This window comes from Mycobacterium decipiens, from assembly GCF_963853665.1.
Taxonomy (GTDB): domain Bacteria; phylum Actinomycetota; class Actinomycetes; order Mycobacteriales; family Mycobacteriaceae; genus Mycobacterium; species Mycobacterium decipiens.
Genome location: NZ_OY970459.1, coordinates 4,775,977 through 4,833,647 on the forward strand (window position 1 = coordinate 4,775,977; position 57,671 = coordinate 4,833,647).

A 57,671-nucleotide genomic window follows, 5' to 3' on the forward strand; every position below is an offset into this window, starting at 1 on the left:
CCCGCCCGACGACGATGCGATCCGCACAGCGGATCGCTGAGGAGCGGGCGAGTTGAGCACGGTCGCCGAACTCTTGCTGCCACTGGTCGAAATCGACGATCGGGGTGTCTATTTCGAGGACTCGTTTACCAGTTGGCGCGAGCACCTGAGACACGGTGCGGCGATCGCTGCGGCGCTGCGGGAGCGCCTCGACCCAACGCGTCCGCCACACATCGGTGTGCTGCTGCAAAACACACCGTTCTTCTCGGCGACCCTGGCGGCCGCCGGAATGACAGGGATCGTGCCGGTGGGTCTCAACCCGGTGCGCCGCGGCGCCGCGCTGGCCCGCGACATCGCCAAGGCCGACTGCCAGCTGGTGCTCGCCGACTCGGGATCGGCGGCGGCACTCGACACCGTCGCGCACATCAACGTCGACTCCCCCGAATGGACCGACGAGGTTGCCGCACAACGCAACACCGAGGTGCGCTTTCAATCCGCGACTCCCGCGGACCTTTTCATGCTGATCTTCACCTCGGGCACCAGCGGCGAGCCGAAGGCGGTGAAGTGCAGCCACGGCAAAGTTGCGATCGCCGGTGTGACGATGACGCAGCGCTTCGATCTGGGCCGCGGCGACGTCTGCTACATCTCGATGCCGTTGTTTCATTCCAACGCGGTGCTGGTGGGCTGGGCGGTGGCGGCAGCCTGCCAGGGCTCGATGGCGTTGCGGCGCAAGTTCTCTGCTTCACAGTTCCTGGCAGACGTCCGCCGCTATGGCGTCACCTACGCCAATTACGTGGGCAAGCCCTTGTCGTATGTGCTTGCGACACCCGAGCAACCCGACGACGCGGACAACCCGCTGCGGGCGGTGTACGGCAACGAGGGCGTGCCCGGAGACGTCGAACGGTTCGGCCGCAGGTTTGGCTGCGTGGTCATGGACGGCTTCGGCTCGACGGAAGGCGGCGTGGCGATCGCCCGGACACCTGACACCCCGGCCGGCGCCCTGGGCCCACTTCCGGAGGGAATCCGGATCGTCGATCCCGACTCCGGCCAACTGTGCCCGGCCGGAGTGGTCGGCGAACTGGTCAACACCGCCGGGCCGGGCCGTTTTGAGGGCTACTACAACGATGCCGCCGCCGAGGCCGAGCGAATGGCCGGCGGCGTCTACCACAGCGGCGACCTCGCCTACCGCGATCACGCCGGCTACGCCTATTTTGCAGGCCGGCTCGGCGACTGGATGCGCGTCGACGGCGAGAACCTCGGCACCGCGCCCATCGAGCGGGTGCTGATGCGCTACCCCGACGCCACCGAGGTTGCGGTGTATCCGATACCCGATCCGGTGGTGGGTGATCAGGTGATGGCCGCGGTGGTGATGGCACCCGACGCAAAGTTCGACGCCGACAAGTTCCGGGCCTTCCTGGCCGAGCAACCCGACCTGGGGCCCAAGCAGTGGCCGTCATACGTGCGGGTCAGCTCGGGGCTGCCGCGCACCGTGACCTTCAAAGTGCTCAAACGCCAGTTGACGGCCGAAGGCATCGCCTGCGCCGATCCCGTATGGCCGATGCGCCGGTAGCCCCGCAGATTAGGGCGGAACCACGAAAGGAGCCGTCCCGATCGCGAGACGATCCCCCTCTAGCGATTACATCAATACGGCCTGGCTGCCGCCGGCTTGGTGCGAGGTACCGGATGTCGTTTGTGCTGGTTTCGCCGGAGACGTTGGCGGCGGTGGCCGCTGATGTCGGGCGAATCGGGCGCCTCGCTGGCTGCCGGCAACGCGGCGGCGGCCTCTTCGACGACGGCGGTGGTGTCCGCGGCCGCCGACGAGGTATCGACGGCCATCGCCACGCTGTTCTCCCATCACGCCCGCGGTTACCAAACGGTCGCCGATCAGGCGGCAGCGTTCCATAGCCAGTTCGTCCGGGCCCTGACCGCGGGTGCCGGGTCGTACGCCCTCGCCGAGACCGCCGGCGCGTCGCCGCTGCAGTCGGTCATTGGTGCGCTGCCTGCGTCTGCGCAGACGCTGCTGTCGCGCCCGCTGATCGGCAATGGCGCCAACGCGACGACGCCGGGCGGCCACGGCGCAGACGGCGGCTGGCTGTTCGGCAGCGGCGGAAACGGTGCGGCCGGCGCGGCGGCCAGGCCGGCGGCAACGGCGGGTCGGCCGGGCTGTGGGGCAACGGCGGCGCCGGCGGCACCGGCGGAAATCGACCGTCGACTACCGTGGCGCGCACGGTCCACCAGCTCAGGTGTGGTACCAGGGATGACTACCCCAACAGTGACGGCACCACCGCTTCGATCAGGTGTGGTCCGGGTTCGGTGAAGGCCGCGCGCAGGGCGTCGGCGAGTTCCTCGCAGGTGGTGACGCGGCGCGCGGGAACACCCATGCCCTCGGCGATCTTGACGAAATCAATTGTGGGGCGCGATATGTCAAGAAGATCCGTTGCCTTTGGGCCGGGATCCGACCCGGCGCCGACGCGCTGCAGCTCTATCCGCAGAATGTCATAAGCGCCGTTGTTGTAGATGATGGTGGTGACGTCGAGGTTCTCCCGTGCCTGCGTCCACAGCCCCGAGATCGTGTACATCGCCGATCCATCGGATTCCAGACACAGCACTGGACGGTCCGGCGCGGCGATCGCGGCACCGACGGCGGTCGGGATCCCGTACCCGATGGCCCCGCCGGTCAGCGTGAGCCAGTCATGGGCCGGAGCCCCGGCGGTGGCCCGCTCCAACATCAAGCCCGAGGTGTTGGACTCGTCGACCACGATCGCGCGTTCGGGCAGCAGCGCGCCGACGACGTCCGCGGCCGATGCGGAGTTCAGCGGACCCGACGGCAGTTGCGGACGCGACCCGGCCGCCGGCGCAGCGGCGGTCCCGGGCGCCACCTCATCGGCCAATGCGGCCAGCGCGTCGGCGGCGCCACTGCGCTCGGCGAGCACGTGCACTTCGCAGCCGTCCGGCACCAGATCACTGGGCTTGCCCGGGTAGGCGAAGAACGACACCGGTGACTTGGCACCGGCCAGCACCAGATGCTTAGTCCCCGCAAGCTGGGCCTCGACAGCCTCGGCGAAGTAGGGGAGCCTGTCGACGGCAGGGATGCCGGCGCCACGCTCCAGCCGCGCCGGGAACGTTTCGCAGAACACGCGGGCGCCGGCTGCTTCGGCGATCCGCACCGCCGCGGCCAATCCAGGCCCCCGGGTGCCGTCCCCACCAACCAGAATCACCGTGGGTTCTCCGGTCCGCAGCACCTTGGCTATCAGGCCCACGTCAACACCCGCCGCCCGAGGTTGAGCGGTTACCGGCGCAGCGGGGTCGGCACCGTCAGACCAACACACATCCGCGGGCAGGATCAGCGTCGAGATCTGCGAACCCGATCGGCTCGCCGCGATCGCTTGGGCGGCCTCCACGCCGACGTCGACGGCGGCCTCGGGCCGGCGCACCCATCCCGAGACGGTGCCGGCGAGCGCGTCGATATCGGATTCCAGTGGGGCGTCGTACTTCTTGTGGTAGGTGGCGTGATCTCCGACAATCACCACCATCGGCACCCGGGCGCGGCGCGCGTTGTGCAGGTTGGCCAAACCGTTGCCCAGTCCGGGGCCCAGATGCAGCAGCACCGCCGCGGGCCGGCCGGCAATGCGGGCATAGCCGTCGGCCGCCCCGGTGGCCGCACCTTCGAACAGCGTCAGTACGCCGCGCATGCGCGGAACGGTGTCTAGCGCCGCGACGAAGTGCATCTCCGACGTGCCAGGGTTGGCGAAGCACACGTCGACACCCCCGTCGACCAAAGTGTTGATCAGAGCCTGGGCACCGTTCACATCTCCACCTTTCGTTCGGCGAGCCGAAAGACCCGCTCCGCATTGTTGTGCAGAAAGTCGCGACGAGCGTCGTCGCTGAGCCCGAGCTCGCCGAGACCCGCCAGGGCGTGCGCGTGGCCGATCATCGGGTAATTGGTGCCGAACAAGACTTTGCGTTGTCCCGTCCCGGTTTTCATGAATCGGACGAGCTCTTGCGGCAGCCGTTTGATGGTGTAGGCGGAGGTGTCGATGTAAACATTCTCGTGCTTGCGAGCGACCGCGACCATTTCCTCGGTCCACGGATAGCCGACGTGCCCACACACGATCACCAGCTCCGGAAAGTCGAGGGCCACCTGGTCGATGTAGGGAATCGGGCGTCCGGTCTCCGATGGCCGCAGCGGGCCGGTGTGACCGACCTGGGTACAAAATGGCACCGCGGACTCGACGCACTCGGCGAACAACGGATAGTAGCGGCGGTCGGTGGGCGGTGCGTTCCACAGCCAGGGCACCACCCGCAGACCCACGAAGCCGTCGTTCACTCGGCGCCGCAACTCGCGGACGGCCGTCATTGGGCGATCCAGGTCGACCGCCGCCAGACCGGTAAACCGGTTGGGGTGCAATGAGATCCATTCCGCGACCTCGTCGTTGGAAATCAAGTCCTGGCCGCCCGGGCCGCGCCACGCGCTGAGCAGTCCGAGATCGACCTGGGCGGCGTCCATCGACGAAATGGTCGCCTGGATCGGGATGTCGGCGTCCGGTATGGCCCCACCGGTCCAGCGCCGAAGCGAGGCCAACATGTCGCTGCGCAGAAACGGTTGAGTCGGATGCTGCATCCACACATCGATCGTCATCGCGCTTCAGACTGTAGACGGACAACGTTCGGCCGTCGTCGTAGCAACAGCCGCCGGACCCGCGGGCCAATTTTCGGAATGCTGCCAGCTTGCGCTTAGGCGCGATTCCAGACCTAAACACATGGGATTCGGCGCTGATAAGACTATATGTACGAAATTTCGCAAAAAGACTGACAATCGGCCTGGAGGGTAGTTAGAGTCCGACCCAAGCGATCCTCGGCGTGGGGCGGAGATTGCGAAGCCTTTCCTACGCCGGTTGGAGCTTGCTGATGTCGTACGTCTCGTTCTCCCCGGAAATCGTGGCAACAGCCGTCGGACACCTGGCGAATCTGGGATCGACCGTCAACGTGGCTAACGCTGCGGCGGCAGCGTCCACGATAGAGGTGCTGGAAGCGGGCGCCGACGAGGTGTCAGCACGAATCGCGGCGCTGTTTCGCATGCATGGCCAGGAATATCAGGCCGTCAGCGCGCAGGCGGCCAGATATCAAGAGCAGTTCGTCCAGACGTTGCGCGCCGGAGCCGGCTCGTACATGTTGGCCGAGGCCATCAACGCCGAGCAAAGCCTGCTGAACCTGATCAATGCGCCCAGCCAGACGCTGCTGGGACGCCCGCTGATCGGAGACGGCGCCAACGCGACGACCCCGGGCGGGGCCGGTCGGCCGGGCGGGCTGCTGTTCGGCAGCGGCGGCCATGGCGCACCCGGCGCACCCGGCCAGGCCGGCGGTGCCGGTGGATCTGCCGGGCTGCTGGGTAACGGCGGTAACGGCGGAGCCGGCGGGATCGGCGGTGCACCCGGCGGAGCCGGTGGAACTGGCGGCTGGTTGCACGGCAGCGGCGGTATGGGCGGAGCGGGCGGGATCGGTGGCGGCAGCGGCGGGGCCGGCGGGCATGCATGGCTGTTCGGCCACGGAGGCCCCGGCGGCATGGGCGGTGACGGCGGCATCGGTGGCGGAACCGGCGGAAACGGCGGGAACGGCGGCTGGCTGCTCGGCAACGGCGGCAGTGGCGCGGCAGGCGGCACGGGCCAGACGGGTGGGACCGGTGGGTCCGCCGGCCTCTGGGGCCGCGGCGGTGCCGGGGGCGCCGGTGGCTTGCACGGTGGCAACGGCGGCAACGGCGGGTTGCTATGCGGCGACGGCGGATATGGCGGTGCTGGCGGCATCGGAGGCGGGAACGGCGGTAACGGCGGGAACGGGGGGTGGCTGTTCGGCAGCGGCGCTACCGGCGGCGCTGGCGGGATCGACGGCGGAGCGGGCGGCGCCGGCGGCGACGCCGCCTGGCTATTCGGGGGCGGCGGAAACGGCGGCGCCGGCGGATTCGGTGGCGGCAACGGCGGACAGGGCGGGAACGGCGGATGGCTGGTCGGCACCGGCGGCAAGGGCGGCCTCGGCGGAAACGGTGATGGCGGTACGGGCGGCGGCCACGGCGGCAACGGCGGAAGGCCCGGGTGGCTGTTCGGCACGGGCGGCGGTGGCGGCCACGGTGGCGCCGGCAGCACCGGTACCGCTGGTGGCGGCGCTGGTGGCGCCGGCGGCGACGGCGGTACCGGCGGGCGTGGCGGCCTGCTTATGCACGGAGGTGCGGGCGGGCATGGTGGCGCAGGCGGCGCAGGCGGTGCCGGTGCTGACGGTGGCGGTGCCGGCGGCGACGGCGGGGCCGGCGGTAACGCCGGCGCCGGGGGTCGAGCCGCCCTGCTGCTCGGGCACGGCGGGCACGGCGGCCAGGGCGGAAGCGGTGGCATCGGCGGCACCGGCGGCACCGGGTTCGACGGCCCGGTCGCCGGCCTGGGTGGTGTCGGAGGCGCCGGAGGCGCCGGTGGCACCGGAGGCGCCGCTGGCAACGGGGGGCCGGGGGTGCCGGCCACTTCTTGAGCCATGGCGGCGTAGCCGGCGGTGCCGGCATCGGCGGTGCCGGCGGCACCGGTGGCCAGGGCGGGGCTGGCGCTGCCGGCTCCGACGCCGCCGCAGGCTCCGGCGCAATGGGCGGTGCCGGGTTTGCCGGCGGCGCGGGCGGGGCTGGCGGCACCGGCGGCGGGAGCGGCGCCAACCAGGGCGCCGGCGGCCAAGGCGGAAACGGCGGCATCGGCGGACAAGGCGGCACCGGCGGCACCGGCACCGACGGCACCGATCCGCTGACTAGCCGCCCAGGCCGGCGGCAAGGGCGGCACCGGCGGACAAGGCGGAAACGCCGGCACCGGCGGCACCGGCACCACCCTGGGCGCCGACGGCTCGGCCGGCGACGGCGGCACCGGCGGCACCGGCGGCACCGGCGGCAAGGGCGCCGACAACACCAGCATCGCCGCCCCCGGAGCCCAAGGCGGCACCGGCGGCACCGGCGGCGCCGGCGGCCAAGGCGGCGACGGCGGCGGGAGCGGCGCCGGCACCGGCGGGATGCAAGGCGCCGGCGGCCAAGGCGGAAACGGCGGCATCGGCGGACAAGGCGGCACCGGCGGCACCGGCACCGACGGCACCGATCCGCTACTAGCCGCCCAGGCCGGCGGCAAGGGCGGCACCGGCGGACAAGGCGGAAACGCCGGCACCGGCGGCACCGGCACCACCCTGGGCGCCGACGGCTCGGCCGGCGACGGCGGCACCGGCGGCACCGGCGGCACCGGCGGCAAGGGCGCCGACAACACCAGCATCGCCGCCCCCGGAGCCCAAGGCGGCACCGGCGGCACCGGCGGCGCCGGCGGCCAAGGCGGCGACGGCGGCGGGAGCGGCGCCGGCACCGGCGGGATGCAAGGCGCCGGCGGCCAAGGCGGAAACGGCGGCATCGGCGGACAAGGCGGCACCGGCGGCACCGGCACCGACGGCACCGATCCGCTACTAGCCGCCCAGGCCGGCGGCAAGGGCGGCACCGGCGGACAAGGCGGAAACGCCGGCACCGGCGGCACCGGCGCCACCCTGGGCGCCGACGGCTCGGCCGGCGACGGCGGCACCGGCGGCACCGGCGGCACCGGCGGCAAGGGCGCCGACAACACCAGCATCGCCGCCCCCGGAGCCCAAGGCGGCACCGGCGGCACCGGCGGCGCCGGCGGCCAAGGCGGCGACGGCGGCGGGAGCGGCGCCGGCACCGGCGGGATGCAAGGCGCCGGCGGCCAAGGCGGAAACGGCGGCATCGGCGGACAAGGCGGCACCGGCGGCACCGGCACCGACGGCACCGATCCGCTACTAGCCGCCCAGGCCGGCGGCAAGGGCGGCACCGGCGGACAAGGCGGAAACGCCGGCACCGGCGGCACCGGCACCACCCTGGGCGCCGACGGCTCGGCCGGCGACGGCGGCACCGGCGGCACCGGCGGCACCGGCGGCAAGGGCGCCGACAACACCAGCATCGCCGCCCCCGGAGCCCAAGGCGGCACCGGCGGCACCGGCGGCGCCGGCGGCCAAGGCGGCGACGGCGGCGGGAGCGGCGCCGGCACCGGCGGGATGCAAGGCGCCGGCGGCCAAGGCGGAAACGGCGGCATCGGCGGACAAGGCGGCACCGGCGGCACCGGCACCGACGGCACCGATCCGCTACTAGCCGCCCAGGCCGGCGGCAAGGGCGGCACCGGCGGACAAGGCGGAAACGCCGGCACCGGCGGCACCGGCACCACCCTGGGCGCCGACGGCTCGGCCGGCGACGGCGGCACCGGCGGCACCGGCGGCACCGGCGGCAAGGGCGCCGACAACACCAGCATCGCCGCCCCCGGAGCCCAAGGCGGCACCGGCGGCACCGGCGGCGCCGGCGGCCAAGGCGGCGACGGCGGCGGGAGCGGCGCCGGCACCGGCGGGATGCAAGGCGCCGGCGGCCAAGGCGGAAACGGCGGCATCGGCGGACAAGGCGGCACCGGCGGCACCGGCACCGACGGCACCGATCCGCTACTAGCCGCCCAGGCCGGCGGCAAGGGCGGCACCGGCGGACAAGGCGGAAACGCCGGCACCGGCGGCACCGGCGCCACCCTGGGCGCCGACGGCTCGGCCGGCGACGGCGGCACCGGCGGCACCGGCGGCACCGGCGGCAAGGGCGCCGACAACACCAGCATCGCCGCACCCGGAGCCCAAGGCGGCACCGGCGGCACCGGCGGCGCCGGCGGCCAAGGCGGCGACGGCGGCGGGAGCGGCGCCGGCACCGGCGGGATGCAAGGCGCCGGCGGCCAAGGCGGAAACGGCGGCATCGGCGGACAAGGCGGCACCGGCGGCACCGGCACCGACAACAGCGCCAATATGACGGGGAAGGCCGGCGGCGACGGCGGCCAGGGTGGCCAGGGCGGCACCGGTGGCGCGGCCGGTGCCGGCGGCACCGGCTCGGTCGCGGGTGCCAACGGCACGGGTGGGACCGGTGGCACCGGCGGGGTCGGCGGCACCGGCGGCCACGGCGGCCACGGTCCTCTCAATAGCGACCCCGGCGGCGCCGGCGGCAAGGGCGGCGACGGCGGCAAGGGCGGCACCGGCGGCGCGGGCATCGGCTCCACCGGCGGCGGCGCCGGCGGGACCGGCGGCGCGGCCGGCGACGGCGGCACCGGCGGCGACGGAGGCGAGGTTGGCGGACCCGGCGGTGTCGGCGGTGCGGCCGGCATCGGCGGGGCCGGCGGCACCGGCGGCAGCGGCGGCGGCGCCGGCGGCGCCGGCGGCAACGGCGGCAACGGCGGCAAAGGCGGCATCGGCGACCCCCGAGTCGGCGGATCGGGCGGCGACGGCGGCGCTGGCGGCAAGGGCGGCACCGCCGGCGCCGGCGGCAAAGGCGGCGACGCCGGCGCAGGCGGCAATGGCAACGGCGGCACCGGCGGCAACGGCGGCATCGGCGGCACCGGCGGCATCGGCGGTGACGCTGAGCCCGGCGCCGGTGGTAATGGCGGGGCTGGCGGCGCCGGCGGCACCGGCGGCGCGGCCGGCGCCGGCGGCAGCGGGTCGGGCACGGGCGCTAACGGCAGCTCCGGCGCCGGCGGAACCGGCGGAACCGGCGGTACCGGCGGAGCCGGCAGCACAGGCGCAAACGCAGCCGCCGGCAGTGGCGCCGCCGGCGGGGTCGGGTTCGCCGGCGGGGCCGGCGGGGCGGGAGGAGCCGGCGGCGCGGGCATTGGCGGAGCCGGCGGCGGAAACGGCGGAAACGGCGGAAACGGCGGCATCGGCGGCGGCGGCGGAAACGGCGGATCCGGCGGGGCCAACCAAAACGGCGGAAATGGCGGATCTGGCGGGACCGGCGGTGCAGGTGGCGCCGCCGGCGCAGGTGGCGCTGGCGGCGGGGCCAACGGCACTGGTGGAACCGGAGGAGCGGGCGGAAGCGGCGGGGACGGCGGGAAGGGCGGCGCCGTAACCGGTAGTGGCACAGCCGGTAAAGCCGGCGGAGTTGGCGGCGCGGGCGGTAAGGGCGGTATCGGCGGTGCCGGCATCGGTTCGACCGGCGGTGGTACCGGCGGAGCCGGTGGCGACGCGGGCGACGGCGGCGATGGCGGCAACGGCGGCAACCGCGGCAACGGCAATCTCCCCGGCGGTATCGGCGGCGCGGGCGGCGCCGCCGGTACGGGTGGCAACGGCGGCGACGGCGGCACTGGCGGCGGCAATGGGGGCGACGCGGGCGACGGTGGCTCCGGCGGTGATGGCGGCAAAGGCGGCAACGCCGCTCCGGGCGGTACGGGCGTGGGCGGCGCCGGCGGCGTGGGCGGCGCCGCCGGTAACGGCGGCATCGGCGGTAATGCCGGTGCCGGCGGCAACGGTAACGGCGGCGCCGGCGGCGACGGCGGCGACGGCGGATCCGCCGGCATGGGCGGCACAGGCGGCGGATCCGGCAAGGGTGGTGCTGGCGGTACCGGCGGTACCGGTGCCACGGGCGGTACCGGCGGCGCCGGAGGCACCGGCGTCGGCACCGGCACCGGCGGCACTGGTGGCGACGGTGGCGACGGTGGCGACGGCGGCGACGGCGGCGACGGCGGCGCTGGCGACGGCGGCGCCAATCCCGGCGAACCCGGCATCGACGGCGGTGTCGGCGGTCTAGGCGGCGGCCCGACGGGAGTCAGCGGCGGCGCCGGCGGCAAGGGGGGCACCGCGGGCACCGGTGGAAGCGGCGGCCCCGCGTCATAGCGAATGCGCGATGGCTGGCAGGGTGCCGGAAAGAGCGGTCCAAACGCCGGTTAGCGGCCGCGTTCTATCGCGTCGGCGGCGATCAAGCTCCGGAGGTCACATGGCCCGCATGCACATCATCGGCGGGTCGCGCCTCGGTCTGCTCCTTGGCCCAGCGGTAGTCCGGCTTGCCGGCCGGTGAACGCTTCACCTCGTCGACAAACCAAATGCTGCGCGGCACTTTGTATCCCGCGATCTCGGCGCGCACGAAACTGTCCAGCTCGGCCAGCGTCGGACGGGACCCAGGCCGGGGCTGCACAACGGCCGCGACTTGTTGGCCGTAGCGGGGATCTGGCACGCCGACCACCAGTGCGTCAAATACGTCGGAATGCCCCTTCAAAGCCGCCTCGACCTCTTCGGGGTAGATCTTTTCGCCGCCGCTGTTGATTGACACCGAACCTCGACCCAGCATGATGACCGTGCCATCGGCCTCGACCTGGGCGTAGTCACCGGGGATTGCGTAGCGGACCCCGTTGATGGTCTTGAACGTCTCGGCGGTCTTCTTCTCGTCCTTGTAATAGCCGACGGGAATGTTGCCCTTCTTCGCGATGACGCCGCGCACGCCCGACCCCGGCTGCACCTCGTTGCCGTCCTCGTCGAGCACGACGGTGCGATGATCGATGGTCACTCGCGGTCCACCGGTATGCGCCTGGCCCGCCACGACGATGCTGGTGCCACCAAACCCGGTCTCCGAAGCGCCGATCGAGTCCGTGATGACCCGGTTGGGCAGCAGTTCGAGCAGCCTCTCCTTGATGCTCGGTGAGAACAGTGCCGCGGTGCTGGCCAACAGGAACAACGACGAAAGGTCGTAGTCGTTGCCCCCTTGTAGCGCGTCGAGCAGCGGGCGCGCCATCGCATCGCCGGTGAAGAACAGCAGGTTCACCTTATGCTTATGAATGGTGCGCCACACCTCATCGGCGTTGAATTCCGGTGCTAGCACGGTGGTTTGGCCCGAGAAGATCGACATCCAGGTGGCCGACTGGGTGGCGCCGTGGATCATCGGCGGAATCGGGTAGCGGATCATCGGCGGATTCGCGGCAGCGGCCTTGGCGAGGTCGTACTCGTCCTTGACGAATTGACCGGTCGCGAAGTCAGTTCCGCCGAACAGCACGCGGTAAATGTCCTCGTGGCGCCACATCACGCCCTTCGGGAAGCCGGTGGTACCGCCGGTGTAGAGCAGGTAAATTGCGTCGGCACTGCGCTCATCGAAGTGGCGTTCCGGCGAGCAGTCCGCGATCGCGGAGTGGAACTCGACGCCGCCGTAGCGCTGATAGTCGTCGTCGGAACCATCCTCGACAACGAGCACCGTCTTGACATTGGGCGTGTCGGGCAGCACATTGGCGACCCGGTCGGAATATCGGCGCTCATGCACCAGCGCCACCATGTCGGAGTTGTCAAACAGGTAGCGAAGCTCGCCGTCGACGTAGCGGAAGTTGACGTTCACCAAGATGGCGCCCGCCTTCACGATGCCTAGCATCGCGATGACGATCTCGATGCGGTTGCGGCAATAGAGTCCGACCTTGTCGTCCCGTTGCACCCCCTGATCGATCAGATAATGCGCGAGGCGATTCGCCTTCTCCTCTAGTTGGGCGTAAGTCAGCTGCTCATCACCACAGATGAGGGCCACGCGGTCGGGCACGGCGTCGATGGCGTGCTCAGCGAGGTCGGCAATATTCAGGGCCACGGCCACCAAACTAGAACGTGTTACATTTCTTGACAAGCCTAGTCATAACGTCGACGGAGAGGGACTAGCCGTGCCCGGAGCGCCAGCAAATGTGGAATCCGGACCCGACGCGCTCGTCGAGCAGCGCGGACACACGCTGATCGTCACGATGAACCGGCCGCATGCCCGCAATGCGCTGAGCACCGAAATGATGCGGATCATGGTCGAGGCCTGGGACCGCGTCGACACCGATCCGGACATCCGGTGCTGCATCCTGACCGGGGCCGGTGGCTATTTCTGCGCCGGCATGGACCTTAAGGCGGCAACTAAGAGACCGCCGGGCGACTCGTTCAAGGACGGTAGCTACGACCCGTCGCGGATCGATGCGCTGCTGAAGGGGCGCCGCCTGACCAAGCCGCTGATCGCCGCCGTCGAGGGACCCGCGATCGCCGGTGGTACCGAGATCCTGCAGGGCACCGACATCCGGGTCGCCGGCGAGAGCGCCAAGTTCGGCATCTCCGAGGCCAAGTGGAGCCTCTACCCGATGGGCGGCTCGGCCGTGCGGCTGGTGCGCCAGATCCCCTACACGGTGGCCTGCGACCTGCTGCTGACCGGACGGCACATCACCGCGGCTGAGGCCAAGGAGATGGGTTTGATCGGGTATGTGGTGCCCGACGGGCAGGCGCTGACCAAGGCGCTACAGATCGCGGAGATGATCTCGGCCAACGGCCCACTCGCCGTGCAGGCCATCCTGCGGTCCATTCACCAGACCGAGGGACTGCACGAGAACGAGGCGTTCAAGATCGACACCCAGATCGGCATCAAGGTCTTCCTGTCCGAGGACGCCAAGGAGGGCCCGAAGGCCTTCGCCGAGAAGCGCCCGCCTAACTTCCAGAACCGGTAGGCCACCGTCGCCGAGCGTGAGCACACTGCGAAAAAACAAGCGGAAATTCGCGCGGGCTTCACGCTCGGCACGCTCAGCGCAGCGGCACGCTAGGGGTGAATACCACCGGCATAGCTTCCAAACCGCTGACGAAATTCGCCGGCCGCAGCGGCAACGCCGAGCCATCGGAGGCCAGCCGCAGGTCAGGGAGCCGTCTCAGCACCCGCTCGGTCATCAGGGACAGCTCCAATCGGGCCAGCTGATTGCCTAGGCAGAAATGGGTTCCGAACCCGAACGCCAAGTGGCTGTTCGGGTTTCGCTGAATATCAAACGACTCTGGCTCATCGAACACCGCCTCGTCGAAGTTGGCCGACTCGAAGAGCAGCATCATCTTTTCGCCTTCACGCAACGCCGTGCCGTGAAACTCGGTATCCGCGGTCAGCACCCGGCACATATTCTTCACCGGTGCGGTCCACCGCAGCATCTCCTCGATTGCCCCCGGAAGCAAAGAAGGGTCGGCCAGCAACAACTCCCACTGATCACGGTTGCGCAGCAGCTGCTCAATACCCCCACTCAACGTATGCCTTGTCGTCTCGTCGCCGCCGATCAGAATGAGCAGCGTCTCCATGATGAGTTCGTCGTCGGTCAGCCGCTCGCCGTCGACTTCGGAACTCACCAGTACACTGACCAGGTCGTCGGTGGGTTCTTGCCGCCGCGCGGCGATGGTGGCCCGGGTGAACTCGGTGTAGGCCGCGAACGCGTCCATGGTGACCTGGAAATCGTCTTGCGACACATGCGAACTGAGGAATGTCACCAGATCGTCGGACCACCGCAGGAACATGTCCCGCTGCTCCGGACGCACCCCGAGCATGTCGCCGATCACCGCCATCGGCAGCGGCGCGGCCAGGTCCCGAACGAAGTCGCACTCGCCGCGTTCGCACACCGCGTCGATCAGCGTGTCGCACAGCGCGGCGATCGATTCCACCTTGTCCTTCACTCGCTTGCGCGTAAAGCCGGCATTGACCAGCTTGCGCCGCAACAAATGTGCGGGATCGTCCATGTCAATCATCATCGGCATGGCGGGCTGGTCGGGACGGATGCCGCCGGCGTTGGAGAACAGCTCGGGCTGCCGCTCGGCGTCGATCACGGCCTGATACGTCGATGCCGCGGCCAGCCCGTTTCGGTCGCGAAATACCGGCTGGTTGGCGCGCATCCACCGATACGCCGCCCGCGCCTCGCGGCTGGCGTAGAAGTTGCCGTCGGCCAGATCCACGTCCGGCTTAGTCCCCGAAATGGCCCCAGCAACCGCTTCAGTCATCGCAATCCTCCGCACTACAGTGAGCGATATGTCTGCTTCACAACACACCATCGCCGGCACGGTGCTCACCATGCCGGTGCGCATTCGCACCGCGAATCTGCACTCCGCAATGTTCTCGGTGCCCGCCGACGCAACACAGCGGCTCATCGACTACAGCGGCCTGCGGGTGTGCGAGTACCTGCCCGGTAAAGCGATCGTGACGCAGATGCTGGTGCGCTATGTGGACGGCGATCTGGGGCAGTACCACGAGTACGGCACCGCGGTCATGGTGAGCCCGCCCGGCACCCAAGCCCGCGGGCCCCGCGCACTGGCCAAGGCTGCCGCGTTCATCCACCACCTGCCGGTGGACCAGGAGTTCACGCTCGAGGCCGGCCGCACCATCTGGGGCTTCCCGAAGATCATGGCCGATTTCACCGTGCGCGAGGACGCCAAGTTCGGTTTCGACGTCAGCGCCGACGGGCAGCTGATCGCCGGGCTCGAGTTCAGCCGTGGCCTGCCGATGCCCACCCGCGGCTCGCAAGTGTTGAAGACGTACTCCCACCGAGACGGTGTCACCCGGGAGATCCCGTGGGAGATGCGGATCGCGGGCATGCGGGCCAGACTCGGCGGCGCCCGGCTGCGACTTGGCGACCATCCCTACGCCAAAGAACTTGCCTCGCTGGGTCTGCCCAAGCGGGCGCTGGTGTCCCAGTCGGCAGCCAACGTGGAAATGACCTTCGGCGACGCGCACCCGATCTGAACCGCAAGAGGGCGAACCCACCAGCCCAATCTAGAACGCGTTCTAATCCTCTGGCAAGGACCGATCAGACCAGGGCGGCAAGGTCGCGGATCTGCTCCGGGCTGCCTGCGGTCACCACCATCATGGTGACCCCGGCGGCCTCCCAGACCGCGATCTGCTTACGCACGTAATCAAGGTCACCGACGATCACGGCGTCGTCGACGAGTTCGTCCGGGATAACCTCCGCGGCCTTGTCCTTCTGGTTGGACCGGAACAGCCGGGTGACCTCATCGACCACCTCCGCGTAGCCCATCCGGCGATAGACGTCGGCATGGAAGTTGGTGTCCTCGGCGCCCATACCACCCATGTAGAGCGCCAGGTATGGCTTGAGTCCCGAGAACGCGGCCGCCCGGTCGTCGGTGACGACGATCTGCGCGGTCGCACAGATCTCGAATTCCTGGCGGCTGCGGCGGGCGCCGGGCCGCGCGAAACCCTCGTCGAGCCATTCGTTGTACATGTCGGCCATCCGCGGCGAATAGAAGATGGGCAGCCATCCGTCACAGATTTCGGCGGCTAGCGCGACGTTCTTCGGCCCCTCGGCCCCCAGCATGATCGGAATGTCGGCACGCAGCGGATGGGTGATGGGTTTGAGCGCCTTACCCAGGCCTGTCGCGCCCTCCCCCGTCACTGGCAGCGGGTAGTGCGGCCCGGAGCTGGTCACCGGCGCTTTCCGGGCCCACACCTGGCGAATGATGTCGACGTATTCACGGGTGCGGGCCAGTGGCTTGGGAAACCGCTGGCCGTACCACCCCTCGACCACCTGCGGGCCGGACACGCCGAGGCCGAGAATGTGCCGGCCCCCGCTGAGATGGTCCAGCGTCAGCGCGGCCATCGCGCATGCCGTCGGGGTGCGCGCGGACAGCTGGATCACCGACGTGCCCAGCCGCAGCCGCTGCGTCGACGAGCCCCACCAGGCCAGCGGTGTGTAGGCGTCGGACCCCCACGCCTCGGCGGTGAACACCGCATCAAATCCGGCGGCCTCGGCCGCGGCGACAAGTTCCGCGTGGTTCTGCGGCGGCTGAGCGCCCCAATACCCCAGCTGCAGTCCGAGCTTCATCTCTGCCTCCCTAAGGCCCGCAATAGGGCCTAGTTGAAACCATTCTTAGAACCTGTTCTACTCGAAGGCGTGACAGCCAGCCCGAGCGGCCCGACGCTGATCGATCACCCTGAGCCGCCTCTCTCCGCCCCGTTGACGTTGTCCTTCGACTACACCCGTTCGGTGGGGCCCACGCTAGGCAAGTTCTTCACCGCATTGCGCGACCGCCGCATATTGGGGGTGCGCGGATCCGATGGCCGAGTGCATGTGCCGCCGGCGGAATATGACCCGGTCACCTATGAACCGCTGGGCGAGATGGTACCGGTGGCCAGTGTGGGCACCGTCGCGTCCTGGACCTGGCAACCCGAGCCGCTGGAGGGCCAGCCGCTGGATCGGCCGTTCGCCTGGGCGCTGATCAAGCTCGACGGCGCCGACACCTTGCTCCTGCACGCGGTAGACGCGGGCGAGCCCGAGACGATAGAAATCGGCACCCGGGTACGCGTGCACTGGGCCGACGAGACCGTCGGCGCCATCACCGACATCGCCCACTTCACCCTCGGCGAGGACGCCGAGCCGACACCTGAGCCCACCGGCGACCTGGACCCGGTCACCATGATCGTCACGCCGGTCCACATGCAGATTGCGCACAGCGCCTCGCACGAGGAGAGCGCGTACCTGCGCGCCCTGGCCGAGGGCAAACTGCTGGGCGCCAGAACACGGAGCGGCAGCGGCGAGAAAGCCAAGGTCTACTTCCCGCCGCACGGAGCCGACCCGGCCACCGGCCTGGCGACCACCGAGTTCGTCGAGTTGGCGGACAAGGGCACGGTCACGACGTTTGCCATCATCAACATCCCGTTCCTGGGCCAGCGCATCAAACCGCCCTACGTGGCGGCCTATGTGCTGCTTGATGGCGCCGACATTCCGTTTTTGCATCTGGTCTCCGAGATCGAGGCGCACGAAGTGCGAATGGGCATGCGCGTCGAGGCGGTGTGGAAGCCGCGCGAGGAGTGGGGACTGGGCATCGACAACATCGAGTACTTCCGCCCGACCGACGAACCGGACGCCGAGTACGACACCTACAAGCACCACCTGTAAAGGGCCCCACCAAATGAGCGCTCGCAACGTCGCCGACGTAGCCGTTGTCGGCTTCGCGCACTTCCCGCACGTGCGCCGGACCGACGGCACCACCAACGGTGTCGAGATGCTGATGCCATGCTTCGCCCGGCTCTACGACGAGCTGGGCATCACTAAGGGCGACATCGGATTCTGGTGTTCGGGCTCTTCGGATTACCTTGCCGGAAGGGCGTTTTCATTTATCTCCGCGATCGACTCGATCGGAGCCGTTCCGCCGATCAACGAATCGCACGTCGAGATGGACGCCGCGTGGGCACTCTATGAGGCCTACATCAAACTGCTGACCGGCGAGGTTGACACCGCGCTGGTGTACGGCTTCGGGAAATCCTCGGCCGGAACGCTGCGTCGTGTCCTGTCGCGACAGACCGATCCCTACACCGTCGCGCCGTTGTGGCCGGATTCGGTGTCGATGGCTGGACTGCAGGCCCGCATTGGACTGGACTCCGGCAAGTGGACCTACGAGCAGATGGCGCGCGTTGCGTTCGATTCCTTCGCAAACGCGCGTCGGGTGGACTCCGTGGAACCGCCGGTCAGCGTCGAGGAGTTGCTCGACCGGCCATTTTTCGCTGATCCGCTGCGCCGCCACGACATTGCACCAATTACCGACGGCGCCGCCGCGGTCGTGCTCGCTGCCGGCGACCGTGCCCGCGAACTACGGGAGAACCCGGCCTGGATCACCGGGATCGAACACCGCATCGAGTCTCCGGCGCTGGGGGTGCGCGACATCACCGAGTCGCCGTCGACCAGGGTAGCGGCCGAGGCGGCCACCGGCGGCAATACCGCCAACCTCGACGTTGCGGAGATCCACGCGCCGTTCACCCACCAGCACCTGATCCTCGCGGAGGCCATCGGGCTTCCGGGTAAGACGAAGGTCAATCCGTCCGGCGGCGCGCTGGCCGCCAACCCCATGTTCGTCGCCGGCCTGGAGCGCATTGGCTTGGCGGCACAACATATCTGGAACGGATCAGCACGACGGGTGCTGGCGCACGCTACCAGCGGGCCGGCGTTGCAACAGAACTTGGTCGCGGTCCTGGAAGGAAAGAGCTGATGGCCGGAAGGCTGGCCGCGGTGCTCGGCACCGGGCAGACCAGGTATGTCGCCAAGCGACAAGACGTTTCGATGAACGGCCTGGTACGTGAGGCCATCGACCGGGCGCTGGCCGATTCCGGCTCCACCTTCGACGACATCGACGCCGTCGCGGTCGGCAAGGCACCCGACTTCTTCGAAGGCGTGATGATGCCGGAGCTGTTCATGGCCGACGCCATTGGCGCGACGGGCAAGCCGCTGATCCGGGTGCACACCGCCGGTTCGGTTGGTGGCTCCACCGGGGTGGTGGCAGCCAGCCTGGTGCAGTCCGGTAAATACCGCCGGGTGCTGGCGATGGCCTGGGAAAAGCAGTCGGAATCCAATGCCATGTGGGCGTTGTCGATTCCGGTTCCCTTCACCAAACCGGTCGGCGCCGGGGCGGGGGGATACTTCGCCCCGCACGTGCGGGCCTATATCCGCCGCTCTGGCGCCCCGACACACATCGGCGCCATGGTTGCGGTCAAGGACCGGCTCAACGGTAGCCGCAATCCGCTGGCGCATCTGCAGCAGCCCGACATCACCCTGGAGAAGGTGATGAAATCTCAGATGCTCTGGGATCCAATACGTTTCGATGAGACGTGTCCGTCGTCGGACGGTGCGTGCGCGGTCGTGATCGGCAGCGAGGAGATCGCGGACGCGCGGCTGGCGCAAGGGCATCCGGTGGCCTGGATCCATGCCACCGCGCTGCGTACCGAGCCGCTGGCGTTCGCCGGACGAGATCAGGTCAACCCACAGGCCGGGCGTGACGCGGCCGCGGCGCTGTGGCAGTCGGCCGGCATAACCAGTCCCATCGACGAGATCGACGCCGCCGAAATCTACGTTCCGTTCTCCTGGTTCGAGCCGATGTGGTTGGAGAACCTGGGGTTTGCCCCCGAGGGCGAGGGCTGGAAACTCACCGAAGCCGGCGAGACCGCTATCGGCGGTCGGCTACCAGTGAACCCTTCCGGTGGCGTGCTGTCCTCCAATCCGATCGGCGCCTCGGGCTTGATTCGCTTCGCCGAGGCCGCGATTCAAGTCATGGGCAAGGGTGGGGCTCACCAGGTTCCGGGTGCGCGAAAGGCCTTGGGACACGCCTACGGCGGCGGCTCGCAGTACTACTCCATGTGGGTGGTCGGCAGCGAGAAACCCGAAAAGAGGGCCGCATGATCGGCGAGCACAAGTCCACACACCCCGCGCATGAGGCCGGTCGCCGCTCCCGGGCGGCGGTCGAGTCCCGCGACAAGGCAGCCTGGCTGGCGGTTTTCACCGACGACGCCATCGTCGAGGACCCCATCGGACCGTCGGCCTTCGACCCGGAAGGCAAGGGCCACCGGGGGCGCGACGCGATCTCCGCCTTCTGGGACAAGGCCATCGCCAACACCGACAGAATCGAGTTCTTCTTCCGCGACACCTACCAATGCGGCAACGAAGAAGCCAACGTCGGGCACATTCTCATCACGACGGGCGAATATCAGGTCACCGCGGAAGGCGTGTTCACCTACAAAGCCAACGACGACGGCCAGCTGGTGGCCCTGCGCGCGTACTGGGAGATGGACCGAGCGGCGGCCAGCGCTCTAAAGGTGTAGCTCGCGCCCCCAGGTGAACCGGGCGATACGACCGACCGGCCGAATGTGATGAATTTCATAATGGATCGCCCGACCGCCGATTCGCGCCTGGACAAATCCGCAGGTAGTCTCCCTCGGGCGCGGTCACTCGGGTGAAAAGGAAGCTGGCCTGTGGATTTGAACAAACTCAGAGGTTGCCGGCTACCCCGAAATCGACGCACCTGGGCCATCGCGCATGTTGGGCTGGTCGCCGTCGCGATCCTTGCAGTCGTCGGCTACCTGATGATCGAGGAAACATCCTCCGGCTGGGCCGCGTCCAGTCGGACCGCACAGCCGACCACCCACTCCGCTCCCACCCAGGTCGTGCTGCCGGTCGACCTTTGGGATCCCGATGGGCTGGCGGTGGACGACCTAGGCGCCGTCTACGTGGCCGATTCGGGTCACAAGCGAGTGCTGAAGTTGCCGGCCGGGGCCACCACCGCGACCGCGTTGCCTTTCAGCGACTCTCTCGTTCCCGCTGGCCTGGCCATAGACAGCAACGGCGGCCTCTATGTCATTGATGAAGTGAGCCACGAGGTACTGAACCTGCCGGCCGGGTCGAAAACCCCAATCGCGCTCCCGTTCAGCGGCCTTGGCGAAGCGCATGGTTTGGCGGTGGACCGCAGCGACAGCCTCTATGTCGTCGACTACGAGAACAACAAGGTGTTGAAACTGCCCGCGGGCGCGACTACCCCCGCCGAACTGCCGTTCAACGAGCTCGATCATCCCTACGATGTGGCGATAGACGATGCCGGCACCGTCTACGTCACCGACAGCGGCAACAATCGGGTGGCGGCACTCACCGCAGGATCGACCACACCGGCATACCTCCCGTTCACCGACCTCAGATTTCCCGCCGGTGTGACCGTGGACCGCAGCGGCAGTGTCTATGTGGCCGACCTGGACGACAACCGGGTGTTGAAGCTGGCAGCCGGCTCGAATACGCAGTCCCAGCTGCCCTTTACCGGACTCTTCTCGCCGATCGACGTGGCGGTGGACGATGCGGGTGCCGTCTACGTGATCGACTACCACCACCGGTTGCTGAAACTGCAGATGGGGTAACCCCGCAGGGACCCGGGCGGCTATCGCCTAGATCGGTTCCAGTCCGGCCAGATGCCGTGCCGCCAGGTCGCGATAGGCCTGCGGGTTGACGTTGACCCACATTTCCGCGCCCGTTCCTTCAATCGGCCCCTTCACCTTGGCGGGCGCCCCGGTTACCAGCATTCCGGCCGGAATCTGGGTGCCGGCCACCACCAACGCTCCAGCCGCAATCATGGCGCGCGCGCCGATCACCGCGCCGTCGAGAACCGTAGCGTGGTTGGCGATCAGCGCCTCGGATCCGACGTGGACGCCGTGGATGACGCATAGGTGTGCCACCGTGGCCCCGGGTCCGATGTCGACCGGGATGCCCGGCGGTGCGTGCAATACCGACCCGTCCTGCACGTTGGCGCCCTCCCGCACGACGACGGGCGCGTAGTCGCCGCGCAACACGGCGTTGAACCATACCGACGCCCCCGCCTCGACGGTTACGTCGCCGACCAGGGTGGCCGTCGGGGCCACAAACGCGGTGGGATCGATCCGGGGCGACCGACCCTCGAAGGAATACAGCGGCATCGTTTACGTATACCGCAATATGCATATGCCGTGGCCAGGCTCGCCGTCGTTGCATTCACCGGAGAGAAAACTGTAACGTGTTCTAGTTGGAGCTAGCGATCTGGAGGTGACAGGGTGAGTACCGACACGAGTGGGGTCGGTGTTCGAGAGATCGATGCCGGAGCGTTGCCGACCAGGTACGCCCGGGGCTGGCATTGCCTGGGCGTCGCGAATGACTACCTGGACGGGAAGCCGCACGGGGTCGAGGCGTTCGGCACCAAGCTGGTGGTGTTCGCGGACTCCCATGGGGACCTGAAGGTTCTGGACGGCTACTGCCGGCACATGGGCGGCGACTTGTCCGAAGGCACCATCAAAGGCGACGAGGTCGCCTGCCCGTTCCACGACTGGCGCTGGGGCGGGGACGGCCGCTGCAAGTTGGTGCCGTACGCCAAACGCACACCCAGAATGGCGCGCACCCGATCGTGGACGACGGATGTGCGCAGCGGCCTGCTGTTCGTCTGGCACGACCACGAAGGCAATCCCCGGACCCCGCGGTCCGGATCCCCGAGCTGGCCGAAGCCGCCAGCGACGAATGGACCGACTGGCGATGGAACAGCATCCTCATCGAAGGGTCCAACTGCCGCGACATCATCGACAACGTCACCGACATGGCGCACTTCTTCTACATCCATTTCGGTTTGCCGACGTACTTCAAGAACGTCTTCGAAGGCCACATCGCCTCGCAGTACCTGCACAACGTCGGCCGGCCCGATGTGGACGATCTGGGTACCTCCTACGGCGAGGCCCACCTGGATTCGGAGGCCTCCTACTTCGGGCCGTCGTTCATGATCAACTGGCTGCACAACCGCTACGGCGACTACAAGGCCGAATCGATCCTGATCAACTGCCACTACCCGGTGACCCAGAACTCGTTCATGTTGCAGTGGGGCGTCATCGTGGAAAAGCCCAAGGGCATGGACGAAAAGATGACCGACAAGCTGTCGCGGGTGTTCACCGAGGGCGTCAGCAAGGGCTTCCTGCAGGACGTCGAGATCTGGAAGCACAAGACCCGGATCGACAACCCCCTGCTGGTCGAGGAGGACGGCGCGGTGTATCAGCTCCGCCGTTGGTATGAGCAGTTCTACGTGGACGTGGCCGACATAAAGCCAGAGATGGTGGAACGCTTCGAAATCGAGGTGGACACCACGCGCGCCAACGAGTTCTGGAACGCCGAGGTCGAAAAGAACCTGAAGGCGAAGGACGCCGAGGCCACGGCTCCCGGCGAAGTGCCCGCCGAGCAACACTAACGGACATGCCCGACGATCAGGCGGTTCCTGACGTCGATCGGCTGGCCCGGTCGATGCTGCTACTGCACGGTGATCACCATGATCACGACGATGCACCCGCGCAGCGCGGTGGGCGTGGATCATGGTCGAAGTCAAGGGATTTCGCTAATGATCCGCAAGGCGCAGCCGCGGTTCGCGAGGCCAGCCGCGCCGACCGCGAACGCTATCTTACGGCGGGCCTGCAGCCGGTGGATTGCCGGTTCTGCCACGTGACCGTGACCGTCAAAAGGCTAGGGCCTGGTCACACGGCGGTGCAATGGAACACTGACGCGTCGGCGCGCTGCGCGTACTTTGCCGAAGTCCGCGCGGCGGGTGGAGATACCGCACGCACTAGGGCCTGCCCGAAGCTGACCGATAGCATCGAACACGCGGTAGCCGAAGGCTATTTGGAGGCGCTGCCCGACGCAGGCGACGACTGAGTCGATCGTCTTTGGAATGATTTCGCGGCACTAGCCGAACAAGCCCGACTGGTTGTTGCTCGAATGGAACGCGCCCGAGACGAACATGCCCGAGTTGGCGAAGCCCGAGTCGAAGCCGCCCGTGGTGATGTTGCCAGAGTTTCCAAGGCCGGTATTGACCGGCGCCCCCGTTGAAGGCACCGGTATTGCAGGCGCCCCGCACCGAGAAACATCCGCAAAGAATTGATTTCCGGAGCCAACACTAGAAAGCTCATCGCGAGCTTCTTCAGCTCGCCTTCCACAAGGAATGCCTAGTAAGCACGAAGTGATACCACTTCGGCACCATGTAGCAAATCCAGCACAAACGTCCCGGTACCACCGGGCCAGCGGGTTACAGCCCGGCGAATCGCTCCTTGACCGTTTCGCCGGTGAGCCCGTAGTCAGCCAGCGAGTACGTGTGCTTGGGAGCCCGGGCGCCGGTCTGGCTTTCGGCGTGGATAGCCGACATGGCCTGTCTCGCCTCCTCGGTTAGGGGCAGACCGAAGTACCGATAGATGTCGGCGGCCGTGCCGAGCGGATCGGCGATCAAATCCTGGTAGTCGACGTCGTAGAACTGGGCCGCATCGTATCTGGCCCGTGCGGCGTTGAACCGCTGCAGCCCGCGCGACCAGGTTTCCATTGCGTCCGCGCCGATCTGGGCGCCGACGAACGTCGTCGACCACCCTTCGGTGGTGTGCTGGGCCAGCGAGCACATCGAGGGCATGATCGTCTCGACCGGCCGATGGGTCTGCACCACGAGGGCATCGGGATAGGTCGCCATCAAGGCGTCCAACGCGAACAGGTGGCTGGGATTCTTCAGCACCCACCGCTTGTCGGCGTCGTTGAGTCCGATCAGCTGAAGGTTGCGGCGGTGCCGACGATAGGACGGGGTCCAGTCCTGTTCCGACAGCCATTCGGCGTAGCTGGGTACATGCGCCAGGGTCTCGTAGGACACCGAATGCAGCGACTGCCGCAGCAGCTGCCAGCATTCCTCCAACTCATATGCGGCCATGAAGTGCAGGCCGGTGTACCCGGGGTTCTCTTCGTGGTGCTGGGCGAACTGCGCGTCGAGCTGGCGATACAACGGGTTGGTTTCCCAGGTTTCCCGCGGGGGACGCGGCTGCGGGTACTCGGCCAGCCACATGTGCAGGCCTTGGTGGGCCGGGTCGGCGCCGAGCAGCCGGTGCAGCGCGGTGGTGCCGGTGCGCACCAACCCGGTGACGAAGATGGGCCGTTCGATGACGACGTCCGCGTGCTGCGGATACCGCTTCCAGGCGGACTCGGACAGCAGCCTCGCCACCAGCGCGCCGCGCAGAAAGAACCGGTTCATCTTGCTGCCCAACACGGTGAGGCCGGCCTCGGCATGGTACGAGTTCAACAGCACGCCGAGCGCCTCGCGATAGTTGTCCTCGTCCGTGCCGAAATCGTCGAGCCCGACCAGTTTGGTGGCCGACGCGTGCAATTCGTCGACGGTGCCGATATCGGTACGACCGGTCATCATTGCGCCGCCTCCTCCTCATCGCTGCGCTCTGCATCGTCGGCGCCGGTCACTATTGCGCCGCCTCCTCCTCATCGCTGCGCTCTGCATCGTCGGCGCCGGTCACTATTGCGCCGCCTCCTCCTCATCGCTGCGCTCTGCATCGTCGGCGCCGGTCATCAGGTGTGGTACTCCCCGCAATTGACGTCCAGGGTCTGGCCGGTGATGCCGCTGGACAGGTCGCTGGCCAGGAACAGAATCGCCGACGCCACCTCGTCCTCGGTCGGCAACCGGTTGAGGTCGGAGTTCGCCGCGGTCGCCTGATAGATCTGATCCACGGTGGTGCCGTACTTGCCGGCCTGATGCTGGAAATAGCCTCGCAGCGTGTCACCCCAGATATAGCCGGGTGCAACGGAATTGACGCGGATGCCCTTCTCACCGAGTTCGGTCGCCAGCGACTGCGACATGGCCAGCAGCGTGGACTTGGCCATCTTGTAGGCACCGTATTTGACCTGGGAGTGTCGGATCACCATGGAATTGACGTTGACGATCGCGCCATGTGTCTCCGCCAGGGCGGGGGTAAATCCCTGGATGAGCCGCAGCGCCCCGAGCGCACTGAGCTCGATCGCGTCCCGGATGTGTTGAAATGTGGTGCCGGCCAGGGGCTTCATCGACGGCACCCGGAACGCGTTGTTGATCAGCACGTCAACCTTGCCGTACGCCGCGAGTGTGGCATCGACCAGGTCGCTCACCTGATCGTCGTCGGTGATGTCGGTGCGCACGGCCACCGCCCGGCGTCCGATGTCGGTGATCTGCTTGGCGACGTCGTCCAGCCGTTCGGTACTTCGGGCCGCCAGCACCAGGTCGGCGCCGTCGCGCGCGCATCGATGCGCCAGCGTGGTCCCCAGTCCCGGCCCGACACCACTGATCACCACGACCTTTCGCTTGAGCATTGCCGTCATCATCCCAGCATCCTGGCTGCAATTTGTTGCTGGCGCAATGCAATTCGAGCGCGCCAAGCGTCCTCGGCAATCTTGTTGTGTTGGTAATGCGGCAGCGCAGCCCCGACGGCGTCCAAGTCGACCAGCTCGACGGTGGGTCCGTCGGCTTCGGTGAGCTCCCGCGACACCCGCTGCCAGCGGAACTGCAGAAAGCCGCGCCGATGGCCGAGCGTTTCGACCCAGTTGGTCACGCCCGGATTTTGATCGGCGACCACGATACGCACCTTGCCGTCCGGATCCGCTTGGGCCTGGCTGTTGTTCAACGAAGTCTGGTGGTTGATGTAATCCAGCGAGATGTACCACATGCTGCCCAGCTGGAAGCCCAGGTAGGGGGCATCGCTTGCCGGAATCGTGATCACCAGCGCCTGATCGGGCCGTAGCTCGAAATGGCCGGCGGACGAGTATTGGGTGGTCAGGCCGCCGGGCGTCAGCCGGGGCGCCACCATGGTGTTGACCGGGATATTGAGATAGAACCACTGCGGGAATTGCAGCCACGTTTTCACCCGGTTCACCAGTTGGGACCCCGCTGTGGCGTAGCGCTTTTCGACCTTTTCTCGGGTCAGCGGCGGCGGCGCGGTGCCCGCGGTGTCCAACCTGCGGATAGCCAGCGTGCCGCGCCGCTGTGACCAGTCGCCGTACACCTCGCGAATCACCAGTTGCCCGGGACCACTTGGCCGCAGCCGCCATTCGAAGCTACCGTCCGCGGCGATGTCGAGTTCACGGTCGTCAAACGCCGCCTGGCTAACCGGCACGTTGTTATCGGTGTACTCCCCGCCGAGCACCTGAAAACTCAGATCGGTGGTGGTGCCGCGCACGCCGGTGACCACATAGTCGCGGTCGGCGTGCACCCGGGTCCCGAAGTAGAGGGTGTCGGGGTTGTCCAGGCCCATCTTGGTGAACGGCCCCGTCCCGGCCTGCAGGAACGGGTGGTCGCGCTCGTAGTCGAAGGCCAGATGCGTGCATCCCGCGATACAACCGGCCAGGTACTGCAGACCTTCGAGTAGATCGGCTTCGGTTTCGACATGCGGGGCGGCGACCACCAGCTTCTCCGCCTCCGCGATCGCCTCGCAGAGCGGGCCAGAAAAGGGAGTAGAGAGCACGACTTCGACGCTAGAACGTGTTCCTGTTTTGAGTCAATGGCGAACATCCGCACGTGTCGTGCCGGGCGATTGGAAACGAAGCCCGCTCACCACCCGGGTCCGCCGATTGGCGAGCACGCCGATCCGGCGACAGCTAACCCATCAAAACAGAATGATTGCCATCACTTACTGTTGCGTAGGCAGATAGTCCCAGTAGATCATTATTTGCTATGGATGCAGCGGGTCTACGGAGAGGATTCACCTAACGGCGAGTACAACAGTCGCCGCCATAACCGGCGCCAATGTCGTGAAGCCGAGAGTCGTACCGGCACAACGGATCTAGCAAGCACCCGATTTGCGGAGTGGTTAGGACTTCCACATCGTTCAGGGCCGAACAGCACACCACCAGATCCCAGCTACCCGCTCCAGACACCACACCCCAAAAGCCACCGCGACCAACTAGGGAAGGCATTCGGCATGTTCATGGATTTCGCGATGCTACCGCCGGAAGTCAACTCCGGACGGATGTATAGCGGGCCGGGCCCGGGATCATTGTGGGCCGCCGCGGCAGCCTGGGCTCAGGTCTCGGCTGAATTGCAGTCGGCGGCCGAGAACTACCGAACGGTGATCGGGAGCCTCACCGGCTCGCTATGGGTGGGCCCATCGGCTGTGTCGATGATTGTGGCGGTCACCCCGTATGTTGAGTGGCTGACCACGGCGGCCGCGCAGACAAGTCAGACAGCCGTGCAGGCCACAGCGGCCGCGTCCGGCTTCGAGCAGGCATTCGCCATGACGGTGCCGCCGCCGACGATCGTCGCCAACCGCGCACAGGTGCTATCGCTGATAGCGACCAACTTCTTTGGCCAGAACACCGCGACGATCGCGGCCCTTGAGACGTTGTACGCCGAGATGTGGGAGCAGGACGCCACCGCGATGTACGACTACGCGACCACCTCGGCGGCGGCGAGGGCGTTGACACCCTTCACCTCCCCCCAGCAGAACACCAACCCGGCCGGCCTGACCGCTCAACACGCCGCGGTCGCCCGCGCCACGGCCAACGCCGCCGTCGCCGACGGCAACTGGTTGGGAAACCTCCTGGAAGAGATCGGGATACTGCTCATTCCGATCGCGCCGGAGCTGACGCCGTTCTTTTTGGAGGCGGGCGAAATCGTCAACGCGATACCGTTCCCGAGCATCGTCGGGGACGACTTCACTATCCTCGACGGCCTCCTGGCTTGGTACACAACGATCGGCTCGATCAACAACATAAGTTCGATGGGTACCGGGATCATTGGGGCCGAGAAGAATCTGGGGATTCTGCCCGACCTGGGGAGTGCGGCCGCGTCCGCCGCGCCCGCCGCAGCCGACCTGGCCCCGCCGTTGCTCGCCCCACTGACCAGTATGGCCAAGGCATTATCGGACGGAGCACTTCGCGGTCCGGGCGAAGTCTCGGCCGCTATGCGCAGCGCGGGCACGATCGGGCAAATGTCGGTGCCGTCCGCCTGGAAGGCGCCGACGGTCACTACCGTCAGGGCGTTCGACGCCACCCCAATGACCACCCTGCCCGGCGGCGACGTCCCCGCTGCTGGAATGCCCGGACTGCCCGGCATGCAAGCGGCCGGGGCCGGACGTGGAGGCGTGGTGCCCCGATACGGCGTACGGCTGACCGTGATGACACGTCCGCTCTCGGGCGGGTAGTGGAAAGGTTGATCTCCGGCGGCAACACCGCGCAGTTCATGACACCCGTCCCCTTTGTCCCAGCTGACCCCCCACAAAACGCTAGGACAAACCGGGCGGAATTTGTCCGATTCGGCCAATCCAGGCCGCCGAAACTAGTGCACCACCAAACGATTGATAGTGTCGTTAATTGGTGGTCAACGCGCCACTATCCTGCTCGCGCTTGATCTCCAAAGCGATGTCGATGAGTTGGTCCTCCTGGCCACCGATGAGTTTGCGCTGACCGGCGCGGTGCAACAGCTGGTGAGCCGGCACACCGTAGCGCTCGGACTGACGAACGGCGTGTTTAAGGAAGCTGGAGTACACCCCGGAATACCCCATGATCAGCGCGTTGCGATCGAGCAGGCACTCGGCGGGCATGGCCGGCCGCACCACATCCTCGGCGGCGTCGGCGATGTCGAAGAAATCGATGCCGGTCTTGACACCGATCTTGTCGAAAACCCCGATCAGGGCTTCCACGGGCGCATTGCCCGCACCCGCGCCGAAGCGTCGCACACTGCCGTCGATTTGCTTGGCACCCGCACGCACCGCCTCCACCGAGTTGGCCACGCCTAGGCCGAGGTTCTCGTGTCCATGAAAACCAACCTGGGCATCCGTACCGAGTTCGGCGACCAGTGCCGACACCCGGTCGGCCACTCCGTCGAGCACCAGGGCGCCCGCGGAGTCCACAACATAGACGCATTGGCAGCCGGCATCGGCCATGATGCGGGCTTGGGCGGCCAGTTTCTCCGGTGCAATGGTGTGAGCCATCATCAAAAACCCGACCGTTTCCAGGCCCAGCTCGCGGGCCAGACCGAAGTGCTGAATCGACACGTCGGCCTCGGTGCAATGGGTGGCGATCCGGCAGATCGACCCGCCGTTGTCCTGCGCTTCTTTGATGTCCTCTTTGGTGCCGACACCGGGCAGCATCAGAAACGCAATCCGAGCCTCTTTTGCCGTCTCGGCGGCCAGCTTGATCAACTCCTGCTCTGGGGTCTTCGAGAAGCCGTAGTTGAACGACGAGCCGCCCAGACCATCCCCATGCGTCACTTCGATCACCGGCACGCCAGCTGCGTCCAGCGCGGCCACAATCGCGGCGACCTCGTCTTTGGTGAACTGGTGGCGTTTGTGGTGTGATCCGTCCCGCAGTGAGGTGTCGGTGATCCGGACGTCCCACATGCCTTCCGAAAGATGGCCGGTCATCGCGCGCCTCCCGCAACATAGAGCGTCTCTTTGGCGATCTCCTCGCCGACCTTGGTCGCCGCCGCGGTCATGATGTCGAGGTTGCCCGCATACGGCGGCAGGTAGTCGCCGGCGCCCTCGACCTCGATGAACGTGGTGACCACCGCCTGGCCGCCGGAGTTCATCGACGGATCGTCGAACTGCGGCTCGTTGAGCAACCGGTAGCCCGGCACGTAGGTCTGCACCTCGGCCACCACCTCGTGGATGGAGGTGGCGATCGCATCGCGGTCGGCGTCGGTGGGGATGGCGCAGAAGATGGTGTCGCGCATGATCATCGGCGGGTCCGCCGGGTTCAGGATGATGATCGCCTTGCCGCGCGCGGCCCCACCGATGGTCTCCACGCCGCGGGATGTGGTCTTGGTGAACTCGTCGATGTTGGCCCGCGTGCCCGGGCCCGCCGAAACGGACGCAACCGACGCCACAATCTCGGCATAAGGGACCTCAACCACCCTCGAAACCGCATACACGATCGGAATGGTCGCCTGTCCCCCGCAGGTGATCATGTTGACGTTCGGCGCGTCCAGATGCTCGCGCAGGTTCGCCGGGGGGATCACCGCCGGGCCCACCGCGGCCGGCGTCAGGTCGATGGCCCGGATCCCGGCGGCCGCATATTTCGGCGCCGCGTCCTTGTGGACGTAGGCGCTGGTCGCCTCGAACACCAGGTCGGGTTTGTCGGGCTGGGCCAGCAGCCAGTCGACGCCTTCGTGGGTGGTCTCCAAGCCCAGCTTGGCCGCGCGCGCCAGGCCTTCGCTGTTCGGGTCGATGCCCACCATCCAGCGCGGTTCCAGCCAGTCCGATCGCAGGAGTTTGTAGAGCAGGTCGGTGCTGATATTCCCCGATCCTATGATCGCCACATTTGCTTTCGAGGGCATAAGTGCTCCTATTATTCGAACGACAACCGAACCGAGCCCAGCCCCGCAAAGTCGGCGACAAACCGGTCACCGGATCGCGCGTCGACCGCGAAGGTGCAGGATCCGGGCAGCACAATGTCGCCCTTTCGCAGCCGCACGCCGAAACTCTCGACCTTGCCGGCCAGCCAGGCCACCGCGGTGGCCGGGTTACCCAGCACCGCGTCGCTGCGGCCCTCCGCGACCACCTCGCCGTTGCGGGTCAGTTTCGCATCAATCGCCTTCACATCGACATCGGCCGGCGACACCCGGGCTCCACCCAACACGAAGCCCGCCGCCGACGCGTTATCGGCGATGGTGTCGCAGATCGCGATCTTCCAGTCGGTGATCCTGGAGTCGATCAACTCGATGGCCGGAACCAGAGCCTCGGTAGCCGCTAGCACGTCGTCCTCGGTGCACCCCGCACCCGGCAGGTCGGCGGCCAGGATGAAACCCACTTCGACCTCGACCCGCGGATACAGGTACCTGGCCACCTGGACCAAGGTGTCTTCGAACACCCGCATCTCGTCCAGCAAATGCCCGTAGTCCGGCTCGTCAACCCCCATCATCTGCTGCATGATCGGCGACGACAGCCCCACCTTGTGGCCCACGACGCGCGCACCCTCGGCCACCCGCTGCCGGATATTGATCAACTGGATCTCATAGGCGTCGACGACGTCGATATCCGGATGGGCCGCCGTCAACGGGCCGATCGACTCACGGCTTCGCTCAGCCTGCGCCAAATCGGCGGCCAGCTCATCGCGGGTGGCGGCACAGAGCATTGACCGGAAGTCCCCTCGTCTTGAACCAATCCTTGTGACCGGGCCGGTAGCGCCCGACCCGGGCAATTCTATAACGTGTTCTACATGACAGCCCAGGAGTTCGACGTCGTCGTGGTCGGCAGCGGCGGCGCCGGCATGGTAGCTGCCCTCACCACCGCACACCGCGGCCTATCGACCCTAGTCGTCGAAAAGGCTCCACACTATGGCGGCTCGACCGCCCGCTCCGGCGGCGGCGTGTGGATTCCCAACAACGAGGTCCTCAAGCGCTACGGCGTGCGAGACACCCCGGAGGCGGCACGCGCCTACCTGCACGGCATCGTCGGGGACATCGTGGAACCGGAGCGCATCGACACCTACCTCGACCGCGCGCCCGAAATGCTGTCATTCGTGACGAAGCACACGCCACTGAAGATGTGCTGGGTGCCCGGCTACTCCGACTACTACCCCGAGGCGCCCGGTGGCCGCCCGGGCGGACGGTCGATCGAACCAAAGCCGTTCAATGCGCGCAAGCTCGGTGCCGACATGCCTGGGCTGGAGCCCGCATATGGCAAGGTGCCACTCAATGTGGTTGTGATGCAGCAGGACTACGTGCGCCTGAACCAGCTCAAGCGCCACCCGCGGGGCGTGCTGCGCAGCATGAAGGTCGCCACTCGCACCATGTGGGCGAAGGCAACCGGTAAGAATCTGGTCGGCATGGGACGAGCCCTTATCGGGCCGTTGCGGATCGGGTTGCAGCGGGCCGGTGTACCGGTCGAACTCAACACCGCACTCACCGACCTGTACGTCGAAAACGGCGTCGTGTCCGGTGTTTACGTGCGCGACACCAACGCCTCGGAATCGGCTGAACCAACGTTGATCCGGGCCCGACGCGGCGTCATCCTCGCCTGCGGTGGGTTCGAGCACAACGAGCAGATGCGGGTGAAGTACCAGCGAGCCCCGATCACCACCGAATGGACCGTGGGCGCCAAAGCCAACACCGGTGACGGCATCATAGCCGCCGAAAAGCTCGGCGCTGCATTGGATCTGATGGACGACGCGTGGTGGGGCCCGACGGTACCGCTGGTCGGCAAACCGTGGTTCGCACTGTCCGAACGCAACTCCCCCGGCTCGATCATCGTCAACATGTCAGGCAAGCGATTCATGAACGAATCGATGCCATACGTCGAAGCCTGTCATCACATGTACGGCGGGGAGCACGGCCAGGGACCTGGGCCGGGTGAGAACATTCCCGCATGGCTGGTGTTCGACCAACGGTACCGCGACCGCTACATCTTCGCCGGACTGCAGCCCGGGCAACGTGTTCCGCGCAGATGGCTGGATTCCGGCGTGATCGTCGCGGCTGACACCCTTGGCGAGCTGGCTGGCAAGGCCGGCCTACCGGCGGACGAACTCACTGCGACCATTGAGCGTTTCAACGCCTTCGCCCGGTCTGGCGTCGATGAGGACTACCAGCGCGGCGAGAGCGCCTACGACAGGTATTACGGCGATCCGACTAACAAGCCCAATCCGAACCTCGGCGAGGTCAGCCATCCGCCCTACTACGCAGCCAAGATGGTGCCCGGCGACCTGGGCACCAAGGGCGGCGTTCGCACCGATGTGCACGGACGCGCGTTGCGCGACGACGGCAGCATTATCGAAGGCCTTTACGCCGCAGGCAATGTCAGCGCACCGGTGATGGGACACACCTACCCCGGCCCGGGCGGCACGATTGGGCCGGCGATGACGTTCGGGTACCTGGCCGCGCTGCACATTGTCGGCGAGGCCTGACATGCCGATCGATGTCGAGGTCGCGCTTGCGGCGGAGCTGGACGCCGTTGAATTCGCTTGGACCAGCACCGATATCCAGCTCTACCACTTGGGGCTGGGTGCCGGCTCGGATCCCATGGACTCCCGTGAGCTGCGTTACCTGGTTGACGACACTCCGCAGGTGCTGCCAACGTTCGCCAACGTGGCAGCCACCTTCCACGCCACCAAGCCGCCAACGGTCCAATTCCCGGGCATCGACATCGAGCTGAGTAAGGTGTTGCACGCCAGCGAGCGGATCGAGGTGCCTGCGCCGCTACCACCGTCGGGTTCGGCCCGCGCCGTCACCCGATTCACCGATATCTGGGACAAGGGCAAGGCCGCGGTGATCTGGAGCGAGACGACGGTGAGCACACCCGACGGGGTGCCGCTGTGGACGCAGAGGCGGTCGATCTATGCCCGGGGCGAAGGCGGGTTCGGCGGTGAGCGCGGGCCATCGGGATCGGGTGGCGCGCCGGAGCGGGCGCCCGATATGGAGGTCGCGATGCCGGTGCTGCCGCAGCAGGCGCTGCTGTACCGGCTCTGCGGCGACCGTAACCCGCTGCACTCCGATCCCGAATTCGCCGCTTCCGCAGGCTTTCCCCAACCCATTCTGCATGGCCTGTGCACCTACGGCATGACCTGCAAGGCCATCGTCGACACCGTGCTGGACGGGGACGCGGCGGCCGTGGCCGGCTACGGCGCCCGCTTTGCCGGTGTGGCGTACCCGGGCGAAACGCTGTTGGTCAACATCTGGAAGGATGACGGCCGCCTGCTGGCCAGCGTTGTCGCGCCGGCGCGCGACAACGCCACCGTGTTGAGCGGCGTCGAGTTGGTCCCCGCCTAGCCCCTTGCGCCGAGCGTCACGCCAGAGTGGCAGCGGCCTGCGAGTGCAACGCTAGCGTGCCGCTCGCCGGGCCAGTGCGGCCCGGCCCCGGCGAACGATGTCTCCCGGGCGGTCGCACTTTGACGTCCTCCCAACCCATATCGAGGTAACAGATCGCATCGCCAAACTCATCACTGACGAGTATCTGGGTCTGCGGTCTAGGTAAGCCCGCCCGCATCAGCAGCAGTCGAAGCCATGTTTCCTGTCGCGATTGCGCGCCGGCCACAAGGTGGATCACAGTCCGCGCCAAGCGGATTCCGCGCCGGCCAAGATGCCGCTCAACCAGCCGGCTTCAGGTCGGTGGCCCGCAGCAGATCCTCGATTGCTGCCACGGCTTTCCTGTTGGGTACCAGCATCCCAAGTCGAGCCCCGCCCGAGCCGGCGTGGTTACGGGTATGCCCTCAATCAGCGCGACCTCATCATCTTCGACGCGGTCACCGCGGACTCGTAGGTTTGGCAGCGGATTCCTATTGCTGTGCACAATTTCCAGCGGCGCATTCACGTCGACCCAGTTGGCGCCATGCAGCGCGTCGGCCGACAGCCCCGCGACAATCCCCCGGCGTCGTGACCACAGCCATCGCGCGCGGGCGCGCACCAGCCGATGTCAGTTCAGCACCAGGACAAACGCATACGGCGTGGAACAACCTGAGGTAGCGCGTTCGCAGCGCGCTCTTGAGCACCGCTGTGTTCCCGACGGCCTCGCTGCCGATAAAGGGTTCCCCATGACGGCAGCGTTCCCTGGGCAGCCGCGAGCGTCACGTCAGCCCAGCACCGCTATCCACAGCGTCACCCTAGCGTGACGCTCGACACCGACAACCACGCTGGCATGACCCCCGGCGGGCAAAGCTAAGGCGCTAACCGAGAATCAACCCGGAGGTCGGCACGCCGGTCCCCGCGGTGACGAGCACATGCTCGACGTCGGGCACCTGGTTCACCGAGGTGCCGCGCAACTGCCGCACCCCCTCGGCGATGCCATTCATGCCGTGGACGTAGGCCTCGCCGAGCTGACCGCCATGCGTGTTGATGGGCAGCCGTCCGCCCAATTCGATCGCCCCGTCGGCAATGAAGTCCTTGGCCTCACCACGGCCACAGAATCCCAGCTCCTCCAACTGAATCAGGGTGAACGGGGTGAAGTGGTCGTAGAGCACGGCGGTCTGGATATCGGCCGGCGTCAACCCGGACTGCGCCCACAGCTGTCTGCCCACTAGGCCCATCTCGGGCAAGCCGTCGAGTTCGGGCCGGTAGTAGCTGACCATTGTGTACTGGTCTGGGCTGGACCCTTGCGACGCCGCCTCGACGACCACGGGGCGATGCTTGAGGTCGCGCGCGCGCTCTACCGACGTCACCACGATCGCGACCGCGCCATCGGTCTCCTGGCAGCAGTCCAGCAGCCGCAGCGGCTCCGCGATCCACCGCGAATTCTGGTGGTCTTCAATGGTTATGGGCTTTCCGTAGAAATATGCCTTCGGGTTCTTGGCGGCGTGCTTGCGATCGGCCACCGAGATGGTGCCGAAGTCCCGGCTGGTCGCACCGGACAGGTGCATGTAGCGCCGCGCGATCATGGCGACCTGAGCGGCCGGCGTCGAAAGCCCATGCGGATACGAGAACGAGTTGTCCACCCCCGTCGAATCGGCATTGGCTGTCAACCGCGCCTGCACCTGCCCGAACCGCATGCCGGAACGCTCGTTGAAGGCCCGATACGCCACCACGACGTCGGCGATCCCGGTGGCGACGGCCATCGCCGCCTGCTGAACGGTCGCGCACGCCGCACCACCGCCATAGTGGATCTCGGCGAAGAACTTCAACTCGCCGATACCGGCCGCCCGCGCGACGGCGATCTCGGTGTTGGTGTCCATCGTGAAGGTCGTCAGCCCGTCGACATCGGCCGGACTCAAGCCGGCGTCGTCCAGGGCGTCACGCACCGCCTCGGCGGCCAGCCGCAGCTCGCTGCGCCCCGAGTCCTTGGAGAAGTCGGTGGCGCCAATGCCCACAATGGCGGCCTTGCCCGACAACACTAGACACCCCCGATCGTCAGCGTCACCGTCGCAACGACATGATCGCCAAGGCTATTGCGGCCCAACACCTTTACCGTGACCAGGCCATCCTCCACGGCGGTCACCTCACCGGAGAACGTCACCGTGTCGTAGGCGTACCACGGCACCCCCAGCCGCAGCCCGATCGACTTGATCAACGCCGACGGCCCGGCCCAGTCGGTGACATAGCGCTGCACCAGCCCGGTGTCGGTGAGGATGTTGACGAAGATGTCCTTGGAGCCCTTCGCAACGGCCTTGTCCCGGTCGTGGTGCACGTCCTGAAAGTCGCGGGTGGCTAGGGCCGTCGAGATGATGAACGTCGGATCACCGTAGAGCTTGAGTTCGGGCAGCGTGGTGCCCACTTCGGCAGCAGGCGCGCTCATGCGTCCGGCTCCCAGGCGTAGAGGCTCCATTCGGGGCCGCTATCACCGGCCGGGAAGTCGATATAGACAGTGCGAACCGGCATTCCGACCTGCACCTCGGCCGGGTCGACATCGCGCAACTCGCCCAGCATGCGCACACCTTCTTCGAGCTCAACCAGCGCGATCACGAACGGCACCTTCCGGCCCGGCACTTTCGGCGCATGGTGTACCACGAAGCTGAACACCGTGCCCTTGCCACTGGACACGCGATACTCGATCGGAGCCGACTTGTCCTGCCACACCGCCGGAACCGGTGGGTGCTGCAGGCTGCCATCGGGACGCTGTTGGATCCGCAATTCGTGGGCCGCCACACCTTCCCAGAAGAACGCACTGTCCCGCGACGACGACGGCCGCATCATGGCGTCCGGGTCCAGGTCCGCCGGCACCGATGTCCGCGCTGCAGCAGGCTTGAATTTGAGTATGCGCCAGTTCATCTCGGCTACATCCTCATCCCCGACCTGCCACACGATGTGCTGGTTGATGAACCAGCCCTCGCCGAGCGCGGTTTGCTTGGGTCCGACAACGTCTCCGAGTTCGGCGCTGACGCTGACTTCCTCGCCAGGCAGTAGGTAGCGGTGATAGGTCTGCTCGCAGTTGGTGGCAACCACGCCGATATAGCCGGCATCGTCGAACAGCTTGATGATGGGCGGCAGTGGATCGTCGGCGGCGCGGAGTCCACTCAAACCCGTCATCGTCCAAACCTGAATCATGGCCGGCGGTGCGACAATTCCGGGATGACCCGCAGCGCGGGCCGCGGCTGCATCAACATAGATCGGGTTGCGATCCCCGATAGCCTCAACCCAGTTGTTGATCATCGGCTGGTTCACCGGGTCGCGGGCCGGCCGCGGCTTGCTGGGTCCGGCCGCTTTGACCTGCGCAACCGTGTCCTCAATTTCGCTCATCGTGGCACCCTGGGCACGTTGAGGCCAGATGCGGCGATCATCTCTCGCATAATCTCGTTCACACCCCCGCCGAACGTGATCACCAGGTTACGTTTGGTCTGGGAGTCAAGCCAGCGCAGCAGCTCGGCGGTGGCCGACTCGGCCGGGTTACCATACTTGCCGACGATCTCCTCGGCGAGCCGGCCGACGCGCTGAACGCGTTCCGTGCCAAAGACTTTGGTCGCCGCAGCGTCGGCGACGTTGATGTCCTCGCCGGCAGCGGCCACCTGCCAATTGAGCAGCTCGTTGATTCGCCAGGTCGCGTGAATCTCGGCAAGCGCGCGTTTGACGTCGTCATGGTCTATCGGGGTTACACCGTCACCACCCGGTTTGGACGCCCACGCGCGCACCCGATCGTAGATGCTGGCGAACCGACCCGCCGGGCCGAGCATCACCCGCTCATTGTTGAGCTGGGTGGTGATCAGTCGCCATCCGCCGTTCTCCTCGCCGACCAGCATGTCGGCCGGCACCCGCACGTCGTTGTAGTACGTGGCATTGGTGTGGTGGGCGCCGTCGGCCAGGATCATCGGCGTCCAGGAGTAGCCGGGATCCTTGGTGTCAACGATCAAAATGGAAATGCCTTTGTGCTTAACGGCCTCCGGGTCGGTACGGCAAGCCAGCCAAATGTAGTCGGCATCGTGCGCGCCCGTAGTGAAGACCTTCTGGCCGTTGACGAGGTAGTGGTCGCCGTCGCGAACCGCCGAGGTGCGCAACGACGCCAGGTCGGTGCCTGCCTCCGGCTCGGTGTAGCCGATCGCAAAGTGCACCTCACCGGCCAGGATCGCCGGCAGGAACTTCTTCTTCTGCATCTGGCTGCCATACACCTGCAGCGTGGGACCAACGGTCTGCAGCGTCACCGCGGGCAGCGGCACGTCGGCGCGATGGGCCTCGTTGACGAAGATCTGCTGCTCGATCGGGCCGAAGCCGAGACCACCGAATTCCTTCGGCCATCCGACACCGAGCTTGCCGTCGCGACCCATCCGCCGGATCACCGCGCGGTATGCCGGGCCGTGCCGGTCCTTCTCCATCTCCTTCATCTCGTCGGACGAGATCAAATTCGAAAAGTATTGCCGGATCTCGGCTTGCAGCTGCCGCTGCTCGACGGTCAGGTCGATGAACATTGCGCTCCCAGCAGCTCGAGACGATGCGAAGGTCCGCCCAGCAGCCGGGCGAGGTCCTTGATTGTCGAGTAGTACCGGTGCATCGGATAGGTGATGTCCATCCCCATGCCGCCATGCAAGTGATGGCAGATCTGCATCACCGGTGGTGCCTGCGATGTCACCCAGTATCCGAGGACATCCAGATCCTCCTCAACATCCCGATCCTCGCACAGCCGCCAAATCACCGACTTCGCCGCCAGATCGATCGTGCGCGAAGCGATGTAAACCTCAGCGAGCTGCGCGGCCACCGTCTGAAAGGTCGACAGCGGCTTGCCGAACTGCTTGCGATTGGCCACGTAGCCCGCGGTTAGCCGCAGCGCCCCGGCCACTAGCCCGTCCGCGTAGGCGCCAATCAGGGCCAACGCCAGTTGGTTTACCCGATGGGCGCTAGCACCCGCCAATACATCGGAGTCAGCAACCATTACGCCATCGAACGTCACCGTGTATTCGTCTGCCCCACTCGACGTCGGGGTACCGTCCAGCCGCACACCGTCGGCCTCCGGCGACACCACCACAACCGCGTTGTCGGCGGTCACCAGCATCCAGTCCGCCCGTTCGGCATAGCCGACACCAACTTTGGTGCCGGACAATCGGCCGCCGGCAAAGGTGGCCGATGGCCGGCCGGGCAGCGCCGCGCCGGGCTCGTTGAGCGCCGCGGTCAGCACCGCGCCCTCGGCGACCCCGGCCAGGTAGCGGTCCTGCTGCTGATCGGATGCCAGGTCGAGCAGCGGCACCACGCCAAGACCCAGGGTCGCCAGTGCCGGCGTAATCGCGCCGTGCCGCCCCACTTCGGTCAGGACCGTCCCGACCTCAGGCAAACCGACGCCGTCGCCGCCGAGGCGTTCCGGCACCGGCAGCGCCGTCACGCCCCCGTCGACCAGCGCGTCCCAGCTGTTGCTCCGGCCCAGCACCGACGTGACCACATCGGCGACAGCGTGCTGTTCAGCGGTGAGATCGAAATCCATCGCGGTTATTCATCCATCAGTGAGCCACGGGGCACTTGCCGGTGTAGTCGACCTGCCAGTGCTTGATGCCGTTGAGCCAGCCGGACCGCAGCCGCTCGGGTGCCGCGATCGGCTTGAGGTCGGGCATCTGGTCGGCCACGGCGTTGAAGATCAGGTTGATCGTCATCCGGGCCAGGTTGGCGCCGATGCAGTAATGCGCACCGGTGCCGCCGAATCCGACGTGCGGGTTGGGATTGCGCAGGATGTTGAACGTGAACGGATCCTCGAAGACCTCTTCATCGAAATTGGCCGCCCGGTAGAACAGCCCGACGCGCTGCCCCTTCTTGATCTGCACGCCGGACAGCACATAGTCCTGTAGCGCGGTGCGCTGGAAACAGTTGATCGGGCTCGCCCAACGGACGATCTCGTCGGCGGCGGTCTCCGGACGCTCGGCCTTGAACAGTTCCCACTGGTCGGGGTACTCGGCGAAGGCCATCATCCCCTGCGTTATGGAGTTGCGACTGGTCTCGTTTCCGGCCACCGCGAGCATCACCACGAAGAAGCCGAACTCGTCGTCGGAGAGCTTTTCGCCGTCGATATCGGCTTGAATCAGCTGAGTCACGATGTCGTCGCCCGGATTCTTGGTCCTGTCCTCGGCCATCTTCATCGCATAGCCGATCAGCTCCGCCGACGACATCTTGGGGTCGATGTGGGCGTATTCGGGATCCTCGGTACCGGTCATCTCGTTCGACCAGTCGAACAGCTTGCCGCGGTCCTCCTGCGGCACCCCGAGCAAACCCGCGATCGCCTGCAGCGGCAATTCACACGACACCTGCTCAACAAAGTCACCGGAACCCGAGGCGGCCGCCGCCTTGGCAATACTCTGGGCGCGGTCGTTGAGCTCGTCTCGTAGCCGTCCGATGGCCCGCGGCGTGAAACCACGCGAGATGATCTTGCGCAGCCGGGTATGGTGCGGCGCGTCCATGTTGAGCATGACGAACCGCTGAACCTCGATGTCCTCCCGCGCGATGTCGTTGTGGAATCGCGGTATCACCCCGTTCTGGTAGCTGGAGAACACGTCGCTACGCCGGGAAACTTCCTTGACGTCGTTGAGCTTGGTGATCGCCCAGAAACCGCCGTCGTGGAAGCCGCCGCCCTTGCCGGGAGCCTGCTCGTTCCACCAGATCGGCGCGGCCGACCGCAGCTCGGCGAACTCTTCAACCGGCAGCCGCTCGGCGTAGATGTCGGGGTCGGTGAGATCGAACCCGGGCGGAAGATCGGGGCTGGGCACGCTACTTCTCCTTACTGCGGTCCTCGCTGACTCGGGATCCCAGAACACTAGTTCTCCTAGTGCTGCTCTACTGCCAGTAAAACATGCCTTCACCGCTGACAAAAGGCACTGAAGCATCGTCGCTTGTCAGAGTAATGAAACGTGTTCTAGCCTGGCTCCATGGGCAACCCGGTAATCGTTGAAGCCACTCGCAGCCCGATCGGCAAGCGCAATGGATGGCTATCGGGGCTGCACGCCACCGAGCTGTTAGGAGCGGTGCAACAGGCGCTGGTCGACAAGGCCGGTATCGACACCGGGTTTCAAGCTGCCGATGTCGAACAAGTGATCGGCGGCTGTGTTACCCAGTTCGCCGAGCAGTCCAACAACATTAGCCGGACGGCGTGGCTGACCGTGGGCCTGCCCGAACACGTCGGCGCGACCACCGTCGATTGCCAGTGCGGAAGTGGCCAGCAGGCCAATCACCTGATCGCCGGGCTGATCGCGGCCGGCGCCATCGACGTTGGCATCGCCTGCGGCATCGAGGCGATGAGCCGGGTGGGGCTTGGCGCCAATGCGGGGCCGGAGCGAAATTGGCGCGCGGAGTCATGGGACATCGACATGCCGAACCAGTTCGAGGCCGCCGAGCGGATTGCCAAGCGCCGCGGCATCACCCGCGCGGACATCGACGCATTCGGATTTCAATCTCAGCTACGCGCCAAGCGAGCCTGGGACGAGCACCGCTTTGACCGCGAGATTTCGCCGATCGCAGCGCCGGTGCTCGACGAGCAGAAGCAGCCCACTAGCGAACGCCACCTGATCTCCCGTGATCAGGGCCTGCGCGACACCACCATGGCGGGGTTGAGCGAACTGAAGCCGGTGCTCGAGGGCGGGATCCACACGGCGGGCACGTCATCGCAGATCTCCGACGGCGCTGCGGGGGTGTTGTGGATGGATGAAGAAAAGGCCAGGGCCATCGGTCTTAGGCCGCGGGCCCGCATCGTCAGTCAGGCGCTGATCGGCGCGGAGACCTACTACCACCTGGACGGTCCGGTGCAATCGACGGCGAAGGTGTTGGAGAAGGCCGGCATGAAGATCGGCGACATCGACATCGTCGAGATCAACGAGGCCTTCGCATCGGTGGTGTTGTCCTGGGCGCGGGTGCACGAACCCGACATGGACCGGGTCAACGTCAACGGCGGCGCAATCGCGTTGGGTCATCCGGTGGGCTGCACCGGCAGCCGGTTGATCACCACCGCTTTGCACGAGCTGGAGCGGTCCGATCAGAGCACCGCGCTGATCACCATGTGCGCGGGCGGTGCGCTATCCACCGGCACCATCATCGAGCGGATATAGCCCGTCCATGGTGGTGTCCGAGGAGAGCCGCATCGCAGCGGCGCAGGCTTACATCGACGCGCTGGTCAGTCACAACGCCGAGGCGGTGCCGTTTGCGGCCGGATGCACCCGGATCGAACAGGGCGTTAGGAACGGGTTTTCCGGGAATCACTTGCGGCGCAGCCTCAATCGCGGCCCCCAGTACCGGGTAATCGTCGATACGACGCCACCGGACTACCGCATCGTCGGCGATGAGGTGCACGCGGCGTACGACGTGTTGACCAGGGCCGTGTTCGCTGGCCGGCGGGTCGCCTCGCGGGTTAGCGAGACCTTTGTCATCCCGGCCGAGAGCCCAAGCGGAAAAGCCGAGATCCAGCACATCAGGGTGCGTTTTCGGCCGTTCATTCATCGCTAGCACTTTCGAACCTAGGATCAGACTCATGCCGAAGTCACCGCCGCGGTTGCTGAATTCGCCGCTCACCGATTTCTTCATCAAATGGATGTCGCGCGTCAACGCCTGGATGTACCGCCGCAACAGTGGCGAGGGCATGGGTGGCACCTTCCAGAAGATTCCGGTTGCCCTGCTCACCACCACCGGCCGCAAGACCGGCAAACCGCGGGTCAACCCGCTGTACTTCCTGCGCGACGGGGACCGGGTGGTCGTCGCGGCATCCAGGGGCGGCTCCGACAAGAACCCCATGTGGTATCTCAACCTCAAGGCCAACCCCAAGGTCTCCGTGCAGATCAAGAAGGAAGTTCTCGATCTGACGGCGCGGGATGCCACCGACGAGGAGCGCGCTCGCTACTGGCCGCAGCTGGTGGACATGTATCCGTCCTACGAGGACTACCAGTCTTGGACCGACCGGAGGATCCCGATTGTCGTCTGCGATCCGTAGCGATTGTCGGGAGCGCGAACGTCGGGCTAGGCCCCGTACACCGGGACCGGCGGCCGCGACTTGGCCAGCAGATCGGTGACGACCGGCCCCAACTCGGCGGGATCCCATTTCGCGCCCTTGTCCACCTGCGGGCCGTGCGCCCAACCCTGCGCTACCCGGATCAGGCCGCCCTCGATCTCAAAGACTTTGCCCGTCACAGAACGGGATTCGGCGCTACCCAGCCAGACGACCAACGGGGAAACGTTCTCCGGTGCCATCGCGTCGAACCCTTCTTCGGGCTTGGCCATCATCTCGGCGAAGACGGTCTCGGTCATGCGGGTGCGGGCCGACGGTGCGATGGCGTTGACGGTAACGCCGTAGCGACCCATCTCCGCGGCGGCGACCAGCGTCATGGCCGCGATGCCGGCCTTGGCGGCGCTGTAGTTGCCCTGCCCGACACTGCCCTGCAATCCCGCACCGGAACTGGTGTTAATGATCCGCGCATCAACGGCATTGCCCGCTTTCGACAGCCCACGCCAGAACGAGGCGGCGTGCCGCATGGTGGCGAAATGCCCCTTGAGGTGTACGGCGATGACGGCGTCGAACTCCTCCTCGCTGGTGTTGGCCATCATTCGGTCGCGCACGATGCCGGCGTTGTTGACCAGAACGTCCAGACCACCGAAGGTCTCGACGGCAGTCTGAATCAGCTCCGCCGCTTGCTCCCAGTCCGCGACGTTGGATCCGTTAGCGACGGCTTCGCCACCGGCCGCGGTGATTTCGTCGACCACGCCCTGCGCGGCGCTGCCGCCGCTGGCAGGCGAACCGTCCAGCCCAACACCAATGTCATTGACCACCACGCGCGCGCCCTCGGCGGCGAAGGCCAGCGCATGTGCGCGCCCAATTCCGCCGCCCGCTCCGGTGACAATCACGACACGGCCGTCCACCAAGCCCATACCCTGCGCTCCTTAACCTGCTACTTGTTAGCGCTCGAGGCAGCCAGATACGGCGGCGGCTCACCGCCGCCATGCACCTCCAGCGTTGCACCACTGATATAGGAGGCCACGTCGGAAGCCAGAAACGCTGCTGCCCAGCCGATATCGCTGGGCTTCGCCAACCGTCCCAATGGCACCGTCGCAGCGACACGAGCGATTGACTCGGCATCGCCGTAGAACAGTTCCGACTGCTCGGTCTCCACCATCCCGACCACCACCGCATTGACCCGGATCTTCGGGGCCCATTCCACCGCCAGTGTGGCAGTAAGGTTTTCGAAACCCGCCTTGGCCGCGCCGTAGGCGGCGGTACCCGGGGTGGGACGGCGACCGCTGACACTACACACGTTGACAATCGACCCGCCGTTGGGCTGCTCGCGCATCAGCGCATAGGCATGTTGCGAGACCAACATCGGCGCTAAGAGATTGAGCTCGACGATCTTGCGGTGAAAGTTGTGCGTGGCCTCAGCCGCCAACACGTACGGCGATCCACCCGCGTTGTTGACCAACACATCAAGACCACCGTGTTGCTCCCCGATCGCGCCCAGCATCCGCACGACCGAGTCCTCGTCGCGGATGTCGCACGCATGGAACTCGTACGGCGAACCGTCGACGGCTCGCCGCGCGCAGGTGATGACCGTTGCGCCCTGGTCCGCGAAAACCGAACTGATACCGGCGCCCACCCCGCGCACACCGCCGGTTACCAGCACCACCCGCCCGGCCAATCCCAAATTGATGGCGTCGGCTGATTCGGGGCGGGTCACTGTGCTAGCGTACCAAGCAAGTGCTTGCTTAGGTAGCTAGCAGGTGTTTTGTCCTAAGGACGTGCCAACTTGACGATCACATCCGCCACCCCCGAACCGGGCATAGTCGCGGTCACCGTCGACTACCCGCCGGTTAACGCCATCCCGTCGCGCGGCTGGTTCGAACTCGCCGACGCCGTCACCGCCGCGGGCGCCGATCTGAATACCCACGCGGTGATTCTGCGGGCCGAGGGCCGTGGCTTCAACGCCGGTGTGGATATCAAGGAGATGCAGCGGACTCAGGGATTTACGGCGCTGATCGACGCCAACCGCGGCTGCTTTGCCGCGTTTCGCGCGGTCTACGAGTGTGCGGTGCCGGTGATCGCCGCGGTGAACGGATTCTGCGTCGGCGGCGGCATCGGCCTGGTCGGCAACTCCGATGTCATCGTGGCCTCCGACGACGCCGCCTTCGGGCTGCCGGAAGTGGAACGGGGCGCACTCGGTGCGGCCACGCATCTGTCGCGACTGGTACCACAGCACATGATGCGGCGGCTGTTCTTCACCGCAGCCACCGTGGACGCCGCCACCCTGCATCACTTCGGCTCGGTGCACGAGGTGGTGCCCCGCGCCGAACTCGACGAAGCCGCGCTTAGGGTGGCCCGCGACATCGCGGCAAAGGACACCCGCGTAATCCGCGCCGCCAAGGAAGCGCTCAACCTCATCGACGTGCAACGGGTCAACTCGAGTTATCGCATGGAACAAGGCTTTACGTTCGAGCTCAACCTCGCCGGCGTGGCCGACGAACACCGCGACGCGTTCGTGAAGAAGTCGTAATGGCCGACAAACGAACCACCCTCGACGACGCCGTCGCGCAATTGCGTAGCGGCATGACCATCGGCATCGCGGGCTGGGGATCGCGGCGAAAACCCATGGCATTCGTGCGCGCCATCCTGCGCTCGGACGTCACCGACCTCACGGTGGTCACCTACGGGGGTCCTGACCTGGGCCTGCTGTGCTCGGCCGGCAAGGTGCGACGGGTCTACTACGGGTTCGTCTCGCTGGACTCGCCCCCCTTCTACGACCCGTGGTTCGCCAAGGCGCGCACCAGCGGCGCCATCGAGGCCCGGGAGATGGACGAGGGCATGCTGCGCTGCGGGCTGCAAGCGGCCGCGCAGCGGTTGCCGTTCCTGCCGATTCGCGCCGGGTTGGGCAGTTCGGTGCCGGACTTCTGGGAAGGTGAGCTACAGACCGTAACCAGCCCCTATCCGGCCCCCGGCGGCGGCCACGAAACGCTGATCGCAATGCCAGCTTTGCGCCTGGATGCCGCCGTTGCACACCTCAATCTCGGTGACAGCCAAGGCAATGCCGCATACACCGGCATCGACCCCTACTTTGACGATCTCTTCCTGATGGCCGCCGAAAAGCGCTTCCTGTCGGTGGAGCGCATCGTCTCCACCGAGGAGCTGGTCAAAGCGGTGCCACCGCAGGCGCTGCTGGTGAACCGGATGATGGTCGACAAAGTGGTAGAGGCGCCCGGTGGCGCCCACTTCACCACCGCCGCACCGGATTACGGGCGCGACGAGAAGTTCCAACGACACTATGCCGAGGCCGCGTCGACAGCGGAGGGCTGGCAGCAATTCGTACAGACCTACCTGTCCGGCAGCGAAGACGACTATCAAGCGGCCGTGCGCGACTTCGGAGCATCATCGTGAGCACCCGGGCCGAAGTATGCGCCGTCGCCTGCGCCGAGTTATTCAGGGACGCAGGCGAAATCATGATCAGCCCGATGACGACCATGGCCTCAGTCGGCGCGCGGCTGGCCCGGCTGACCTTCTCCCCGGACATCCTGCTGACCGACGGCGAGGCGCAGCTGCTGGCGGACACCCCGGCGTTGGGCAAGACCGGAGCCGTCGAGGGCTGGATGCCGTTCGGCCGGGTTTTCGAGACACTGGCCTGGGGGCGCCGCCACGTGGTGATGGGCGCCAATCAGATTGACCGCCATGGCAATCAGAACATCTCGGCGTTCGGTCCGCTGCAGCGGCCGACCCGGCAGATGTTCGGCGTCCGGGGCTCGCCTGGCAACACGGTCAATCACGCAACCAGCTACTGGGTCGGCAACCATTCGAAACGCGTCTTCTGCGAGGCCGTCGACGTGGTCTCCGGCATCGGCTACGACAAGGTGGACGCCAACAATCCAGCGTTTCGGTTCGCGCACGTGTATCGGGTGGTGTCCAACCTCGGGGTGTTCGACTTCGGCGGCCCGAACCGCACCATGCGGGCACTGACCCTGCACCCCGGGGTCTATCCCGACGACGTCCACGAGGCCACCTCATTCGAAATCCACGGCCTCGACCAGGCCGCAGAGACCCGGCTCCCTACCGACGACGAACTACGCCTGATCCGCGAAATCATCGATCCGAGGGCCCTGCGCGACAAGGAGATACGTTCGTGAGACTGCGCACGCCGCTGACCGAGTTGGTCGGCGTCGAGCACCCGGTGGTGCAAACCGGGATGGGCTGGGTGGCAGGGGCCCGGCTAGTGTCGGCCACCGCCAACGCGGGCGGGCTGGGCATCCTGGCGTCGGCCACCATGACGCTGGACGAACTGGCGACGGCGATCAAGAAGGTCAAGGCCGCCACCGACAAGCCGTTCGGCGTGAACATCCGTGCCGACGCCGCCGACGCGGGCGACCGGGTCGAGCTGATGATCCGTGAGGGCGTGCGGGTGGCGTCGTTCGCGCTAGCCCCCAAGCAGGAGCTGATAGCCCGGCTGAAGGAAGCCGGCGCAGTGGTCATCCCCTCGATCGGCGCGGCAAAACATGCGCGCAAGGTCGCGGGCTGGGGCGCCGACGCGATGATCGTGCAAGGCGGCGAGGGGGGCGGGCACACCGGGCCGGTCGCGACGACGCTGTTGTTGCCGTCGGTGCTGGACGCGGTCAAGGACACCGACATCCCGGTGATCGCGGCGGGCGGCTTCTTCGACGGACGTGGGCTCGCCGCTGCCCTGTGCTACGGCGCCGCCGGGGTGGCGATGGGCACCCGATTCCTGCTCACCTCGGATTCCACCGTGCCCGACGCGGTAAAACGGCGCTATCTGGACGCGGCGCTGAACGGCACGGTGGTGACCACACGCGTCGACGGCATGCCGCATCGGGTGCTGCGCACGGGGCTGGTCGAGAAGCTGGAAAGCGGTTCGCGGGCAAGGGGCTTCACTGCGGCAGTGCGTAATGCCGCAAAGTTCAAGCAGATGTCGCAGATGACCTGGCGGTCGATGCTCCGTGACGGTCTGGCGATGCGGCACGGCAAGGAGCTGACCTGGTCGCAGGTGGTGATGGCGGCCAACACCCCGATGCTGCTGAAGGCCGGGCTGGTGGACGGCGACACCGATGCCGGGGTGCTGGCCTCCGGCCAAGTGGCCGGCATCCTCGAGGACCTGCCGTCCTGCGCCGAGCTGATCGAGTCGATCGTGCGTGACGCCATCACCCAACTGCGGGCCGCGTCGGCACTGGTGGAGTAGTTGACGCGTGTCGACTACGCTATCGCAGCTATGTCGACCATCGACGCGATAGACCACGCGGTGCCCGAGTCGGCCGCACCCCATGCGCTGCCGGATCCGGGTGAGTCGGTACCCAAGCTCGCGCTGCCGACCGTCGGGATCTTCCTTGGCGCACTGACCGCGTTCGTGCTGTCGACGATCGGCTATATCGGCGGATGGGTCCCGTCCTGGGTGACGATCCCGGTCAACGCCGCGGTCACCTTCGTGATGTTCACCGTCGTGCATGACGCGTCGCACTACTCAATCAGCTCCACGCGCTGGTGCAACGGCCTGCTTGGTCGGCTGGCCTGGCTTTTCGTCGGGCCGGTGGTCGCCTTCCCGGGGTTCGCGTACATCCACATCCAGCACCATCGCCATTCCAACGACGACGATCAAGACCCCGACACGTTCGCCTCACACGGCTCGTGGTGGGGACTGCCGTTGCGCTGGGCGATGGTGGAGTACTTCTACCTCAAGTACTACCTCCCCAGGGCACGCAGCCGGCCCGTCACCGAGATTGCCGAGACGGTGACGATGTTCACGCTGAGCCTGACGGGCCTGACCGTTGCCATCATCACCGGAAACTTCTGGACTCTGGCCGTCGTCTTCTTGATACCGCAACGCATTGGACTCACGGTGCTCGCATGGTGGTTCGACTGGCTGCCCCACCACGGGCTGGCGGACACCCAACGCACCGACCGCTACCGCGCGACCCGCAACCGCGTCGGCGCGGAATGGCTGTTCACCCCGGTGCTGCTGTCGCAGAACTACCACCTGGTGCACCACCTGCATCCGTCGGTACCGTTCTACCGGTACCTGCGTACCTGGCGGCGCAACGAGGAGGCCTACCTACAGCGCAACGCCGCGATCTCCACAGTCTTTGGCCAGCAACTCAATCCGGACGAGTACCGGCAGTGGAAGGCGCTGAACGGCAGGCTGGCGCGACTGTTGCCGGTGCGTATGCCGACTCGTTCGGGCGCCTCGCACGCCGTTGCCCATCGCATCCCGGTCGCCTCCGTGGATCCCATTACCACCGACAGCACCCTGGTGACTTTCGCGGTCCCGGAAGCATTGCAGGACGCGTTCGCGTTCGAGCCAGGTCAGCACGTGACGGTGCGCACCGACCTGGGCGGCGAAGGCATCCGCCGCAACTACTCCATCTGTGCCCCAGCCACCCGGGCCCAATTGCGAATCGCGGTCAAACACATTGCAGGCGGCGCATTTTCAACATTTGTCGCCAACGAACTCAAGGCCGGCGACGTGCTTGAACTGATGACCCCGACCGGCCGGTTCGGCACCCCGTTGAATCCACTGAACCGGCGACACTACGTGGGCCTGGTGGCCGGTAGCGGAATCACACCGATGCTGTCCATCCTGGCCACCACGCTGGAGATCGAGACCGAAAGCCGGTTCACGCTGATCTATGGCAACCGGACCAAGGAGTCGACCATGTTCCGGGCCGAACTCGATCGGCTCGAGTCGCGCTACGCCGATCGGCTGGAGATCCTGCACGTGCTGTCCAGCGAGCCGCTGCACACCCCCGAGCTGCGGGGCCGCATCGACCGCGAAAAACTCAACCGGTGGCTGACCAACGGGCTGCAACCGGACGACGTGGACGAGTGGTTCATCTGCGGTCCACTTGCCATGACTACCACCGTGCGCGACACGTTGATCGAGCATTGCGTGGATCCGGATCGGATTCACCTCGAGCTGTTCTTCGGTTACGACACTCGACCGGCCACCGATCGCGGGTATGCGGCCGCGACCGTCACCTTCACGCTGTCCGGGCAGCAGCAGACGCTGGATCTGGTGCCCGGCGACTCGATCTTGGAAGGCGCGCTGCAGCTACGCGATGACGCGCCGTACGCCTGCATGGGCGGTGCGTGCGGCACCTGCCGGGCCAAGTTGATCGAGGGTGAGGTGGAGATGGACCACAACTTCGCGCTGGGGCGCGCCGAACTCGACGCCGGCTACATTCTGACCTGTCAGTCACACCCGACGACGCCGTTCGTCGCCGTGGACTACGACGCCTGAGCCCCGCCGGTGCGCCGGGCAGCTACGACTGCCCGCTGATCCCGTCCTGGCCGAGCAGCACCCCGCTGGCACCACCCGCGCCGACGTTGCCCGCCGTCAGCCCGTCACCACCATTGCCACCGTTACCGCCATCACCGATCAGCACCGCCCGGCCGCCGTCACCGCCATCGCCGCCGTCACCGGTGATCCCGCCGGCGCCGCCGGCACCACCGTTACCGCCGTTACCGATCAACGCGGATACGCCGCCGGTACCGCCGGCACCCCCGACGGTTGGGTCGGCGCTGCCGGTGCCCGCGCTACCGCCGGTGCCGCCGGCACCACCGCTCCCGAACAGCCCGCCGCCGTTACCGCCGGCACCGCCGTTCCCGCCGTTGTTGTTGGCGCTGGTGGTGGAGATCCCACCGGCGCCACCGGCACCGCCGGCACCGCCGTTCCCGAACAGCCACCCGCCGCTACCGCCGGCCCCACCGGCGCCCCCGCTGCCGTCTGCGGTGTTATCCAAAAAACCGATCGCGCCGGCCCCGCCGGCACCCCCGGCGCCGCCATTCCCGCCGAGCAGTCCACCGACACCGCCAGTCCCACCGGCCCCACCGTTACCGAGGCCACCGCCGCCGCCGATACCGCCGGCACCACCGAAACCGAATCCGGCGCCGCTGCCGGCGCCGCCGGCGCCACCGGCGCCACCGAACCCGCCGGCACCGAATGCACCGCCGCCGCCAACACCGCCGAAACCGAACAACAAGCCGCCGCCCCCGCCGGCACCGCCAGCCCCGCCGGCCCCGAAGCCGCTGGCGCCGCCGAACCCGCCGGCCCCGCCAATGCCGATCAGCCCAGCGTTGCCGCCGGCACCGCCGGCCCCGCCAACGGCACCCTCGGAGAGGGGCCCGCTGAAGCCACCGGTTCCGCCGGCGCCGCCCATCCCGATCAACAGACCGCCGCGCCCGCCGGCGCCGCCAAGGCCGCCGACCGACACGCCGGGGTCGGTGGGCAATCCGACGCCGGTGCCGCCGACGCCACCAGTCCCGCCGACCCCGAACAGGCCGGCGTCGCCCCCGGCACCGCCGGTTGCGCCGGGCGCGCCGATCCCGGTGCCGCCCGTCCCGCCGTTACCGCCGTTTCCGCCGAACAGTCCGCCGCCACCGCCAGCCCCGCCGATCCCGCCGGCACCGGCACCGCCTTGCCCGCCTCGGGCGCCGGCACCGCCGGGCCCCCAGAGCACGCCACCGTCGCCACCGGCGCCGCCCTCGCCGCCAACTCCCAAGAAGCCGGTGCCTCCGGTCCCACCTTCCCCGCCGATACCGATCAATCCGGCGTCGCCGCCCGCCCCGCCGACCCCGCCCGAGGGACCTTGGCCGAACCCGCCGAATCCACCGGCGCCGCCGACCCCGAACAGCCATCCGCCGCGGCCGCCGTCTCCGGCGGCCCCGCCGACGCTGACTTGGTCCGAGGTGGTGTTGTTCGTGCCGCCGGCCCCGGCGCTCCCGCCGCGGCCGCCGGTGCCGACCACCCCGGCATCGCCGCCGTTGCCACCGGCGCCCCCGACGTTTTGGCCGGTGCCGCCGCTGCCGCCGACCGCGCCGTCGGCGGCGGAGAGGATGCCGGAGTTGCCGCCGGCCCCGCCCGCCCCGCCAACACCCGCATTGCCAAGGCCGCCCGCGCCGCCGGGACCGCCAACGCTGAACAGCCGGCCGGCCCCGCCGGCTCCGCCGGCACCCCCGTTGAAGTCGCCCTCGCCGCCGGCACCGCCGGCACCGCCGGTACCGCCGAGCCACCCGCCGGCCCCGCCGGCCCCGCCGGGTCCGCCGTTGTTCCCAAAGAGGTTGGTGTCCCCGCCGGCGCCTCCGGCACCGCCATTACCGAACAGCCCGGCATTCCCACCGGCACCGCCACTCTGACCGGCCGCGCCGGACCCGCCGGCCCCGCCGTTGCCGAACAAAAGCCCGCCGGCCGCGCCGTCTTGGCCGGTCCCCGGGGCTGCGTTGGCCCCGTTGCCGATCAATGGTCGTCCCAGCAGTGCCTGGGTGGGCGCATTCACCAGATCGAGTAGCGGTTGAAGAACTGCGGCGCCCGCGGCCTCGGCGCTCGCGTATGACCCCCCACCTGAATTCAGGGCCGCGATGAACTGTTGATGAAACGCGGTCGCTCGGGCGCTCAGCGCCTGATACTCCTGAGCGTGCGAGCCGAACAACGCCGCAATGGCCGCCGACACCTCATCGGCCCCCGCCGCCAGCAACCCGGTCGTCGGTGCCGCCGCCGCCGCGTTCGCGGCGCTGAGTGCCGACTCAATCCCCGCGAGATCCGTTGCCGCGGCTAGCATCTGCTGCGGCGCCGCGATCACATAGGACATGTGAACCTCCCAATGCGTGTCAGACAAAGGCGCGCCCACCCGGCGATCGCGCAGCCACGTCAATTGGTTAGTGGTAACAGTAACAATGGGCGCGAATCGGCGTGGGACTTTGACCGCTCGGCTTAGCGCCGAGGTCACAGCCATGCCGCACCAGCCCGCTGGTTCGCCGTCCGCTCGATGCCAAACGCAGCACAGCCGCCCGGGTAGCCGACCTCGTGGAGCGAAGGCAACGCTCGTTCCGGAATCGCCTTCGCGGCCAAAGCTTCCGAAGCCAGGAAGGGCCGCGCGAGCGGCTAGAGCCGCTCGATAATGGTGACGTTGGCGGTGCCGCCGCCCTCGCACATCGTCTGCAGCCCATAGCGGCCGCCGGTGCGCTCGAGCTCGTTGAGCATCGTGGTGAACAGCTTGGCCCCGGTGGCGCCCAGCGGATGCCCCAGCGCGATCGCGCCGCCGTTGGGGTTTACCTTCTCCGGGTCGGCCTTGATTTCCTTGAGCCAGGCCAGCACGACGGGCGCGAACGCTTCGTTGATCTCGACGGTGGCGATGTCGTCGATGCAGAGCCCGGTCTTTTCCAACGCGTAGCGGGTGGCCGGGATGGGCCCGGTGAGCATTAGCACCGGGTCGGCGCCCCGCGCGCTGATGTGATGGATGCGAGCGCGCGGGGTCAGCTTGTGTTCTTTGACGGCTCGCTCCGACGCCAGCAGCACCGCGCTGGCACCGTCGGAGATTTGACTGGCCAGGGCGGCGGTCAGCCGGCCGCCCTCGGTGAGTGTCTTCAGCCCCGCCATCTTTTCCAGCGACGTCTCGCGCGGCCCCTCGTCGCCGCGGAAATCACCGATCGGCACGATCTCGTCGTCGAAATGTCCTGCCCGGATTGCCGATAGCGCGCGCTGGTGGCTGGTCAGCGCGAACTGCTCCATCTCCTCGCGGGACAGATTCCACCGTTGGGCGATCAGCTCCGCGCCGCGGAACTGCGAGATCTCCTGGTCGCCGTAGCGGTGCTGCCAGCCCGTCGACTCGGCGGTCGGAGAGGTGAAGCCGAACTGCTTGCCGACCTCCATCGCCGACGCGATCGGGATCTGGCTCATGTTCTGGATGCCGCCGGCCAGGATAAAGTCAGCCGTTCCGGCCATGATTGCCTGTGCGCCAAAGGAAATCGCCTGCTGACTGGAACCACATTGACGGTCTACGGTGACGCCCGGAACCTCCTCCGGGTAACCCGCCGCCAGCCACGCCAGCCGGCCGATGTTCCCGGCCTGCCCACCGAGGGCATCCACGCAACCCACCACCACGTCGTCGACAGCGTTCGGGTCCACGTCGACGCGTTCGAACAAACCGTGGAACACGCTCGCCCCCAGATCGATTGGGTGCACTCCGGCCAGCGCTCCGTTGCGCTTGCCGACCGCGCTTCGCACGGCATCAACGACGTACGCCTGGGGCATTTCAGACTCCTTCTTTCCGCTTTTGATCCACCGTGATCCCGCCAAGAACGATGGCCAGGTATTGCTGACCCACCTGCGCCGCGGTGAGCGGCCCGCCCGGTTGATACCAGCGCACCGACACCCAGGTGGTGTCACGGATGAAACGGTAGACCAGGTCCACGTCCAGGTCGGGCCGGAAATAGCCCTCCTCGATGCCCTGATTGAGCACGTCGACCCACATCTTGCGCTGCTGCTTGTTCAGGTCTTCCAGATAGGAGAACCGGGGCTGCGACGACAGCCGTTGCGCCTCGTCCTGATAGATGACGACCTGCGCGTGCCGATGCTCGATCGCCTCGAAGGAGGCCATGAACAATCCCTTGAGTCGCTCCAGCGGATTGGCATTGCCGCCCACGATTTCGCGATACCGGGCGAACAGCCAGTCCAGGAAGCCGCGCATCAGTTCGTCGACCATCTCCTCCTTGGAGGCGAAGTGGTGGTACAGGCTGCCGGACAGAATGCCGGCACCGTCAGCGATGTCGCGCACGGTGGTCGCGCGGAGGCCGCGCTCGGCGAACATCGTTGCGGCGAGCTCGAGCAGCTCGTTTCGCCGGCTATTGACCTGACCGGTCACTCGATCCACCCGACCAGCCTATCAACCAAGCGCTTGCTCGGCTAGCTGCGGCCGCTGCCGCCCACCTGCCATGGCCGCAGTTTCGGCAATGTCGTGAATATTTCATGTCGGACCCAGTGGCACCCGAATCCGAATCCGAATCCGAATCCGTGACCGTTGGGGGCTACCATCGACACCGGCCTGCCCAACTCAGGCTTTAACAACACAGGTACCGGGGTCTCCGACCCTTCAGCACTCCCGGCGGCGCCGGCGCTAGCTTTGTCTTTGGCTTTTTCAACACAATCAGCGGCGGCACCGCACAGAACACCTTTAGCTCGGGCTCGGAAACACACCGCCGCCCCGGGCGTCTTTGGCCTCGGGGTGAGCGGCTTCAACTCGGGCTTGTTCAACATGGGTACCGGCGTATCGGGCTTATTGAACCTCAATCGGCTGTTGCCATAACTGATCAGTAGGCGGGCTCGCGCGTGCGCGAAGACTCGGTCACGGATGCTGGCTTGATACCGAGATCACCTCGCCGGTGAGGTAACTGGAGTAGTCACTGGCCAGAAACGCGATGGTGGCCGCCACCTCCCAGGGTTCGGCGGCCCGTCCGAACGCCTCGCCGGCGGACAGCCGGTCCAGCAGCTCGGCCGAGGTCGTTTTGTCCAGGAACTTGTGCCGGGCGATGCTGGGCGAGACCGCGTTGATCCGCACCCCATACTCGGCGGCTTCTATTGCACTGCACCGGGTTAACGCCATCACCCCGGCTTTGGCTGCCGCATAGTGCGACTGCGAGTGCTGCGCCCGCCAGCCGAGCACGCTGGCGTTGTTGACGATCACCCCGCCGTGCGGCGCGTCGCGGAAGTAACGCAGCGCCGCGCGGGTGGCCCGGAACACCGACGTGAGCGTCACATCCAAAACCCGGTCCCATTCGTCGTCGGTCATGTCGGCCACCGGCGTTTGTCCGCCCAGCCCGGCGTTGTTCACCAACACGTCGAGGCGGCCCATCCGCGCCGTGGTCGAGTCGATCAGGGCATCAATCTGGGCGCTGGATGTCACGTCACACAGCACGCTTTCGACACGACCCAGTCCCAGCTCCGACAGCTGGTCGGCGGTCTCCCCCAGCCGCCGCTCATGGTGGTCGGAGATCATCACGTCGGCGCCCTCGGCCAGGGCCCGCCGCGCGGTGGCGGAACCGATGCCGGTGCCCGCCGCCGCGGTTACCACGACCACCTTGCCCTGCAGAAGTCCGTGTCCAGCAATCTCTTTCGGTGCTACAGAAAGGTTCATCCCCTGGCCTCCCGAGGCAAGCCGAGCACTCGCTCGGCAATGATGTTGCGCTGGATCTCGTTGGACCCGCCGTAGATCGTGTCCGCGCGGGTGAACAAGTACAGCCGCTGCCACTCGTCGAACTCGCCGCCTGGCATGGTCATTCCGGGCTTGCCGATCACGTCCATCGCCAACTCACCCAGGTCGCGATGCCAGTTGGCCCACAACAACTTCGACACGTTGTCCTGGCCGTCGGCGGCTGGCCCTTCCAAGGTGGCCAGCGCATACGAGCGCATTGCTCGCAGGCCGGTCCACGCCCGGGTCAGACGCTCCCGGATGAACGGGTCGCCGGCGGCGCCGGTGCGTTGTGCCAGCTCGACCAGATTGGAAAGCTCACGGGCGTAGACGATCTGCTGCCCGAGGGTGGAGACACCGCGTTCGAAGGTCAGCGTTCCCATTGCAACCCGCCAACCGTCGCCCGGCTGGCCAACCACCATGGCGGCGTCGGTGCGAGCGTCGTCGAAGAACACCTCGTTGAACTCCGCTGTGCCGGTGATCTGGACGATCGGCCGGATCTGCACACCGGGCTGGTCCAGCGGTACCAGCAAATACGACAGCCCGGCGTGGCGTTTGGAGCCCTTCTCGGTGCGCGCGACTACGAAGCACCATTGCGACAGGTGCGCCAGGGACGTCCACACCTTCTGACCGTTGATCACCCACTGACCGCCGTCGAGCTCGGCGGTGGTCGACACGTTCGCGAGGTCGCTGCCGGCGCCGGGCTCCGAATAGCCCTGACACCACAGCTCGGTGACATCGAGGATGCGCGGCAGGAACCGCCGCTGCTGCTCCGGCGTGCCGAACGCGATCAGCGTCGGGCCCAACAGCTCCTCGCCGAAGTGGTTGACCTTGTCCGGGGCATCGGCGCGGGCGTATTCCTCGTAGAAGGCCACCCGGTGCGCGGTGGAAAGCCCACGGCCACCGTGCTCGACCGGCCACCCCAGGCACGTCAGTCCGGCGGCAGCCAGATGCTGGTTCCAGGCCCGACGTTCTTCGAACGCTTCATGCTCGCGTCCCGGCCCGCCCAGACCCTTGAGTGCTGCGAACTCGCCGACCAGATTGTCGGCGAGCCAACCGCGGACCTCCGCCCGGAACTCCTCGACGTCCTGCATGCCCTGTAGGCTAACCTACCAAGCACTTGCTTTGTAGCTCGGCGACGATGCGTGGCGGCCGGGCCGCGCGAGGAGGAGCCGGGCAATCGGAGCCAGCTCGGCGACGATGCGTGCGGCCGGGCCGCGCGAGGAGGAGCCGGGCAATCGGACGAGGAG

General features: G+C 67.2%; 50 protein-coding genes and 2 pseudogenes. 25 read left to right on the top strand and 27 right to left on the bottom strand.

Annotated elements, in window-relative coordinates; genetic code table 11:
• The first annotated feature begins 52 nt into the window (after positions 1-52).
• Positions 53-1,549, top strand: a complete 1,497-nt coding sequence (gene fadD17 / locus AADZ55_RS20980; protein ID WP_085324132.1) for a long-chain-fatty-acid--CoA ligase FadD17 — start codon at positions 53-55, stop codon at positions 1,547-1,549.
• 162 nt (positions 1,550-1,711) lie between these two features.
• Entirely contained in the window at positions 1,712-2,296 is a 585-nt protein-coding gene (locus AADZ55_RS20985; RefSeq protein WP_278248587.1) for a PE family protein, read from the top strand.
• Here the strand turns inward: AADZ55_RS20985 and AADZ55_RS20990 are convergent.
• On the bottom strand, positions 2,241-3,788 hold the full coding sequence (locus AADZ55_RS20990; RefSeq protein ID WP_085324131.1) for an acetolactate synthase large subunit: 1,548 nt from the start codon (positions 3,786-3,788) through the stop codon (positions 2,241-2,243). The two genes, AADZ55_RS20985 and AADZ55_RS20990, sit on opposite strands and share 56 nt — an antisense overlap.
• Positions 3,785-4,618, bottom strand: coding sequence for an amidohydrolase family protein (locus AADZ55_RS20995; protein ID WP_085324130.1), 834 nt, complete (start codon positions 4,616-4,618; stop codon positions 3,785-3,787). Before AADZ55_RS20995 ends, AADZ55_RS20990 begins: the two co-directional genes overlap by 4 nt.
• Before the next feature lie 269 nt (positions 4,619-4,887).
• Between AADZ55_RS20995 and AADZ55_RS21000 the strand changes: the two genes are divergently transcribed.
• Together AADZ55_RS21000 and AADZ55_RS23650 are read left to right on the top strand one after the other, a co-directional pair.
• Complete coding sequence (locus AADZ55_RS21000) at positions 4,888-6,489, top strand: PE family protein (RefSeq protein WP_423202334.1); 1,602 nt, start codon at positions 4,888-4,890, stop codon at positions 6,487-6,489.
• Between the two features lie 21 nt (positions 6,490-6,510).
• Positions 6,511-6,753, top strand: a complete 243-nt coding sequence (locus AADZ55_RS23650) for a hypothetical protein (RefSeq protein WP_423202335.1) — start codon at positions 6,511-6,513, stop codon at positions 6,751-6,753.
• Here AADZ55_RS23650 and AADZ55_RS23655 read toward each other — a convergent pair whose 3' ends face one another.
• Entirely contained in the window at positions 6,754-7,029 is a 276-nt protein-coding gene (locus AADZ55_RS23655; RefSeq protein WP_423202336.1) for a hypothetical protein, read from the bottom strand.
• On the opposite strand from AADZ55_RS23655, the gene AADZ55_RS23660 reads away from it, so the two are divergent.
• Positions 7,009-10,674: a PE family protein gene (locus tag AADZ55_RS23660; RefSeq protein ID WP_423202337.1), complete on the top strand. Its 3,666-nt coding sequence runs from the start codon at positions 7,009-7,011 to the stop codon at positions 10,672-10,674. The two genes, AADZ55_RS23655 and AADZ55_RS23660, sit on opposite strands and share 21 nt — an antisense overlap.
• A gap of 82 nt (positions 10,675-10,756) precedes the next feature.
• Here AADZ55_RS23660 and AADZ55_RS21005 read toward each other — a convergent pair whose 3' ends face one another.
• Positions 10,757-12,403 carry an acyl-CoA synthetase gene (locus AADZ55_RS21005; RefSeq protein ID WP_085327032.1) on the bottom strand — a complete coding sequence of 549 codons (1,647 nt, stop codon included), beginning with the start codon at positions 12,401-12,403 and terminating at the stop codon, positions 10,757-10,759.
• Positions 12,404-12,488: 85 nt separating this feature from the next.
• Here AADZ55_RS21005 and AADZ55_RS21010 point away from each other — a divergent pair, with 85 nt between their 5' ends.
• Positions 12,489-13,280 (top strand): crotonase/enoyl-CoA hydratase family protein, encoded by a 792-nt coding sequence (locus AADZ55_RS21010; RefSeq protein ID WP_085327039.1) that lies wholly within the window; start codon positions 12,489-12,491, stop codon positions 13,278-13,280.
• Between the two features lie 73 nt (positions 13,281-13,353).
• On the opposite strand, the gene AADZ55_RS21015 is transcribed toward AADZ55_RS21010, so the two are convergent.
• A complete protein-coding gene (locus AADZ55_RS21015) occupies positions 13,354-14,577 on the bottom strand; it encodes a cytochrome P450 (protein WP_085327031.1) in 1,224 nt (407 codons plus the stop codon).
• A gap of 28 nt (positions 14,578-14,605) precedes the next feature.
• Here AADZ55_RS21015 and AADZ55_RS21020 point away from each other — a divergent pair, with 28 nt between their 5' ends.
• Complete coding sequence (locus tag AADZ55_RS21020) at positions 14,606-15,316, top strand: acetoacetate decarboxylase family protein (RefSeq protein ID WP_085327030.1); 711 nt, start codon at positions 14,606-14,608, stop codon at positions 15,314-15,316.
• Between the two features lie 64 nt (positions 15,317-15,380).
• Here AADZ55_RS21020 and AADZ55_RS21025 read toward each other — a convergent pair whose 3' ends face one another.
• On the bottom strand, positions 15,381-16,412 hold the full coding sequence (locus AADZ55_RS21025; RefSeq protein WP_085327029.1) for an LLM class F420-dependent oxidoreductase: 1,032 nt from the start codon (positions 16,410-16,412) through the stop codon (positions 15,381-15,383).
• Between the two features lie 69 nt (positions 16,413-16,481).
• On the opposite strand from AADZ55_RS21025, the gene AADZ55_RS21030 reads away from it, so the two are divergent.
• The 5 genes from AADZ55_RS21030 to AADZ55_RS21050 all read left to right on the top strand — a co-directional run bounded on the left by AADZ55_RS21030 (position 16,482) and on the right by AADZ55_RS21050 (position 21,256).
• Positions 16,482-17,486, top strand: a complete 1,005-nt coding sequence (locus tag AADZ55_RS21030) for a Zn-ribbon domain-containing OB-fold protein (RefSeq protein ID WP_119185074.1) — start codon at positions 16,482-16,484, stop codon at positions 17,484-17,486.
• Positions 17,487-17,499: 13 nt separating this feature from the next.
• On the top strand, positions 17,500-18,573 hold the full coding sequence (locus AADZ55_RS21035; RefSeq protein ID WP_085327028.1) for a thiolase domain-containing protein: 1,074 nt from the start codon (positions 17,500-17,502) through the stop codon (positions 18,571-18,573).
• Complete coding sequence (locus tag AADZ55_RS21040) at positions 18,573-19,757, top strand: thiolase domain-containing protein (RefSeq protein ID WP_085327027.1); 1,185 nt, start codon at positions 18,573-18,575, stop codon at positions 19,755-19,757. Before AADZ55_RS21035 ends, AADZ55_RS21040 begins: the two co-directional genes overlap by 1 nt.
• Positions 19,754-20,176: a nuclear transport factor 2 family protein gene (locus tag AADZ55_RS21045; RefSeq protein ID WP_085327026.1), complete on the top strand. Its 423-nt coding sequence runs from the start codon at positions 19,754-19,756 to the stop codon at positions 20,174-20,176. The genes AADZ55_RS21040 and AADZ55_RS21045 overlap by 4 nt, the downstream gene beginning before the upstream one ends.
• Before the next feature lie 156 nt (positions 20,177-20,332).
• A complete protein-coding gene (locus tag AADZ55_RS21050) occupies positions 20,333-21,256 on the top strand; it encodes an NHL repeat-containing protein (protein ID WP_423202410.1) in 924 nt (307 codons plus the stop codon).
• A gap of 27 nt (positions 21,257-21,283) precedes the next feature.
• On the opposite strand, the gene AADZ55_RS21055 is transcribed toward AADZ55_RS21050, so the two are convergent.
• Complete coding sequence (locus AADZ55_RS21055; protein ID WP_085327025.1) at positions 21,284-21,808, bottom strand: gamma carbonic anhydrase family protein; 525 nt, start codon at positions 21,806-21,808, stop codon at positions 21,284-21,286.
• A 114-nt stretch (positions 21,809-21,922) separates the two neighbouring features.
• Here AADZ55_RS21055 and AADZ55_RS21060 point away from each other — a divergent pair.
• Together AADZ55_RS21060 and AADZ55_RS21065 are read left to right on the top strand one after the other, a co-directional pair.
• Positions 21,923-23,094, top strand: a pseudogene (locus tag AADZ55_RS21060) (Rieske 2Fe-2S domain-containing protein).
• A gap of 5 nt (positions 23,095-23,099) precedes the next feature.
• Positions 23,100-23,552: a hypothetical protein gene (locus tag AADZ55_RS21065; RefSeq protein WP_085327023.1), complete on the top strand. Its 453-nt coding sequence runs from the start codon at positions 23,100-23,102 to the stop codon at positions 23,550-23,552.
• A 370-nt stretch (positions 23,553-23,922) separates the two neighbouring features.
• Here AADZ55_RS21065 and AADZ55_RS21070 read toward each other — a convergent pair whose 3' ends face one another.
• The 3 genes from AADZ55_RS21070 to AADZ55_RS21080 form a co-directional block, all read right to left on the bottom strand.
• Positions 23,923-25,068 carry a sulfotransferase family protein gene (locus AADZ55_RS21070; RefSeq protein WP_085327036.1) on the bottom strand — a complete coding sequence of 382 codons (1,146 nt, stop codon included), beginning with the start codon at positions 25,066-25,068 and terminating at the stop codon, positions 23,923-23,925.
• Between the two features lie 158 nt (positions 25,069-25,226).
• Entirely contained in the window at positions 25,227-26,009 is a 783-nt protein-coding gene (locus AADZ55_RS21075; protein ID WP_085327022.1) for an SDR family oxidoreductase, read from the bottom strand.
• Entirely contained in the window at positions 26,009-27,148 is a 1,140-nt protein-coding gene (locus tag AADZ55_RS21080; RefSeq protein WP_085327021.1) for a hypothetical protein, read from the bottom strand. The genes AADZ55_RS21075 and AADZ55_RS21080 overlap by 1 nt, the downstream gene beginning before the upstream one ends.
• Before the next feature lie 456 nt (positions 27,149-27,604).
• Here AADZ55_RS21080 and AADZ55_RS21085 point away from each other — a divergent pair, with 456 nt between their 5' ends.
• Positions 27,605-28,825: a PPE family protein gene (locus tag AADZ55_RS21085; RefSeq protein ID WP_085327020.1), complete on the top strand. Its 1,221-nt coding sequence runs from the start codon at positions 27,605-27,607 to the stop codon at positions 28,823-28,825.
• Positions 28,826-28,990: 165 nt separating this feature from the next.
• On the opposite strand, the gene dmpG is transcribed toward AADZ55_RS21085, so the two are convergent.
• The 3 genes from dmpG to AADZ55_RS21100 are packed head-to-tail and all read right to left on the bottom strand — an operon-like array spanning position 28,991 to position 31,754.
• Positions 28,991-30,022: a 4-hydroxy-2-oxovalerate aldolase gene (dmpG, locus tag AADZ55_RS21090; protein WP_085327035.1), complete on the bottom strand. Its 1,032-nt coding sequence runs from the start codon at positions 30,020-30,022 to the stop codon at positions 28,991-28,993.
• A 20-nt stretch (positions 30,023-30,042) separates the two neighbouring features.
• A complete protein-coding gene (locus AADZ55_RS21095; RefSeq protein WP_085327019.1) occupies positions 30,043-30,957 on the bottom strand; it encodes an acetaldehyde dehydrogenase (acetylating) in 915 nt (304 codons plus the stop codon).
• Positions 30,958-30,968: 11 nt separating this feature from the next.
• Entirely contained in the window at positions 30,969-31,754 is a 786-nt protein-coding gene (locus AADZ55_RS21100) for a 2-keto-4-pentenoate hydratase (RefSeq protein ID WP_085327018.1), read from the bottom strand.
• Positions 31,755-31,838: 84 nt separating this feature from the next.
• Between AADZ55_RS21100 and kstD the strand changes: the two genes are divergently transcribed.
• On the top strand, positions 31,839-33,521 hold the full coding sequence (gene kstD / locus AADZ55_RS21105) for a 3-oxosteroid 1-dehydrogenase (protein WP_085327034.1): 1,683 nt from the start codon (positions 31,839-31,841) through the stop codon (positions 33,519-33,521).
• 1 nt (position 33,522) lies between these two features.
• On the top strand, positions 33,523-34,383 hold the full coding sequence (locus AADZ55_RS21110; RefSeq protein ID WP_085327017.1) for a MaoC/PaaZ C-terminal domain-containing protein: 861 nt from the start codon (positions 33,523-33,525) through the stop codon (positions 34,381-34,383).
• Between the two features lie 893 nt (positions 34,384-35,276).
• Here AADZ55_RS21110 and AADZ55_RS21120 read toward each other — a convergent pair.
• Genes AADZ55_RS21120 through AADZ55_RS21145 form a run of 6 tightly spaced genes read right to left on the bottom strand, consistent with a single transcriptional unit; the run spans position 35,277 to position 41,213 of the window.
• On the bottom strand, positions 35,277-36,437 hold the full coding sequence (locus AADZ55_RS21120) for a lipid-transfer protein (RefSeq protein ID WP_085327016.1): 1,161 nt from the start codon (positions 36,435-36,437) through the stop codon (positions 35,277-35,279).
• Positions 36,437-36,838, bottom strand: coding sequence for a MaoC family dehydratase (locus tag AADZ55_RS21125; RefSeq protein ID WP_085327033.1), 402 nt, complete (start codon positions 36,836-36,838; stop codon positions 36,437-36,439). Before AADZ55_RS21125 ends, AADZ55_RS21120 begins: the two co-directional genes overlap by 1 nt.
• Positions 36,835-37,779 carry a bifunctional MaoC family dehydratase N-terminal/OB-fold nucleic acid binding domain-containing protein gene (locus AADZ55_RS21130; protein ID WP_085327015.1) on the bottom strand — a complete coding sequence of 315 codons (945 nt, stop codon included), beginning with the start codon at positions 37,777-37,779 and terminating at the stop codon, positions 36,835-36,837. The genes AADZ55_RS21125 and AADZ55_RS21130 overlap by 4 nt, the downstream gene beginning before the upstream one ends.
• Positions 37,776-38,939 (bottom strand): acyl-CoA dehydrogenase FadE29, encoded by a 1,164-nt coding sequence (gene fadE29 / locus AADZ55_RS21135; RefSeq protein ID WP_085327014.1) that lies wholly within the window; start codon positions 38,937-38,939, stop codon positions 37,776-37,778. The genes AADZ55_RS21130 and fadE29 overlap by 4 nt, the downstream gene beginning before the upstream one ends.
• Positions 38,924-39,943, bottom strand: coding sequence for an acyl-CoA dehydrogenase family protein (locus AADZ55_RS21140; protein WP_085327013.1), 1,020 nt, complete (start codon positions 39,941-39,943; stop codon positions 38,924-38,926). Before AADZ55_RS21140 ends, fadE29 begins: the two co-directional genes overlap by 16 nt.
• Before the next feature lie 16 nt (positions 39,944-39,959).
• On the bottom strand, positions 39,960-41,213 hold the full coding sequence (locus AADZ55_RS21145; protein WP_207569152.1) for a cytochrome P450: 1,254 nt from the start codon (positions 41,211-41,213) through the stop codon (positions 39,960-39,962).
• Positions 41,214-41,372: 159 nt separating this feature from the next.
• Between AADZ55_RS21145 and AADZ55_RS21150 the strand changes: the two genes are divergently transcribed.
• The 3 genes from AADZ55_RS21150 to AADZ55_RS21160 are packed head-to-tail and all read left to right on the top strand — an operon-like array spanning position 41,373 to position 43,420.
• On the top strand, positions 41,373-42,545 hold the full coding sequence (locus AADZ55_RS21150; protein ID WP_085327011.1) for a steroid 3-ketoacyl-CoA thiolase: 1,173 nt from the start codon (positions 41,373-41,375) through the stop codon (positions 42,543-42,545).
• A gap of 7 nt (positions 42,546-42,552) precedes the next feature.
• Positions 42,553-42,939 carry a hypothetical protein gene (locus AADZ55_RS21155; protein WP_085327010.1) on the top strand — a complete coding sequence of 129 codons (387 nt, stop codon included), beginning with the start codon at positions 42,553-42,555 and terminating at the stop codon, positions 42,937-42,939.
• 25 nt (positions 42,940-42,964) lie between these two features.
• Positions 42,965-43,420 (top strand): nitroreductase family deazaflavin-dependent oxidoreductase, encoded by a 456-nt coding sequence (locus AADZ55_RS21160; RefSeq protein ID WP_085327009.1) that lies wholly within the window; start codon positions 42,965-42,967, stop codon positions 43,418-43,420.
• Positions 43,421-43,446: 26 nt separating this feature from the next.
• Here the strand turns inward: AADZ55_RS21160 and AADZ55_RS21165 are convergent, their stop codons facing one another.
• Both AADZ55_RS21165 and AADZ55_RS21170 read right to left on the bottom strand, forming a co-directional pair.
• On the bottom strand, positions 43,447-44,352 hold the full coding sequence (locus tag AADZ55_RS21165) for an SDR family oxidoreductase (RefSeq protein ID WP_085327008.1): 906 nt from the start codon (positions 44,350-44,352) through the stop codon (positions 43,447-43,449).
• A gap of 20 nt (positions 44,353-44,372) precedes the next feature.
• Positions 44,373-45,152, bottom strand: a complete 780-nt coding sequence (locus AADZ55_RS21170; RefSeq protein ID WP_085327007.1) for an SDR family oxidoreductase — start codon at positions 45,150-45,152, stop codon at positions 44,373-44,375.
• 69 nt (positions 45,153-45,221) lie between these two features.
• Between AADZ55_RS21170 and echA20 the strand changes: the two genes are divergently transcribed.
• Genes echA20 through AADZ55_RS21195 form a run of 5 tightly spaced genes read left to right on the top strand, consistent with a single transcriptional unit; the run spans position 45,222 to position 50,699 of the window.
• Entirely contained in the window at positions 45,222-45,965 is a 744-nt protein-coding gene (gene echA20, locus AADZ55_RS21175; RefSeq protein ID WP_085327006.1) for a (7aS)-7a-methyl-1,5-dioxo-2,3,5,6,7,7a-hexahydro-1H-indene-carboxyl-CoA hydrolase, read from the top strand.
• Positions 45,965-46,843 (top strand): cholesterol ring-cleaving hydrolase subunit IpdA, encoded by an 879-nt coding sequence (gene ipdA, locus AADZ55_RS21180; RefSeq protein ID WP_085327005.1) that lies wholly within the window; start codon positions 45,965-45,967, stop codon positions 46,841-46,843. Before echA20 ends, ipdA begins: the two co-directional genes overlap by 1 nt.
• Positions 46,840-47,583, top strand: coding sequence for a cholesterol ring-cleaving hydrolase subunit IpdB (gene ipdB / locus AADZ55_RS21185; protein ID WP_085327004.1), 744 nt, complete (start codon positions 46,840-46,842; stop codon positions 47,581-47,583). Before ipdA ends, ipdB begins: the two co-directional genes overlap by 4 nt.
• Positions 47,580-48,647, top strand: coding sequence for a (3aS,4S,5R,7aS)-5-hydroxy-7a-methyl-1-oxo-octahydro-1H-indene-4-carboxyl-CoA dehydrogenase (ipdC, locus tag AADZ55_RS21190; RefSeq protein ID WP_085327003.1), 1,068 nt, complete (start codon positions 47,580-47,582; stop codon positions 48,645-48,647). The genes ipdB and ipdC overlap by 4 nt, the downstream gene beginning before the upstream one ends.
• Before the next feature lie 30 nt (positions 48,648-48,677).
• Positions 48,678-50,699, top strand: coding sequence for a fatty acid desaturase (locus AADZ55_RS21195; RefSeq protein WP_085327002.1), 2,022 nt, complete (start codon positions 48,678-48,680; stop codon positions 50,697-50,699).
• Between the two features lie 22 nt (positions 50,700-50,721).
• Here the strand turns inward: AADZ55_RS21195 and AADZ55_RS21200 are convergent, their stop codons facing one another.
• The 6 genes and pseudogenes from AADZ55_RS21200 to ipdE1 all read right to left on the bottom strand — a co-directional run bounded on the left by AADZ55_RS21200 (position 50,722) and on the right by ipdE1 (position 57,515).
• Positions 50,722-53,046: a PE family protein gene (locus AADZ55_RS21200; protein WP_341286238.1), complete on the bottom strand. Its 2,325-nt coding sequence runs from the start codon at positions 53,044-53,046 to the stop codon at positions 50,722-50,724.
• Positions 53,047-53,183: 137 nt separating this feature from the next.
• Positions 53,184-53,321, bottom strand: a pseudogene (locus tag AADZ55_RS23665) (hypothetical protein); the annotation flags it as partial.
• A gap of 18 nt (positions 53,322-53,339) precedes the next feature.
• Entirely contained in the window at positions 53,340-54,488 is a 1,149-nt protein-coding gene (gene fadA6 / locus AADZ55_RS21205; protein ID WP_085325324.1) for a steroid 3-ketoacyl-CoA thiolase FadA6, read from the bottom strand.
• A gap of 1 nt (position 54,489) precedes the next feature.
• The gene (gene kstR2 / locus AADZ55_RS21210) at positions 54,490-55,107 is read right to left on the bottom strand and encodes a TetR family transcriptional regulator KstR2 (RefSeq protein ID WP_085325323.1); all 618 of its coding nucleotides are present in this window, start codon (positions 55,105-55,107) and stop codon (positions 54,490-54,492) included.
• A gap of 471 nt (positions 55,108-55,578) precedes the next feature.
• On the bottom strand, positions 55,579-56,367 hold the full coding sequence (gene ipdF, locus AADZ55_RS21215) for a (5R,7aS)-5-hydroxy-7a-methyl-1-oxo-2,3,5,6,7,7a-hexahydro-1H-indene-carboxyl-CoA reductase (protein ID WP_085325322.1): 789 nt from the start codon (positions 56,365-56,367) through the stop codon (positions 55,579-55,581).
• Positions 56,364-57,515: an acyl-CoA dehydrogenase IpdE1 gene (gene ipdE1 / locus AADZ55_RS21220; RefSeq protein WP_085325321.1), complete on the bottom strand. Its 1,152-nt coding sequence runs from the start codon at positions 57,513-57,515 to the stop codon at positions 56,364-56,366. The genes ipdF and ipdE1 overlap by 4 nt, the downstream gene beginning before the upstream one ends.
• Positions 57,516-57,671 lie beyond the last annotated feature (156 nt).

Coding starts and splice junctions, on each gene's coding strand:
- AADZ55_RS21125 (WP_085327033.1), bottom strand. CDS start 36,838: ATGAGCGCGCCTGCTGCCGAAGTGGGCACCACGCTGCCCGAACTCAAG.
- AADZ55_RS21130 (WP_085327015.1), bottom strand. CDS start 37,779: ATGAGCGAAATTGAGGACACGGTTGCGCAGGTCAAAGCGGCCGGACCC.
- AADZ55_RS21110 (WP_085327017.1), top strand. CDS start 33,523: ATGCCGATCGATGTCGAGGTCGCGCTTGCGGCGGAGCTGGACGCCGTT.
- ipdA (WP_085327005.1), top strand. CDS start 45,965: ATGGCCGACAAACGAACCACCCTCGACGACGCCGTCGCGCAATTGCGT.
- AADZ55_RS21155 (WP_085327010.1), top strand. CDS start 42,553: ATGGTGGTGTCCGAGGAGAGCCGCATCGCAGCGGCGCAGGCTTACATC.
- AADZ55_RS20995 (WP_085324130.1), bottom strand. CDS start 4,618: ATGACGATCGATGTGTGGATGCAGCATCCGACTCAACCGTTTCTGCGC.
- fadE29 (WP_085327014.1), bottom strand. CDS start 38,939: ATGTTCATCGACCTGACCGTCGAGCAGCGGCAGCTGCAAGCCGAGATC.
- AADZ55_RS21075 (WP_085327022.1), bottom strand. CDS start 26,009: ATGACGGCAATGCTCAAGCGAAAGGTCGTGGTGATCAGTGGTGTCGGG.
- AADZ55_RS21025 (WP_085327029.1), bottom strand. CDS start 16,412: ATGAAGCTCGGACTGCAGCTGGGGTATTGGGGCGCTCAGCCGCCGCAG.
- AADZ55_RS21100 (WP_085327018.1), bottom strand. CDS start 31,754: ATGCTCTGTGCCGCCACCCGCGATGAGCTGGCCGCCGATTTGGCGCAG.
- ipdF (WP_085325322.1), bottom strand. CDS start 56,367: ATGAACCTTTCTGTAGCACCGAAAGAGATTGCTGGACACGGACTTCTG.
- AADZ55_RS21015 (WP_085327031.1), bottom strand. CDS start 14,577: ATGACTGAAGCGGTTGCTGGGGCCATTTCGGGGACTAAGCCGGACGTG.
- fadA6 (WP_085325324.1), bottom strand. CDS start 54,488: ATGCCCCAGGCGTACGTCGTTGATGCCGTGCGAAGCGCGGTCGGCAAG.
- AADZ55_RS21070 (WP_085327036.1), bottom strand. CDS start 25,068: ATGACCGGTCGTACCGATATCGGCACCGTCGACGAATTGCACGCGTCG.
- AADZ55_RS21000 (WP_423202334.1), top strand. CDS start 4,888: ATGTCGTACGTCTCGTTCTCCCCGGAAATCGTGGCAACAGCCGTCGGA.
- AADZ55_RS21035 (WP_085327028.1), top strand. CDS start 17,500: ATGAGCGCTCGCAACGTCGCCGACGTAGCCGTTGTCGGCTTCGCGCAC.
- kstD (WP_085327034.1), top strand. CDS start 31,839: ATGACAGCCCAGGAGTTCGACGTCGTCGTGGTCGGCAGCGGCGGCGCC.
- dmpG (WP_085327035.1), bottom strand. CDS start 30,022: ATGTGGGACGTCCGGATCACCGACACCTCACTGCGGGACGGATCACAC.
- AADZ55_RS21040 (WP_085327027.1), top strand. CDS start 18,573: ATGGCCGGAAGGCTGGCCGCGGTGCTCGGCACCGGGCAGACCAGGTAT.
- AADZ55_RS21045 (WP_085327026.1), top strand. CDS start 19,754: ATGATCGGCGAGCACAAGTCCACACACCCCGCGCATGAGGCCGGTCGC.
- AADZ55_RS21195 (WP_085327002.1), top strand. CDS start 48,678: ATGTCGACCATCGACGCGATAGACCACGCGGTGCCCGAGTCGGCCGCA.
- AADZ55_RS21160 (WP_085327009.1), top strand. CDS start 42,965: ATGCCGAAGTCACCGCCGCGGTTGCTGAATTCGCCGCTCACCGATTTC.
- AADZ55_RS21055 (WP_085327025.1), bottom strand. CDS start 21,808: ATGCCGCTGTATTCCTTCGAGGGTCGGTCGCCCCGGATCGATCCCACC.
- AADZ55_RS21085 (WP_085327020.1), top strand. CDS start 27,605: ATGTTCATGGATTTCGCGATGCTACCGCCGGAAGTCAACTCCGGACGG.
- AADZ55_RS21200 (WP_341286238.1), bottom strand. CDS start 53,046: ATGTCCTATGTGATCGCGGCGCCGCAGCAGATGCTAGCCGCGGCAACG.
- AADZ55_RS21150 (WP_085327011.1), top strand. CDS start 41,373: ATGGGCAACCCGGTAATCGTTGAAGCCACTCGCAGCCCGATCGGCAAG.
- AADZ55_RS21140 (WP_085327013.1), bottom strand. CDS start 39,943: ATGGATTTCGATCTCACCGCTGAACAGCACGCTGTCGCCGATGTGGTC.
- AADZ55_RS21095 (WP_085327019.1), bottom strand. CDS start 30,957: ATGCCCTCGAAAGCAAATGTGGCGATCATAGGATCGGGGAATATCAGC.
- AADZ55_RS21065 (WP_085327023.1), top strand. CDS start 23,100: ATGCCCGACGATCAGGCGGTTCCTGACGTCGATCGGCTGGCCCGGTCG.
- AADZ55_RS21020 (WP_085327030.1), top strand. CDS start 14,606: ATGTCTGCTTCACAACACACCATCGCCGGCACGGTGCTCACCATGCCG.
- AADZ55_RS21165 (WP_085327008.1), bottom strand. CDS start 44,352: ATGGGCTTGGTGGACGGCCGTGTCGTGATTGTCACCGGAGCGGGCGGC.
- AADZ55_RS23660 (WP_423202337.1), top strand. CDS start 7,009: ATGCAAGGCGCCGGCGGCCAAGGCGGAAACGGCGGCATCGGCGGACAA.
- ipdE1 (WP_085325321.1), bottom strand. CDS start 57,515: ATGCAGGACGTCGAGGAGTTCCGGGCGGAGGTCCGCGGTTGGCTCGCC.
- AADZ55_RS20985 (WP_278248587.1), top strand. CDS start 1,712: ATGTCGGGCGAATCGGGCGCCTCGCTGGCTGCCGGCAACGCGGCGGCG.